At 65.1% G+C, this 57,671-nt stretch carries 48 protein-coding genes (1 of these 48 running past the window's edge); 24 read left to right on the top strand and 24 right to left on the bottom strand.

Annotated features, from left to right (window positions below; translation table 11 throughout):
- The 3 genes in view from QBJ92_RS06230 to QBJ92_RS06220 are tightly spaced (at most 53 nt apart) and all read right to left on the bottom strand, a layout consistent with a single transcriptional unit that may run on beyond the window.
- A protein-coding gene (locus tag QBJ92_RS06230) for a fatty acid desaturase (protein WP_277968825.1) crosses the window boundary here: on the bottom strand, positions 1-507 show its 5' portion. 288 nt of this gene lie to the left of the window's left edge; 507 of the gene's 795 nt are visible here — the first part of the coding sequence; it begins with the start codon at positions 505-507; the stop codon falls past the left edge of the window.
- Positions 504-971 carry a sterol desaturase family protein gene (locus QBJ92_RS06225; RefSeq protein ID WP_277968824.1) on the bottom strand — a complete coding sequence of 156 codons (468 nt, stop codon included), beginning with the start codon at positions 969-971 and terminating at the stop codon, positions 504-506. The genes QBJ92_RS06230 and QBJ92_RS06225 overlap by 4 nt, the downstream gene beginning before the upstream one ends.
- 53 nt (positions 972-1,024) lie before the next feature.
- On the bottom strand, positions 1,025-1,954 hold the full coding sequence (locus QBJ92_RS06220) for a phosphatase PAP2 family protein (RefSeq protein WP_277968823.1): 930 nt from the start codon (positions 1,952-1,954) through the stop codon (positions 1,025-1,027).
- 201 nt (positions 1,955-2,155) lie between these two features.
- Between QBJ92_RS06220 and QBJ92_RS06215 the strand changes: the two genes are divergently transcribed.
- A complete protein-coding gene (locus tag QBJ92_RS06215; RefSeq protein ID WP_277968822.1) occupies positions 2,156-3,781 on the top strand; it encodes an alpha-L-fucosidase in 1,626 nt (541 codons plus the stop codon).
- A gap of 58 nt (positions 3,782-3,839) precedes the next feature.
- Here the strand turns inward: QBJ92_RS06215 and QBJ92_RS06210 are convergent, their stop codons facing one another.
- A complete protein-coding gene (locus QBJ92_RS06210) occupies positions 3,840-4,601 on the bottom strand; it encodes a 3-keto-disaccharide hydrolase (protein WP_277968821.1) in 762 nt (253 codons plus the stop codon).
- 226 nt (positions 4,602-4,827) lie between these two features.
- The gene (locus QBJ92_RS06205) at positions 4,828-5,829 is read right to left on the bottom strand and encodes a LacI family DNA-binding transcriptional regulator (RefSeq protein WP_277968820.1); all 1,002 of its coding nucleotides are present in this window, start codon (positions 5,827-5,829) and stop codon (positions 4,828-4,830) included.
- Positions 5,830-5,953: 124 nt separating this feature from the next.
- On the opposite strand from QBJ92_RS06205, the gene QBJ92_RS06200 reads away from it, so the two are divergent.
- The 8 genes from QBJ92_RS06200 to QBJ92_RS06165 are packed head-to-tail and all read left to right on the top strand — an operon-like array spanning position 5,954 to position 13,892.
- Positions 5,954-7,204, top strand: a complete 1,251-nt coding sequence (locus tag QBJ92_RS06200; protein ID WP_277968819.1) for an MFS transporter — start codon at positions 5,954-5,956, stop codon at positions 7,202-7,204.
- Positions 7,201-8,265, top strand: coding sequence for a sugar phosphate isomerase/epimerase family protein (locus tag QBJ92_RS06195; RefSeq protein WP_277968818.1), 1,065 nt, complete (start codon positions 7,201-7,203; stop codon positions 8,263-8,265). Before QBJ92_RS06200 ends, QBJ92_RS06195 begins: the two co-directional genes overlap by 4 nt.
- A gap of 3 nt (positions 8,266-8,268) precedes the next feature.
- Complete coding sequence (locus QBJ92_RS06190) at positions 8,269-9,420, top strand: Gfo/Idh/MocA family protein (protein WP_277968817.1); 1,152 nt, start codon at positions 8,269-8,271, stop codon at positions 9,418-9,420.
- Positions 9,417-9,803 (top strand): c-type cytochrome, encoded by a 387-nt coding sequence (locus tag QBJ92_RS06185; protein WP_277968816.1) that lies wholly within the window; start codon positions 9,417-9,419, stop codon positions 9,801-9,803. The genes QBJ92_RS06190 and QBJ92_RS06185 overlap by 4 nt, the downstream gene beginning before the upstream one ends.
- A 13-nt stretch (positions 9,804-9,816) precedes the next feature.
- Positions 9,817-10,740, top strand: coding sequence for a hydroxypyruvate isomerase family protein (locus QBJ92_RS06180; protein ID WP_277968815.1), 924 nt, complete (start codon positions 9,817-9,819; stop codon positions 10,738-10,740).
- Between the two features lie 34 nt (positions 10,741-10,774).
- Entirely contained in the window at positions 10,775-11,347 is a 573-nt protein-coding gene (locus QBJ92_RS06175; RefSeq protein ID WP_277968814.1) for a gluconate 2-dehydrogenase subunit 3 family protein, read from the top strand.
- A complete protein-coding gene (locus QBJ92_RS06170) occupies positions 11,344-12,192 on the top strand; it encodes a sugar phosphate isomerase/epimerase family protein (protein WP_277968813.1) in 849 nt (282 codons plus the stop codon). The genes QBJ92_RS06175 and QBJ92_RS06170 overlap by 4 nt, the downstream gene beginning before the upstream one ends.
- A gap of 23 nt (positions 12,193-12,215) precedes the next feature.
- Positions 12,216-13,892: a GMC oxidoreductase gene (locus tag QBJ92_RS06165; protein ID WP_277968812.1), complete on the top strand. Its 1,677-nt coding sequence runs from the start codon at positions 12,216-12,218 to the stop codon at positions 13,890-13,892.
- 166 nt (positions 13,893-14,058) lie between these two features.
- On the opposite strand, the gene QBJ92_RS06160 is transcribed toward QBJ92_RS06165, so the two are convergent.
- The 4 genes from QBJ92_RS06160 to QBJ92_RS06145 form a co-directional block, all read right to left on the bottom strand.
- A complete protein-coding gene (locus QBJ92_RS06160; protein WP_431358373.1) occupies positions 14,059-15,384 on the bottom strand; it encodes an MFS transporter in 1,326 nt (441 codons plus the stop codon).
- A gap of 46 nt (positions 15,385-15,430) precedes the next feature.
- Positions 15,431-16,615 (bottom strand): mannonate dehydratase, encoded by a 1,185-nt coding sequence (gene uxuA, locus QBJ92_RS06155; RefSeq protein ID WP_277968811.1) that lies wholly within the window; start codon positions 16,613-16,615, stop codon positions 15,431-15,433.
- A 228-nt stretch (positions 16,616-16,843) separates the two neighbouring features.
- Positions 16,844-19,921 carry a TonB-dependent receptor gene (locus QBJ92_RS06150; protein ID WP_277968810.1) on the bottom strand — a complete coding sequence of 1,026 codons (3,078 nt, stop codon included), beginning with the start codon at positions 19,919-19,921 and terminating at the stop codon, positions 16,844-16,846.
- Between the two features lie 156 nt (positions 19,922-20,077).
- Positions 20,078-20,824: a FadR/GntR family transcriptional regulator gene (locus tag QBJ92_RS06145; protein ID WP_277968809.1), complete on the bottom strand. Its 747-nt coding sequence runs from the start codon at positions 20,822-20,824 to the stop codon at positions 20,078-20,080.
- 283 nt (positions 20,825-21,107) lie between these two features.
- On the opposite strand from QBJ92_RS06145, the gene QBJ92_RS06140 reads away from it, so the two are divergent.
- From QBJ92_RS06140 to QBJ92_RS06095, 10 genes are all read left to right on the top strand, one after another.
- The gene (locus QBJ92_RS06140) at positions 21,108-22,508 is read left to right on the top strand and encodes a 3-keto-disaccharide hydrolase (RefSeq protein ID WP_277968808.1); all 1,401 of its coding nucleotides are present in this window, start codon (positions 21,108-21,110) and stop codon (positions 22,506-22,508) included.
- A gap of 14 nt (positions 22,509-22,522) precedes the next feature.
- Positions 22,523-23,836: a Gfo/Idh/MocA family protein gene (locus tag QBJ92_RS06135; protein WP_277968807.1), complete on the top strand. Its 1,314-nt coding sequence runs from the start codon at positions 22,523-22,525 to the stop codon at positions 23,834-23,836.
- An 11-nt stretch (positions 23,837-23,847) separates the two neighbouring features.
- Complete coding sequence (locus QBJ92_RS06130) at positions 23,848-24,708, top strand: FAD:protein FMN transferase (RefSeq protein WP_277968806.1); 861 nt, start codon at positions 23,848-23,850, stop codon at positions 24,706-24,708.
- Positions 24,705-25,967 (top strand): Gfo/Idh/MocA family protein, encoded by a 1,263-nt coding sequence (locus tag QBJ92_RS06125; protein WP_277968805.1) that lies wholly within the window; start codon positions 24,705-24,707, stop codon positions 25,965-25,967. The genes QBJ92_RS06130 and QBJ92_RS06125 overlap by 4 nt, the downstream gene beginning before the upstream one ends.
- Before the next feature lie 13 nt (positions 25,968-25,980).
- Positions 25,981-27,138, top strand: a complete 1,158-nt coding sequence (locus QBJ92_RS06120) for a Gfo/Idh/MocA family protein (protein ID WP_277968804.1) — start codon at positions 25,981-25,983, stop codon at positions 27,136-27,138.
- Positions 27,139-27,315: 177 nt separating this feature from the next.
- Entirely contained in the window at positions 27,316-27,627 is a 312-nt protein-coding gene (locus QBJ92_RS06115) for a hypothetical protein (protein WP_277968803.1), read from the top strand.
- A 40-nt stretch (positions 27,628-27,667) separates the two neighbouring features.
- A complete protein-coding gene (locus tag QBJ92_RS06110) occupies positions 27,668-28,495 on the top strand; it encodes a hypothetical protein (protein WP_277968802.1) in 828 nt (275 codons plus the stop codon).
- A 28-nt stretch (positions 28,496-28,523) separates the two neighbouring features.
- Entirely contained in the window at positions 28,524-28,940 is a 417-nt protein-coding gene (locus QBJ92_RS06105; RefSeq protein ID WP_277968801.1) for a Rap1a/Tai family immunity protein, read from the top strand.
- Positions 28,941-29,188: 248 nt separating this feature from the next.
- A complete protein-coding gene (locus QBJ92_RS06100) occupies positions 29,189-31,684 on the top strand; it encodes a glycoside hydrolase family 95 protein (protein WP_277968800.1) in 2,496 nt (831 codons plus the stop codon).
- A 70-nt stretch (positions 31,685-31,754) separates the two neighbouring features.
- Positions 31,755-34,523, top strand: a complete 2,769-nt coding sequence (locus QBJ92_RS06095; protein ID WP_277968799.1) for a TonB-dependent receptor — start codon at positions 31,755-31,757, stop codon at positions 34,521-34,523.
- A gap of 69 nt (positions 34,524-34,592) precedes the next feature.
- Here the strand turns inward: QBJ92_RS06095 and QBJ92_RS06090 are convergent, their stop codons facing one another.
- Complete coding sequence (locus QBJ92_RS06090; protein ID WP_277968798.1) at positions 34,593-34,991, bottom strand: hypothetical protein; 399 nt, start codon at positions 34,989-34,991, stop codon at positions 34,593-34,595.
- A complete protein-coding gene (locus tag QBJ92_RS06085; RefSeq protein WP_277968797.1) occupies positions 34,991-37,174 on the bottom strand; it encodes an ATP-binding protein in 2,184 nt (727 codons plus the stop codon). Before QBJ92_RS06085 ends, QBJ92_RS06090 begins: the two co-directional genes overlap by 1 nt.
- A gap of 258 nt (positions 37,175-37,432) precedes the next feature.
- On the opposite strand from QBJ92_RS06085, the gene QBJ92_RS06080 reads away from it, so the two are divergent.
- On the top strand, positions 37,433-38,371 hold the full coding sequence (locus QBJ92_RS06080) for an NAD(P)/FAD-dependent oxidoreductase (protein WP_277968796.1): 939 nt from the start codon (positions 37,433-37,435) through the stop codon (positions 38,369-38,371).
- Between the two features lie 5 nt (positions 38,372-38,376).
- Here the strand turns inward: QBJ92_RS06080 and crtI are convergent, their stop codons facing one another.
- Positions 38,377-40,041, bottom strand: a complete 1,665-nt coding sequence (gene crtI, locus QBJ92_RS06075; protein WP_277968795.1) for a phytoene desaturase family protein — start codon at positions 40,039-40,041, stop codon at positions 38,377-38,379.
- Positions 40,042-40,320: 279 nt separating this feature from the next.
- Here crtI and QBJ92_RS06070 point away from each other — a divergent pair, with 279 nt between their 5' ends.
- The 4 genes from QBJ92_RS06070 to QBJ92_RS06055 are packed head-to-tail and all read left to right on the top strand — an operon-like array spanning position 40,321 to position 43,981.
- A complete protein-coding gene (locus tag QBJ92_RS06070) occupies positions 40,321-40,680 on the top strand; it encodes a phosphonate transporter (RefSeq protein ID WP_277968794.1) in 360 nt (119 codons plus the stop codon).
- Between the two features lie 6 nt (positions 40,681-40,686).
- Entirely contained in the window at positions 40,687-41,988 is a 1,302-nt protein-coding gene (locus tag QBJ92_RS06065; RefSeq protein WP_277968793.1) for a sensor domain-containing diguanylate cyclase, read from the top strand.
- Positions 41,985-43,181, top strand: coding sequence for an AMP-binding protein (locus QBJ92_RS06060; protein ID WP_277968792.1), 1,197 nt, complete (start codon positions 41,985-41,987; stop codon positions 43,179-43,181). The genes QBJ92_RS06065 and QBJ92_RS06060 overlap by 4 nt, the downstream gene beginning before the upstream one ends.
- Positions 43,178-43,981 carry an EAL domain-containing protein gene (locus QBJ92_RS06055; protein WP_347342784.1) on the top strand — a complete coding sequence of 268 codons (804 nt, stop codon included), beginning with the start codon at positions 43,178-43,180 and terminating at the stop codon, positions 43,979-43,981. Before QBJ92_RS06060 ends, QBJ92_RS06055 begins: the two co-directional genes overlap by 4 nt.
- Here QBJ92_RS06055 and QBJ92_RS06050 read toward each other — a convergent pair.
- From QBJ92_RS06050 to QBJ92_RS05995, 12 genes are all read right to left on the bottom strand, one after another.
- Positions 43,959-45,206: a histidine-type phosphatase gene (locus tag QBJ92_RS06050; protein ID WP_277968791.1), complete on the bottom strand. Its 1,248-nt coding sequence runs from the start codon at positions 45,204-45,206 to the stop codon at positions 43,959-43,961. The two genes, QBJ92_RS06055 and QBJ92_RS06050, sit on opposite strands and share 23 nt — an antisense overlap.
- 65 nt (positions 45,207-45,271) lie before the next feature.
- A complete protein-coding gene (locus tag QBJ92_RS06045; protein WP_277968790.1) occupies positions 45,272-47,374 on the bottom strand; it encodes a hybrid sensor histidine kinase/response regulator in 2,103 nt (700 codons plus the stop codon).
- A 131-nt stretch (positions 47,375-47,505) separates the two neighbouring features.
- On the bottom strand, positions 47,506-49,899 hold the full coding sequence (gene pnp, locus QBJ92_RS06040) for a polyribonucleotide nucleotidyltransferase (protein WP_277968789.1): 2,394 nt from the start codon (positions 49,897-49,899) through the stop codon (positions 47,506-47,508).
- 248 nt (positions 49,900-50,147) lie between these two features.
- On the bottom strand, positions 50,148-50,417 hold the full coding sequence (gene rpsO, locus QBJ92_RS06035; protein WP_010160983.1) for a 30S ribosomal protein S15: 270 nt from the start codon (positions 50,415-50,417) through the stop codon (positions 50,148-50,150).
- Positions 50,418-50,438: 21 nt separating this feature from the next.
- The gene (truB, locus tag QBJ92_RS06030) at positions 50,439-51,467 is read right to left on the bottom strand and encodes a tRNA pseudouridine(55) synthase TruB (RefSeq protein ID WP_277968788.1); all 1,029 of its coding nucleotides are present in this window, start codon (positions 51,465-51,467) and stop codon (positions 50,439-50,441) included.
- Entirely contained in the window at positions 51,464-52,168 is a 705-nt protein-coding gene (locus QBJ92_RS06025) for a site-2 protease family protein (protein ID WP_277968787.1), read from the bottom strand. The genes truB and QBJ92_RS06025 overlap by 4 nt, the downstream gene beginning before the upstream one ends.
- Positions 52,169-52,183: 15 nt before the next feature.
- A complete protein-coding gene (locus QBJ92_RS06020; protein ID WP_277968786.1) occupies positions 52,184-52,762 on the bottom strand; it encodes a thymidine kinase in 579 nt (192 codons plus the stop codon).
- Positions 52,762-53,151, bottom strand: coding sequence for a type II toxin-antitoxin system VapC family toxin (locus QBJ92_RS06015; protein ID WP_277968785.1), 390 nt, complete (start codon positions 53,149-53,151; stop codon positions 52,762-52,764). The genes QBJ92_RS06020 and QBJ92_RS06015 overlap by 1 nt, the downstream gene beginning before the upstream one ends.
- Positions 53,148-53,423 carry an AbrB/MazE/SpoVT family DNA-binding domain-containing protein gene (locus QBJ92_RS06010; RefSeq protein ID WP_277968784.1) on the bottom strand — a complete coding sequence of 92 codons (276 nt, stop codon included), beginning with the start codon at positions 53,421-53,423 and terminating at the stop codon, positions 53,148-53,150. The genes QBJ92_RS06015 and QBJ92_RS06010 overlap by 4 nt, the downstream gene beginning before the upstream one ends.
- A gap of 31 nt (positions 53,424-53,454) precedes the next feature.
- Entirely contained in the window at positions 53,455-53,856 is a 402-nt protein-coding gene (gene rbfA / locus QBJ92_RS06005) for a 30S ribosome-binding factor RbfA (protein WP_277968783.1), read from the bottom strand.
- A 133-nt stretch (positions 53,857-53,989) separates the two neighbouring features.
- Positions 53,990-56,878, bottom strand: coding sequence for a translation initiation factor IF-2 (gene infB / locus QBJ92_RS06000; RefSeq protein WP_277968782.1), 2,889 nt, complete (start codon positions 56,876-56,878; stop codon positions 53,990-53,992).
- Entirely contained in the window at positions 56,875-57,621 is a 747-nt protein-coding gene (locus tag QBJ92_RS05995; RefSeq protein ID WP_277968781.1) for a DUF448 domain-containing protein, read from the bottom strand. The genes infB and QBJ92_RS05995 overlap by 4 nt, the downstream gene beginning before the upstream one ends.
- Positions 57,622-57,671: the final 50 nt, after the last annotated feature.

Genomic DNA, 57,671 nt, shown 5'->3' with positions numbered 1-57,671 from the left:
ATTGAGAAGCGACGCGCCAAGTAGCATGTACACGATTGCCGCGACGGTAATCCGCAGGATCTGTGCGTGCGTGTAATAGCCAAGGAAGAACCGGAAGAACCACGGACCCGCACGGCGAGGCTCGTCTGCGTGGAAATCGGGATCGTCGGCAGTGCCAGGCGCGGCGTGATGCGCGTGATGCTTGGGAAACAAGGCGCGATACGACAGGCCCGCATAGGCTGCCAGAGACAGCGTGCCGATCGCGGTGTTCACGTTCCGTCGACCCGGCATCAGCGACCCGTGCATGCAATCATGCGCGACGATGAACAGACCGGTGCTGAGCCACGCCTGGATCAGGATTACCGGGATTGCGAGAAGCGCCGAAGCCACAGTCCATTGCCAGAAGAAGATCGCGCCCACGTGGATCGCCAGCCACGCGATCCCGATCGCCGCCGCAAGCATCACGCTGGTGCGGGCGTCGCGCGTTCTCGCGCGGGCACGGATATGACTGGCTGAAGCGGTGGTCATCGCTCGGTTCGGGCCGCAAGTTCGCGCTTCAGGCGGGCTGGGTCGGGGGCGAACAGGAAACCGAAACTCACGCTGCCGTCCTTGCCCTTGACCGCATGGTGAAGCCGATGCGCCTGCAACAAGCGCTTCGCATAGCCGCGCCGCGGGACCCAGCGCGCGCCAAAGCGCTGATGGACCAGCATGTCGTGGACGAACGCGTAGATACCACCGTACACCGTGATCCCGAGTGCTGCCCACCATACGGGTTCCCACATCACGCCCAAGCCGAACAGCGCGATCACGAATACCGCGAAGGTCACCGCATACAGGTCGTTCTTCTCGAACGCGCCGTCATGCGGTTCGTGATGCGAGCGATGCCAGCCCCAACCCCAGCCGTGCATCACATATTTGTGCGTCGCCCAGGCGAAGCACTCCATGAACAGCACCATGCCCACCACGATCGCCAGTTTGTCGTACCACGCCATTGCAAACTCCGAATCTCGTTGCGGCAAGCCGGAGCCTGTCTCCTATCGCCGGTTTACCCGGCCTGACCAGCCGTTGCGCGGGGGTTTTCCTGCACACTCGCTCTTAACCGTGCCAAGCCCGGCGCGACCGCCAAGCCGAGCACCGCCATCGCCAGTCCGGCCAGCACGTCCACGCCATAGTGGCCGCCGAACAATGGCGTCGCGAGGATCGTTACGCCAGCCCAGACCGACGCCGCAACTCGCCATCCGCGCAGGTCGCGCTGTGCCCAGGCCAGGATCACGGCCAAGGTTGCATGATAGCTGGGAAAGCTGACGATGCCCATAAGCTGCGTCAGGTCCACCGTGCGCCATGACCCATCTCGCAAGCCGAGTAGCATGTCCTGTTCGATCCATGCCACCGAAGGCCATAAGAGGTGATACGCGGCGGGATCGAACACGTTCCCGAGGGCCGGCATGAAGGCCGAGATCAGGATGGTCGCGAAACCAGTGAGAATGGCCGCCGCGACCGTTGTTCGCAGCGTGCCGATCCGGTCCGTTGCGGCCAGCGCGACGATGCAGACGATCATCTGGAGTGTCAGGCTGTGATAGGCGACCCCGCCGATCCACAACAGGGCTGGCGATCGGTCAGCCACTGCGAAGATGGCATGCCAATCGAATCCAAGGCGCCGATCCGCCGCCGCAAACACATCGTCCCACAGCGGGGCTGCATGGGCCGCGAGCGCGTAGGACAGCACAACGCCGATGGCTGTGAACAACGTCATTTGTAGAAACGCGATCGCGCCGTTCGCCAGCCTTGCTCGACCCGTCCGCGACCCGATGGCGTATCCGGCGTACAGTAGCACCAACCCGATCCCCAGCGGGGTCATGCTCGCGGGGCGAACATGAAACCCGAGATTGAACGAAACGGCAAAGCAGACCAGCGCCATGGCGCCGATTAACCACCAGGAGCCGGCGTCGGTGGTCTGCGCAAGGGGCGTTTTCATCGGCGGGGAACGCAGAACCGGTCCGACAGTGCCAAGACAAGGTAAACAAACTGCTATTTAAGGGGGCTTGGCATCATGCACGTCAGGTTTGCCCGCCGCGACCCTCTATCTCGCTGGTGGAAAACGATTCTTGCTTATGCGAACGGTTGGCATATCATCCCGCATAGAGCGGTCGTACGAACTGCCGCGTTGGAGAAGATGATGATCGTTGATCGCCGATCGATGCTGTCGCTGGCCGGGCTAGGAATGGGATCGCTGCTGACGGGAACAGGGACGGCCGCAACCGGCGGCATGTTCCGTCCAGCGTGGCAATCGCTGACCGACCACTATCGCGCGCCGGACTGGTTTCGCGACGCCAAGTTCGGAATCTGGGCGCATTGGTCCGCCCAGTGCGTTCCAGAGGCAGGCGACTGGTATGCGCGGGACATGTATCTGCAGGGATCGCGCGCCTACGACCATCATGTTGCGCATTACGGTCACCCGTCGCGCACCGGCTTTATGGAAATGTATCCCCGTTGGACCGCGAACCGCTGGGATCCGGCGCGGTTGATGGATCTGTATCAACGTGCCGGGGCGCAATATTTCATGGCGCTCGCCAACCACCACGACAATTTCGATACCTATGCATCGAACCATCAGCCGTGGAACGCGACGCGGATCGGCCCGCGACGCGACATCGTCGGCCAGTGGAGCAAGCTGGCGCGCGACCGTGGGCTGCGGTTCGGTGTGTCTAACCATTCAGCGCACGCCTGGCACTGGATCCAGCCAGCCTATGGCTATGATCCCGAAGGTCCGCTCGCCGGCAAGCGCTACGACGCCGCCTGGCTGACCAAGGCCGGCGGGCGGGGGAAATGGTGGGACGGACTGGATCCGCAGCAGCTTTACACCGGGCGCACCATGCCGATGCCGGATGGGTTGGGGTCGATCAAGGCAGCGAATGCTTGGCATGAAGCGAACGACCGCGTCTGGAACGAAGCAGCACCTGCCGCCAACCCCGCCTTCACGCGCAACTGGTTCCTGCGCTGCAAGGAACTGATTGATCTGTACCGGCCCGACATGGTGTATTTCGACAATTTCACCTTGCCGCTTGGGCAGGCCGGGCTCGATATCACCGCCTATTTCTATAACCAGTCGATGCGCTGGCATGGCGGGCGTAACGAGGCGGTGGTGACCGCAAAGGGCACGCCGGTCAACCGCCGCGCCGGGATCGTCGACGATGTCGAACGCGGCGTGCACGATGATATCCAGCCCTATCCGTTCCAGACCGACACATGCATCGGCAACTGGCATTACGATCGGGAGCTGTACGATCGCGATGGGTACAAGACCCCCGCCAAGGTCATCCACACGCTATGCGACGTGGTCTCCAAGAACGGCAATCTGATGCTCTCCGTCCCGATGCGCGGCGACGGGACGATCGATGAGAAGGAAGAAGCGGTGGTCGAGGGGATCGCCGCCTGGATGACGCGCTATGGCGCCGCGGTCTACGGGACACGACCGTGGCGTGTGTTCGGCGAGGGTCCGACCAAGATCACGAGTGGGGACTTCAACGAAGGAAAGCCGACGTCCCCCTATACCGCGAGCGACATTCGCTATGCGCGCAAGGGCGCAGCGGTTCATGCGTTCGTGCTCGGCTGGCCCGAGAACGGGGTGGCAAGGCTGCCGGAACTGGCGAAACAGGGCACGGTTCGCCGCGTCACTCTACCGGGGGCAGCGGCGCCGCTCGAGATCCGGCGCGGCGGCGATGCGCTTTACGTCACGCTCCCGGCAGCACGACGGAATTCGATCGGCGTGGCGCTGATCGTTGAGGGGGACGGGCTAGCCTGACGGGCAGGCGCTCAAAGGAGAGACGCGCATCGACCAAGATCGATGCGCGTCTCGAAGGTCATTTCAGGTCGCGGATCCAGATCGACCGGAAGCTGATCGGCGCGCTGGGGTCGCCATGGTCCTGCAGCTTGATCGCGGCCGGACCGTGCGCTTTGTATACGGGCGCGCCGATGTACCGGGTTTCCCCCTTGAGCGCGACGTGGTTCTGCACCAGCACGCCGTTGAACAACACGGTTGCATAGGCCGGGCTGGTCACCGAACCATCGGCGGCAAAAACCGGGGCGGTCCAGATCACGTCATAGCTCTGCCATTCCCCCGGCGCCCGGGTCGGGTTGGCGAGGGGGACGATCTGCTTGTAGATCGCGCCCGCTTGACCGTTGACGTAGGTCTTGTTGCGGTAGCTATCCATGATTTGCAGTTCGTAGCCCGCGTCGCCATCGCCGGTCGACGCGAGGAACAACCCGCTGTTACCGCGGGCCTGACCCGTGCCGGTGATGTTGGCGGGAACGCGCCATTCGATGTGCAGCTGGTAGTTGCCGAACTTGCGCTTGGTCTCGATGTTACCCGTGCCCTTCAGCACCGTCAGCACGCCGTCGCGGACGGTCCAGCGCGCTGCGCCTTTGTCCTTTGTGCTGGTCCACTGGTCGAGGTTCTTGCCGTCGAACAGGACCAGCGCATCGGCGGGTGCGGGCACGGACGGCGTTGGCGCGACCACCACGACCGGGGGTTCGGGTTGCCAGACCTCGGTATCCTCGGGACGTTGCGCGGGCGCGGCCTGCGCAAGAAGCGTGATAGCGAGGAGACTGAACGTAGCGGCCATTTTAGACCATCCTTTCCGATGACGGTGTCGCGCGACATTTGCGGCACCAGGTATCTGCGGGGTTTGTGCGGAACAGCGCCGAAAGGCCGTCGCGGCCGATATCGAACTGATTCCCCCCCCATTTCGTTGCCGCAACCTGACACCCGATTCTCGCGGGAGCAAGCCGCCGATCCACTCGACCTGAAATTCCACGGTCGAAGTCGTGTGTTGCTCGGGCTAAACGCGATTAGGTGCGGGGCGGGGCAGTACTGCCCCGGACGACCAGCATATGCTTCAGCGTCACCTGGCGTGGTGGGCTCGGCGCATCCCGCAGAATCTGGACGAGCAACTCGACTGCACGGCGGCCGATCATCGCCTTGGGCTGCGCGATCGTCGTCAGCCCAGGCTGAAAGTACCGCGCGAGCGGAACGTCGTCGAATCCGACCACCGATACGTCGCCAGGGCAGGACAGGCCGGCTTCGGCGACGGCACTGATCGCGCCGATCGCCATTTCGTCGCTGAAGCAATACAGGGCGGACACCTTTTCCGCGAGCAAGATGCGCGCCTGTTCGAATGCAGTCCCTGCCGAATAGTCGGCGATCCGGACCCGCAGTCGATCGGCAATCCCATGCCGTTCCGCCGCTGCGATCGCTCCGGTCAAGCGATCACGGCTGATCGGACTAATCGGCGGTCCGGTAATGATACCGATGTCGCGGTGCCCGAGCGCAACGAGATGTTCGAACGCTTCGCCGCTAGCCGCGGCATTGTCGATATGGACGCTGGGGACGCCGATGCCGGGACTATATTCACAACCGTTGACGATCGGCGCCGAGTAGCCGCAGCGATCGAGCAATGGCTGGAGGCTGTCGGGCAAGCGGTGGCCGAGAAAAATCAATCCGTCGACTTCGCGTCGCGACAGCATCACGGCATATTGTTCTTCGATCTCGGGATCGTGCCGCGTATCCCCCACGACCACGGCGTAGCCCGCGTCGCGCGCGGCTTCTTCCGCGCCCCGTATGACGCTGGCGAAGAACGGGTTTGATATATCCGGTACGGTTAGGAGGATCTTCGCGGCTCGCAGCGTGCGCAGCGTCCGCGCTGCGACGTTGGGAGCGTAGCCCAGCGTGCGGATCACCTCGAGCACGCGCAATCGGGTGGGTTCGGCGACTCGATCCGGGCGACTGAGGACGCGCGAAACGGTGGCGGTCGAAACCCCGGCCGTTGCGGCAACGTCGATGATGGTCGTCATCTTTCCGTCATGGATCGAGTTGCAGGGCATGTCGATGACGATCCGATGTAAACCTTTACATCCTGATTTGGCGCGGTTAGCTTCTTGTCCGACAAGCAGGCAAACTGCGCGGGTGGGGATGATGATGGCCGTGTCGGAACAGATTGAACGGACGATTGCCGCGCCTACCGATGGGTGGCTGACAGGGCGTCTCAGCGCTTTGATGTTCCTGCAATTTTTTGTGTGGGGGGCGTGGACCGTCACGCTTGGCCTGGTCATGCAGACGGTCGGGATCGGCGCGTTGATCGGCAACGCTTTTTCGGTCGGGCCGATCGCTTCGATTGTCGGGTCCTTCCTCATCGGCATGGCGGCCGCGCGCTATGTCGCGCCGCGTTTGCTGATGGTGATCCTGCACTTGATCGGCGGCGCGCTTCTGTTCGTCCTGCCGACGCTCATCACGCCCCAGGCGGGCGGGACGTTCGTCTGGGTTCTGCTCGTGTATATGGTTCTCTACATGCCGACCGTTGGCCTCGCCAACACGATCGCGCTCAAGAGTTTCGGCGAGCGCACCGACCGGTTTCCCTTCGCCCGCGCCTTCGGTACGGTTGGCTGGATCGCCGCCGGGTTGATCGTGGGCTGGGCAGGGCTGTCGGCGAGCCCGCAAATTTTCACCATCGCGGCGGTCGCATCGATCGCGCTCGGGCTTTACAGTTTCACTCTGCCCAACGTGGCGCCGGATGCGCCGCGCGACGAAGGCGTGCTGCGCCAAGTGCTCTGCGTCGAGGCGTTCAGCCTGCTCAAGCAGCGGTCTTTCCTCGTTTTCATCGTCTGCGCTACGCTGATCTCCGTCCCGCTCGCGATGTATTATGCTTACGCTTCGCCCTATGTCGGCGCGGCTGGGATCGAGAATGTCGGTGGCACGCTTGCCATCGGGCAGATGTCCGAATTGGCGTTCATGTTCTCGATGCCGTGGCTGTACCGCCGGTTTGGCGTCAAGCCGCTGCTGCTTGTCGGTATGATGGCGTGGGCGTTGCGGTATGCCCTGTTCGCGATCGGTGACGGTGGTTCCGGCCTGTGGGCGGTCTACCTTGGCGTTGCTCTGCATGGCGTCTGCTACGACTTCTTCTTTGTAGCAGGCGCGATCTACACGGGCACGATCGCGACCCCCAAGGGGGTCAATGCACAGGCGCAAGGAATGCTGACGCTGTTCACCTACGGGGTCGGGATGCTGTTGGGGTCGCAGATCGGGGCGTTGTTGTACGCGCAACTGCCCGCCACGCCGGACATCGCCGACTGGCATAGCATGTGGTGGTATCCCGCAATCGCAGCGGCTTGCATCGCGGTGCTGTTCCAGCTGACGTTCAAGGACAACTCAAGAGCAAGGACGGCCGTATGACCGCGATGAAGGGGCCGGGCATTTTCCTGGCGCAGTTCCTGGGCGACGCAGCGCCGTTCGATACGCTCGAAAATCTCGCGCGCTGGGCGTCGGGGCTGGGGTATGTCGGGGTACAGATCCCCTGCAACGATCGGCTGATCGATCTGTCGCTGGCCGCCGAAAGCACCGCGTATTGTGACGATCTGCGCGGGATGCTCGACGGGCACGGGATCGCGATTACCGAGCTTTCGACGCATCTTCAGGGGCAGCTTGTTGCGGTTCACCCCGCTTATGACGCACTTTTCGATGGTTTCGCGCCGGTCGAAGTGCACGGCAAGCCCGCTGAGCGGCAGGCCTGGGCGGTCGAGCAGCTCAAGCTTGCCGCCCGCGCGAGCGCCAATCTCGGCCTCTCCGCGCATGCAACGTTCTCGGGCGCGCTCGCCTGGCCCTATGTCTATCCGTGGCCGCAGCGCCCGGCCGGTCTGGTCGAGGAGGCGTTTGCCGAACTGGCGCGGCGTTGGCGACCAATCCTTGACACCTTTGATGCCGCCGGTGTCGATTGCGCATACGAAGTCCATCCGGGCGAGGATCTTCACGACGGCGCGTCGTGGGAGCGGTTCCTGACCGCGGTCGATCACCATCCACGTGCGCGAATGCTGTTCGATCCGTCGCATTTTGTGCTGCAACAGCTCGATTATCTGGACTTTATCGACCGGTATCATGACCGAATTGCGTGTTTCCACGTCAAGGATGCGGAGTTCAATCCGACCGGCCGGTCCGGCGTTTACGGGGGGTACGAACCTTGGGTCGATCGTGCTGGCCGGTTCCGCTCCTTGGGGGATGGACAGGTTGATTTCTCGTCTATTTTCAGCAAACTAGCGCAATATGGCTATACGGGCTGGGCTGTGCTGGAATGGGAATGTGCGTTGAAGCGCGCGGAGGACGGCGCACGGGAAGGCGCTCCTTTCATCCGGGATCATATCATCCACCTCACCGATCATGCGTTCGATGATTTCGCGAAAAGTGGCGCTGACCAGACGGCAATTCGCAAGATCCTCGGTCTGCCGGCGAGCGAAGGCTAAGCGATGACGCGATATCCTCTTCGGCTCGGCATGGTCGGCGGCGGCGACGGCGCGTTCATCGGCGCGATCCATCAGCGGGCGGCTGCGCTCGACGGCGATTGGCGGCTGGTGGCAGGAGCGTTCAGCACCGACGCCGAACGCAGCCGCCGGAGCGGCGAGCGGCTGGGGCTGGCAGCAGACCGGGTCTACCCATCGTTCGACGCGCTGATCACGCAGGAGCGGGCGCTTCCTGCCGAAGAGCGGATCGACGCGATCGCGATCGTGACGCCGAACCACCTCCACGCGCCGATGGCGATCGCCGCCCTCGAGGCGGGTTTCCACGTCTTCTGCGAAAAACCGATGGCGATGAGCTTGGCGCAGGCACAGGCGATCGCTTCTGCAGCGACCGCGAGTGGCCGGCACTTCGGGCTCGCGTTCACCTACAGCGGCTACCCGCTGGTCGAGGAGGCGCGGTTACGCATCGCGCGCGGCGATCTGGGCGCGATCCGACTGGTGCAGGTGGAGTATCTGCAAGGCTGGCTCAGCTTGCCGATCGACACCGACGGCAACAAGCAGGCCGAATGGCGCACCGATCCCGCACGCGCCGGGCTCGGCGGATGTCTCGGTGATATCGGCACCCACGCCTTTCAGTTGGCCGAGCACGTCTCCGGGCTGCAGGTCGAAACGGTTTCGGCCGATCTCGCGATCCATGTCGAAGGGCGGCGGCTCGACGACGATGTCGGCGCGATGCTGCGGTTCGCAGGCGGCGCGCGGGGCTTGCTCAAGGCGAGCCAGATCGCCGCAGGCGAGGAGAACGGCCTGCGCCTGCGCATCCATGGCGAGCGCGGTGGCCTGGAATGGGCGCAAATGGAGCCGAACACCCTCATCCTGCGCTGGCTCGATCGCCCCGCCGAGATCGTCCGCGCAGGCGGACCGGGGCTCGACGCTGCAACCACCGCGCTTCTGCGGACGCCCGCCGGTCATCCCGAAGGGTATATCGAAGCGTTCGCCAACCTGTACCGCGCGTTCGCCGCCGCCATCCGGGAAGAAACCGCAACCGCTGCTTTCCCGGGTGTCGCGGACGGTTTGCGTACGATGGCGTTCATCGAAGCGGTGATAGACAATGCCCAGTCCGACCAGAAATGGACTCGTGTCGTATCCGGAGAGTATGAATGAAGCTTCAAATCAGTTTGTTGGCGGGGGCCGCGGTTGTTGCGGCGGTCCTCGCGCCTGCATCGCCGACGGTTGCGCAAGGCGCCTCCGCAGCGCCGTCTGCGTTCAATGCGTGCCGTGCCTGCCACACCGTCCAGAAGGATGCGAAAAGCGGAATCGGTCCCAATCTTCATGGAGTCGTCGGTCGTCCGGCGGCATCGCTCGCGGGGTTCAACTATTCGCCGGCGCTGAAAGCCTCGAAATTGCGCTGGGACGAAAAGACGCTGGATGAATATCTCGCTGGGCCAAGCAAGAAGGTTCCTGGTACGCGGATGCCGATTGCAACGCCCGATCCGGCCAAGCGCGCTGCGCTCATCGCGTATTTGAAGAGCGAAGGCGCGAAATGATGCGGGTGGCCGCATGACGCTCTCACGCCGGACGCTACTCGCGGCGGGTGCCGTGGCTACGGTCGCGTCCGGTGTGGCTGCGGCGCGCGGTCGCACGTCCACCACCGCAAAGTTCGGGCTGAAATTCGCCCCGCATGAAGGCAGCTTCGCCAGTCGTGGTGGGTTGTTCGAACAGATCGCTTACGCCGCCGACCAGGGCTTCACCGCGTGGGAAGACAATGAAGCGCGCGCGCGACCGGTCGCACAGCAGGAACAGCTCGCACGGACGCTCACCCAGCGCGGAATGACGATGGGCGTGTTCGTCGCGAGCATGCCGCAATGGTCCAAGTCGCGTCCGATCCTTGGCAGCACCGATGGCGCGGAGCGCGAAGCGTTTCTCGCCGATATTCGCGGATCGATCGAGGTGGCGAAACGCCTGGGCGCGACGTGGATGACGGTGGTTACCGGCTTCCTCGACCCCAAGGTCCCGGTCGATATCCAGACGGCGCGCGTCATCGACGTGATGCGTCGCGCGGGAGAGATCGTGGCGCCGCACGGCATTGCGATGGTGATGGAGCCGCTCAACACGCGGACCAATCACCCGGGTGTGTACATGCAGTCGATATCGCAGGGCTATGCCGTCGCGCGCGGCGTCAACAGCCCGGCCGTCAAAGTGCTGGCGGATCTCTACCATGAGCAGATTCAGTCGGGGAATTTGATCCCGACGCTGGATACGTGCTGGGACGAGATCGGCTATATCCAGTTCGGCGACAATCCGGGCCGTAACGAGCCCGGCACCGGCGAAATCAACTATGGCCCGATCGTCCGCCATCTCAAGGCCAAGCGCTATTCCGGCGTGATCGGCATGGAGCATGGCAATGCGACTGCTGGACGGGCGGGCGAAGACCGGTTGGTTGCCGCCTATCGAATGATCGACGCAGCGGACGGCACGGCATGATCCGCGCTGCCGCTTATACAGGAGAGGATAAGAGATGATCGATCGCAGAAGCGCGCTTGCGAGCGTTGCAGCGATGTTCGGTACGGCGGTGTTTGCGCCGATCGCCCGTGCGGCGGGGCCTGCCGGTCCAGTCGCCGTCGTTCCCAAGATCAGCGATGGTCCGCCGACCGTCGCGGTGTTCACGCCAGCGCAGCGCGAAGCGGTGACGGTATTGTCGGAACGCGTCCTGCCGACGACCGATACCCCCGGTGCGATCGCCGCAGGCGTGCCCGCTTATATCGAGAAACTGCTCGCCGACTGGTCCTATCCCGCCGAGCGAGAACCGCTCCTCGCCGGGCTCGCGCTGATCGAGGCGCGCAGCATGCAGGATTATAAGGTCCCCGTATCGAAGGCGACTTCCGCTCAACAGGATGCTTTGCTGACGCTGGCGATGAACGATCAGCTTCCCGGCGGCAGCCCCTTCTTCCTGGCGTTCCGGCAGCTCGTTCTCACCGGCTATTATACGTCGGAAATCGGCATGACGCAGGAGCGCGAATATCTGCCGGTGCCGGGCGAATATAACGGCGCCTTCCCCTATTCCAAGGTCAACAAGGTGTACACGGCATGATCCTCGATCGCAGACACTTGCTCGCTGGTGCCGGTGGCGCCGTCGCCCTTGGGCTGGCCGGAACCACCGTTGCCCGCGCGGCGGCGACCCGTCGGATCGGCGCGATCGGGTTGCAGCTCTATACCGTGCGCGAGATTTTCCAGAAGGACCCGGTCGGCACGCTCGAAGCGCTTGCGAAGATCGGCTATCGCGAGATGGAGTTTGGCGGCGGCGGGTATGACGCCATGGACCACGCGATGCTGCGCAAGACGATGGACCGGTTGGGCCTGCGCGCACCGTCGGCGCACATCAGTTACGATGCCCTGCTCGGCAAATTCGATGCGTCGCTTGCGATGGCGAAGACGCTCGGCGTCAGCACGGTGGTGCTGCCGTACATGACCGATCAGCACCGCACCGAGGCGGGCTGGAACGCGGCGCTGCCCAACTTCACCCGGTTCGCGACCGAACTGCGTAAGGCTGGGATCGGCTTCGCCTATCACAACCACGATTTCGAGTTCACGACCAAGCCGGGCGGGGTCAGCCTGTACGACCGGTTGCTGCGCGAAACCAACCCGTCGCTCGTCAAGATCGAGCTCGATCTCTACTGGGCTGCGCATGCGGGCGAGGACGTCGGCGCGTTGATCGATCGGCTCGGTGCGCGGCTGTACGCCTATCACGTCAAGGACATGCGCGCGGACCGCAGCATGTGCGCAGTCGGCGCCGGCAAGACCGACTTTGCGGCGCTGTTCCGCCGCAAGGGCAGCGCGGGCGTCCGCCATTTCTATGTCGAGAACGATGAGGCGCCTGCGCCCTATCTGCCCGACGTCACCACCAGCTTCGAGACGCTGCGCGCCTTGCGGTACTGATCAGTCTAGCGGGAAATACCATCATGGCATCCACCAACAGGTTTGACGCGATCGTTATCGGATCGGGCGTCAGCGGCGGGTTCGCCGCCAAGGAACTCACGGAGAAGGGCCTGCGCGTCCTTATGCTCGACCGGGGCATCATGGTCGAACATGGCGAAGGTTACACATACGACGGCAAGCCGGCTTATGAGGTGCCTGCGCGCAATCGTATGCCTAAACCTCTGGAAGACAGCGACTATTTCATTGCGAAACACGGGTATGTGTCGCCCAGCAACCAGAAGTTCTACAATGACGACCGGCTGAACCCCTACGCCTTCGACGAGGGCGAGAAGTTCTACTGGATCCGCCCTGCCGCGGTTGGCGGGAAGTCGCTGATCTGGGGGCGCTGGGTGTTCCGCTGGAGCCCGGCCGATTTCGAGGCGAACAAGCGCGACGGGATCGATGGCGAATGGCCGATCGGGTATGACGATGTCGCGCCATGGTACAGCTATGTCGAGAAATACATCGGCGTTTCGGGTTCGCGCGAGAACCTGCCGTATCTGCCCGACAGCGAGTTCCAGCCGCCAATCCCGATGAATGTCGCGGAAAAGTGGGTCAAGCAGCGGCTCGAGACGCAGTTCCCGGGGCGCAAGCTGATCAACACGCGGCTGTCCAACATGACCGAGGACAAGCCCGACCAGAACCGCACCAAATGCCAGTTCCGGAACCAGTGCGGCAACGGTTGCTCGTTCGGCGCGTATTTCTCGACCCAAGCCGTCACGCTCCCCGCCGCACGCGCGACCGGGCGGCTGACGCTGCGGTCGGATGCGGTGGTGACGAAGCTGGCCTATGACGCGAAGCGCAAGCGCGTCACTGGCGTGCACTTCACCGATGCCAAGACCGGACTCTCCGAACTGGTCTCGGCCGATTTGGTGTTCCTGTGCGCATCGACCATGGGGACCAACCAGATCCTGATGAACTCGCGCATTCCGGGTGGCGATCGCAGCTATTTCGACACCAGCGGCACGCTTGGCAAATATGTGATGGATCACATCTTCCGCGTCGGGATTTCGGGTGACATTCCAGGCATGGAGGACATGATCGAATATGGCCGTCGTCCAGGCGCGGTCTATATCCCGCGGTTCCGCAACATCGACAAGAATGACGGGGCAGGCTTCCTGCGGGGGTATGGCTATCAGGGCGGGGCGGGCCGCGAGGCGGCTTCCCCGGTCGGTTTCGGCGCCGAGATGAAGCACGGCATGCGTAAATATGGCCCGTGGAAGTTCAACATGGGCGCGTTCGGCGAATGCCTGCCTTATGCCGACAACAAGGTGACGCTCCACCCGGACAAGGTCGATCGCTTCGGCGTTCCGCTGATGAAGTTCGACGTCCGCTTCCGCGACAACGAACTCAAGATGATGGCGGACGCGCGCGTACAGGGCGAGGCGATGCTGAAGGGCGCGGGGCTGCTCAACGTGACCAGCAGCGAGCGCGAGCATGTCCCCGGCGATGCGATTCACGAAATGGGCGGTGCACGCATGGGGCTCGACCCGCGCAAGTCGGTGCTCAACAAGTGGAACCAGGCGCACGAAGCGTCGAACCTGTATGTCACCGATGGTGCGCAAATGGCGTCGATTTCGTGCGTAAATCCCTCGCTGACCTTCATGGCGCTGACGGCACGCGCCGCGTCGCATGCGGTGGAGCACCTCCGCAAGGCGTAAGAGTTCGGCCTCGTAAACTGCCATGCCACCCTGACCTCCGGTTCGCCGTGGGTCAGGGTGGTTTTTTAATGGGTCGGCAGGGAGCGCACGTCTGACCCGCCGCTGTGCTGCCGGCGCTGGAACTTGCGACCTGACGCCTGCTCCCGTCGTGCACCCCCGGCCGAAATCAGACCGCCTTCGGATCCAGCCGCGGGACCAGGACGTGGACGATCGCCAGCGCGAGCAGATAGGCGGTACCAGCCCAGACGAACACGGGCGCGTAGCTGCCGACGGTCTCCAGCACATGGCCGACATAGCGCGCCATGATCATCCCGCCGACCGCGCCCGCCGCGCCGCCGATCCCCATCACAGAGGCGACCGAACTCTTGGGGAACGTATCGGAAACCATCGTGTAGAGGTTGGACGACCAACCCTGATGCGCCGCCGCGGCGAGGCCGATGATCGCCACCGCTGCGACGAGACTGGAAACGGTGCTCGCGAACATGATCGGGAGAACGCCCAGCGCGCAGACCAGCAGGGCGAGCTTTCGCCCCGCATTGACGCTGAAACCGCGCTTAATGAGCGCGGATGACAGCCATCCGCCGCCGATACTGCCGACGTCGGCGAGCAGATATACCGCGATCAATGGCGGTCCGAACGTCTTGAGGTCGAGTCCGTGGCGCTTGGCGAAGAAGTCGGGGAGCCAGAACAGGAAGAGATACCATACCGGATCGGTCAGGAACTTCGCGCAGACGAACGACCAGGTCGCGCGCCGCCGGAACAGGTCGCGCCACGGAATGGGGGCGGCGCCGGCGTCATTATCCTGATCGCTGGTGATATAGGCGAGTTCCTGCTGGCTCAGGCGTGGATGGTGTTCGGGCGCACGGTAGAAGGCGAGCCATGCTGCCAGCCAGATGAAACCGAGCAGCCCGGTCCCGATGAACGCCGCCTGCCACCCGTAGGTGAGCGCGATGATGGGAACGATGATCGGGGTCGCGATCGCGCCGACATTGGCGCCTGCGTTGAGGATGCCGGCGGCAAGGGCGCGCTCTTTCTTGGGAAACCATTCGGCGACCGACTTGATCGCGGCGGGAAAATTCGCCGACTCGCCGAGCCCGAGCGCGAAACGCATCGTCGCGAACCCACCAGGACTGCGCACTAGCGCGTGCGCCAGCGCTGCCAGGCTCCAGACGGTGATTGCAGCGGCGTAACCGAGTTTGGACCCGATCCGGTCGATCACCGGACCGCACAGCAACAGGCCGATCGCATACGCCGCCTGGAACCAGAAGACGATCGTGCCGTAATCGACCTCGGACCAGCCGAGTTCACCCTGCAACGTCGGCTTGAGAATGCCGATGACCTGCCGATCGATATAGTTGATCGTCGTTGCGAAGAAGAGCAGCGCGCAAATGACCCAGCGCACGTTGCCGCCCGCGCGCAGCGGTGGCGCGATGTCCGGGGCCGAACCTACAGCTCCTGTTGATCCGTCCACGCGCGCTCTCCCTGCGGTCATTTTTTATGGGGTATCAAAAATTCGGCGTTGGTGTGGTTCGGTTCGGTCAGGCGGCACTCCGGTCGCGCGCGCGTTCCGTGGCATAGGCGATGCCGCGTTCCAGCCCGCGCAGCTCCGCCAGCCCGCGCATACGGCCGAGCAGGGAGTAGCCCGGCAACGTCTGCTTGGACAGATCATCGAGCATCTGGTGGCCGTGGTCCGGCCGCATCGGGATCGACCGTCCTTCGCGTGCTTGCAGCGCATGGACCGCCGCGACGAGATCAATCATGCCCGCGCTCCCGGCGAGATGCGCCGCTTCGTGGAACGCATCATCGGGCTCGCGCTGGACCGAGCGCAAATGCAGGAAGCCGATCCGGTCCCCCAGGCGATCGATCATCCCGGGAAGATCGTTGTCGGCGCGCACGCCGAGCGACCCCGCGCAGAAGCACAGTCCGTTGGAACGATTGGGGACGCGCTCGAACAGGCGGACGAGGTCGGCTTCGGTGCTGACGACGCGGGGGAGGCCGAACAGGGCGAAGGGGGGATCGTCGGGATGGACGACCAGCCGGATCCCGAGCTCGTCCGCGAGCGGGCAGACTGCCTCCAGAAAGGCGACATGATTGGCGCGCAGCGCGTCCGCGTCCACTCCGTCATATTGGCCGAGCGCTTCGAGGAATCGCTCGGTGGTGAAAGTCTCCTCGCTACCCGGCAGACCCGCAATGATCGTGCGGTCCAGCAGACGACGTTCGGCGTCGGACATTCCCTCGAACCGGCGTGCGGCGCGGTCGCGTACTGCCGGGCTATAGTCGTTTTCGGCACCGGGCCGGCGCAGGATGTGCAGGTCGAACACCGCGGCCGCCTCTAGCTCGAACCGCAACGCGAGCGCACCGTCGGGCATCGCCCAGGCCAGATCGGTCCGGGTCCAGTCGAGCAATGGCATGAAATTATAGGTGACGACGTGGATGCCGCACTCTGCGAGGTTGACCAGGCTTTGACGGTAGCGGTCGATCAGCCCGTCCCAATCCTGCCCACGGGTCTTCAGCGCGTCATGGACGGGAAGGCTCTCGACGACCGACCAGACCAGGCCAGCGGCCTCGATCATCTGCTTGCGCGCCATGATGACGTCGCGCGGCCAGACATCGCCGTTGGGAATTTCGTGCAGCGCGGTCACGATTCCGGTCGCACCCGCCTGTCGAATGTCGCGCAGGGTTACGGGATCGGACGGTCCGAACCAGCGCATCGTTTCAGTCATCAACACCGTCAATAGTCTCCCTCCGCAATGGCTTGGGACGACGCGTCCACAGCAGATCCGCGGTTTGTTAGCAGCAGACAATTTGATAGGCCAGAAGCAATGAATTGGTAAGGCCATCTTGATCGATGGGCCGCGTGGGTGTTCCCGCGTGATCCGCGCGGTTCGGGAAACGGTATTGAGAAGAACGGGTTGCGGCCGCCGAGGCGATCCGCAACCCATGGTTGCCGGTCAGAACTGGAAGTTGACCGCCAGGGCGTAGGTGCGCCCGAACGTCGACGTGTACAGCGGGTCCTGCCGCGTGCTGTCGGTGTACAGATTGTTCTGTTCGTTGGTGATGTTCGAAACCTCGGCGATCAGCTTGATATGGTCGTTGAGGTTGTACGAGGCCGAAGCGTCGACGAAGATCGTCTTCGGGGAGCCGACCGCGTCGCTGTCCTGCGGGCCCGGGATGCTGGTGAGATAGCCCGAGCGATAATTGATGGTCGAGCGGATGCTGAACTTCTTGTCCTCGTAATACACCGTGCCGCTCGCGGTTTCGGGCGACAGGCCGACCAGCGGCGCGGTGCGGGTCAAGGTCGCGACGCCGTTGACGCTCTGCAGGATGTAATTGATGTTCGACCGCACTCGCGTGAAGTTGGCGAGCACCCCAAGGTTGCGCAGCGGCCCCGGCAGGAAGCGCAGCGGCAACTGGACGTTCGCTTCGAACCCGCGGAGCGGCCCGCCCGGCGTGTTGGTGCTGCGCGAGACGTTGAACAGTTCGTCCGGCGTCGCATTGCTGTTGACCAGCAACGAATCCGGCAACCCCAAGTCGCGGAATGGCAGCAATTGCGTGGTGTTCTGAATGTAGGTTTCGATGTTCTTGTGGAAATACGCGACCGAGATCAGCGATCCTGGCGCGAAATACCATTCGAGCGCGGCGTCGAACGTGTTGGCGCGGATCGGATCGAGGAACGGGTTGCTGAACGATCCGGTGCGGATCGCGACGTTGACGCTGCCGGCCGGGATCAACTGACCGTAGGACGGACGCGACATCACGCGCGCGGCCGAGAGACGCCCGATCAAGTTGGAGGTGATGTCGAACGCGACGTTCGCCGAGGGCAGCCAGTCGTCATAATCGCGGTCGACGCGCGAGATCACGCCGATCGTGGGATAGACCGACCCTGCCGGTGCCGCGGTCGGAATGACGCCTTCGGTATGCAGGTTGGTGGAGATGTAGCGGACGCCGACGTCGCCGCGGATCCCGATCGGCAGCCGGTCCTCGGTGTTGAACTTCACCATCAGATATCCCGAGGCGTAGCGTTCGTTGACCTTGCCATACAGGCTGCCGCATTCGATCCCACACAGCGGGAAGCTGTCGAAATTAACCGCGGCCTTGAACTTGTCGGGGTCGATCGCGGCGAAATCCTGCATCTTGCCGCCGAGGTTGCTGGAAATCCCGGTGGTGGTGAAGGTCAAGTCGCGCAGCGCGACGTTTGCGGGCAGTGCGCGCGGCAGGCTGAACGCCGGCGTCTGGTTGAGCTGGCGCTGGGTATAGTCTCCGGTGCGATATTGCCCGCCCGTCTGCAGCGTGAAACCGGGGGTCGCCTCCCATTCGGTGTTGAGCTCGAACGTCTTGCTGACGATGGTGTTGCGGCGATCGAAATAGGAGATCTGCCCGCGCTGGTTGCCGTCGGCGAGCGGCGGGCCATAAGCATAGATCGACGGGTCGGTCAGATCGACGCCGTAGCCGAGCTTGGGAATATTGGGGCTGTCGCGGAAATCGATCGAGAAATTGTCGGTGTCGTTCGAATCCATCGCGACCTGAAGGCGGTTGGATTGCAGGACCGAATCCGAAATGCCCGCGAGGCCATAGACGCGGAACGTATCGGTGAAGCGATGGTCCACGTTGAAATTGGCCTGTCGGAAGGTCGAGGTGAACTTCTCGTTCTGCATTTCCGAGCGCAGATCGACGCCGTCCCACACGCCGTGCACCAGCGAGCCGAGATCATCGACCTCGATTTCGCGGACCGACATCATCGGTTGCCCGTTGTTCGACGCGGTGCGGCCCATCGAGCGCGCGTCGAGATAGGTGTCGAGGCGGTCGACCTTGAACCGCGCATACAAGCCGTCGAGCGAGATATCGGTGCGGTCGTCCGGCTTCCATTGCAGCGTCAGCGAGCCGGCGATGCGTTCCTGCACCTGGCTCGATTTCGCCGGGCGCGGGAGGCGCGGCAGGAACACGCCGCCGCCGGGGCGACCCGACACGCCCTTGCGGCTCATGATGTAATCATAGGCTTCCTTGGTGCTGGTCCGTGGGTTGCCGGTGCTGCAGTTGGCCGCGTTCGCGCCGACGTTGTTGCCGCTGTTCGCGTAATTCGGCCCCGGGCTGTTCACCGCCGCGCCATTGTAGGTGTAGCCAACGGGTGTGCAGTAGGGGAACAACACGCTGCTGGTGGTGGTCGAGCCCGGTGCGGTCGGCACGGTCTGCGCGAGGCCCGCGACGTAGGAGGGCAGGACGTCCGCCGCGGAATAGGCGTATTCGTCGATGTGCCGCTTGGAATAGGCAACGCTGCCGAGCACGCCGAACGTACCCCCGAAGAACTTCTTCGAGACCAACGCCGACAGGCGCGGATCCGCCGTCTTGCTGATGTCGTTGTAGATCCCGCGCGCGGTGGCGGAGAGGACAAAATCCTTCTTCTGGTCGAACGGCTTGGGCGCGCGCAGGTCGACGGTCGCGCCGAGCGAGCCTTCCTCGACATCCGCCGAGGTCGTCTTGCGCACCGACAGCGCAGAGAAGATCTCGGTCGGGAAGGTGACGAAATCGAACGATCGCCCGGTGCTCACGCCGCCGCGGATGTCGCTGCCGCTGACCTGCGACACGCCTTCCATGCCGTTGATGCGGACGCGGGTGAATTGTGCGCCGAGCCCGCGCACCGAGATGTTGCGACCCTCGCCGCCATCGCCGCGTGACAGGGCGACGCCGGGGATGCGCTGCATCGACTCGGCGAGATTGGAATCGGGGAACTTGCCGATGTCCTCGGCGACGATGCTGTCGACCGCGGCGGTTTCGCGACGCTTGAGGTTGAGCGCGTTATTGAGCGAGGCGCGGAAGCCGGTGACGACGATATCGTCGTTCGCGGGAGAATCGACGGTGGTGCCGGGCGCAGCCTGGGAGGGATCCCTGCGATCCTGGTCGATGGTCTGGCCACTGGGCGGGGCGGGGACGGGGTTGACGGCTTGCTGCCCGAAGGCGGGCGTCGCCATCAGCAGGCCGATGACGCTCGTCGTGATAAGCAGACGCGGCTTATCGAAGCTTGTGCAGCGCATATCCCTCTCCCTTTTTGCTCGGGCCTACGGGGTATCCGTTGCCCAAGCCCTGACCTGCCACCTGGTTTGATCGGTTGGCTGAAAGGGTAGGTATCATTGCCATTCGCGTATGACAATGCCGTTAGATTTGGTCAGGGAAGTCCGGGGGCGGGAGGGCTAGACGGACCGCCTGGCCAGCGCACGGCGGCGCTGGTTGGTTTCCGCGCGCGCGCGCTCGACCGCTTCGGTTTCCGTGACGTCGAGCAGATGGTCGATCAGCCGGGCGAGATGGTCGCGCATCGCGGTGCGGGCGTCGACCGGCGAACGCGCTTCGAGCGCGGCAAGGATACGGCCGTGCTCGGCCATGCGACTCTCCGTGCCGAGACTGCCCGCCTTGACCAGCACTTCGCGCGCGAGCGGCGAGCGGAAGCGCATGTCCCAGAAGTCGGTGACCGCCGAAATGATCACCGCATTGCCCGTCGCTTCGGCGATTGCGATGTGGAAACGCCGGTCGGCGGCTTCGGCGGCGGCAGTGTCGTCCTGCGCCATTTGCGCCAACAACGTGCGCAGTTCGCCTAGCTGCGCTTCGTCGATTTCGGTTGCGGCAACGGCGGCGACTTCGCCTTCCAGCAAGCGCCGCGCTTCGGTAATCTCGAATGCGCCGATGTCGAGTTCCTTGTCCTCGTCGATCGTCGAGGCGGCGAGCACGAAGACGCCGGATCCCTTGCGCGCCTCGACCAGGCCTTTCATTTCGAGCGCGATCATCGCTTCTCGGATCGTCGGACGGCTGACCTGGAAGCGGTCCGTCAGGTCGCGTTCGGCGGGCAGCCGCGATCCGACCGGGAACGTGCCATCGGCAATATCCGCGAGGATCGCCTGTACGATCTTGCGGTACAGCTTGCCGCCGCCTTCAGCCATGTTCATCGACTACCTCCCATTTTCGCCGGCGAAGCGAAGGATCATCCGCGCGAAAACGCCCCTTGTTCCTTCGCGCCACGCGGCCGATCGTCAAGGCCTGTCCACCTCGAATCGCACACTTTGCGTAGAAATGTCTTACAATCCTATTGCGTGTGGTCCGACCACAACTTACTGAAGTTCGGACGAGAGGCCGCAAAGGCTCGACCAGACCAGACGGCGCGGCAGGACCGAACCTTTCGAGGTGGGATGTCCCGATGCGTACGGTCGGCGATAGAACAGGGGAGGCGCTATGACTCGACCGCTCACATTCCTGGCCATTGCGGCACTGCCGTTGATGGCGGTCGCATCCGTCCAGGCGGTATCGCAAGCCACACCCGCGACGACGGCGTCGCAAGCCAGCGCCCCGTGGCAGAACGTCACGCCGCGCGCAGGGCTGGCGGGTTGGCATGTCACTGGCGGCAAGGCGGATTATAGCGTCGACAACGGGGAACTCGTCGGGCGGGCGATGCCTGGGGCAACCAACAGCTGGCTGGTGTCCGATACGAAGTACGGCGATTTCATCATCGAGTTCGACGCCAAGACCGACCCCAAACTCAATTCCGGCGTGATGATTCGCGGGCAGAGCCGCCCGGATTACCGCAAGGGAGTCGTGTTCGGCTATCAGGCGGAGATCGATCCCTCGCCGCGCCGGTGGAGTGGCGGGCTTTACGACGAACAGCGACGGCAATGGCTGTACACGCTCGGCCGCAACGAGCCGGCGCGCGCGACCTTCGTGTCGGGCGGCTGGAATCATTACCGCGTCGAGGCGATCGGCAACCGGTTGCGGACGTGGATCAACGGCGTGCCCGCAGCGGACGTGGTCGACGATGTGGATGCACGCGGGTTCATCGCGTTCCAGGTTCATGCGATTCCCGATGCGGATGCGGCACAACACCCTGAAGTGCGCCTCAAGAGCGTGCGAATGATCATTGATAATCCAGCACGTTACGCGATGCCCGCGACGACCATTCCACAACAGGGGTGGCAATCGAACCAACTGTCCGAGGGCGAACGCCGTGCCGGGTGGAAGCTGTTGTGGGACGGTCGGACGACGGCAGGCTGGCGCAGTTTTGCGGCGCCCGCTTTTCCCAAGGGGTGGTCGGTCGCCAACGGCTTGCTGAGCGTCGAGGGGTCGGGCGGCGGCGATATCATCACCACGCGCAGCTATCGCAATTTCGAGCTTTCGGTCGATTTCCGGCTGACCCAGGGGGCGAACAGCGGGATCAAATATCTGATCGATCCTGCTTTGGCGAAGGGCGGTCCGGCGATTGGACTGGAATATCAATTGCTTGATGACGCGAACCACCCGGATGCCAAGATGGGGCGCGACGGCAATCGCACTGTTGGATCGCTGTACGACATGATCGCGGCGCGCAATCTGTCGGATCCGGCCAACGCTGGGAAGCGGGTCAATCCTCCGGGGGAATGGAACCGGGCGGTGCTGGTGGTGCGGGGCACGCATGTCGAGCATTGGCTCAACGGCTTCAAGATGGTCGAGTATGAGCGCGGGTCGCCCGTCTTCCGCGCGCTGGTCGCGCAGAGCAAATATGCCAAATATTCCAATTTCGGGGAAGCCGACCAGGGTCCTATCCTGTTGCAGGATCACGGGAATCATGTCGACTTCCGGTCGATCAAGCTGCGCGAACTCTGATGGGGGATAAGACCATGCTGGACCGCCGTACGATGTTGACGGGGGCAGGCGCCGCGCTGGGCGTCGCGATGAGTGCGCGGAGCTATGCGCAGATCAAGGGGGCGAACGACCGCCTGCGGGTCGCCGTCGTCGGCGTAAACAGCCGCGGAATGGCGCATATGAGCGCCTTTTCGAAGCTGCCCAACGTCGAAATAACGCATTTTGTCGACGTAGATTCGCAGATTCTCGCCAAACGCGCCGCCGAGTTTACCGCCAAGGGTCATCCCGCGCCAAAGACCGTGGGTGACTATCGCCGACTGCTCGACAGCAAGGCGGTCGATATAGTGACGATCGCGACGCCGGACCACTGGCACGCGAAACTTACGATCGATGCGATGAATTCGGGGCATCACGTCTATTGCGAGAAACCGATCGGGATCGCGCCCGCCGAGGGTGAGGCGATGATCGCCGCGCAGAAGCGCACCGGCCGCCAGCTCCAGGTCGGCAACCAGCAACGTTCCAGTCCCGAGACGCAGCAACTGCGCGCGCTGGTACAGGCGGGCGAGCTGGGCGACGTGTATGAGGCGCAGACCTGGTATGCCAACAACCGCAAGTCGATCGGCACCGGGCAGACGGTCGCGCCACCCGCGCATCTCAACTGGGACCTGTGGCAGGGGCCGCGGCCGCGGGGGGACTATCGGTCCAATCTGGTGCCGTACAACTGGCACTGGTTCTGGAAATACGGGACGGGCGAACTCTGTAACAACGCGATGCACGAGCTCGACGTGGCGCGCTGGCTGATGGGGCTTGCCTATCCGACGCGCGTGGCGGTGCAGGGGGCGAAGCGCTTCCACGCAGGCGACGATTGGGAAATGTACGATTCGCTCGCGCTCGAGCTCGCCTATGACAAGGACCGTGTGATCCGCTGGAACGGGCAGAGCTGCAACGCGATGCTGACCTATGGGCGGGGCCGCGGTGTCCTGTTGCTGGGGACCAAGGGGTCTGCGGTGGTCGATCGCAACGGGTTCGAGCTGTACGACCTGGCGGGCAAGTCGATCCGACAGGTGATGGCGAAGGCAACGTCCGAAACCACCGGGACGGTCGGCGAGGGCGTGCTCGACGTCTATCATGCGGGCAATCTGGTCGATGTGATCCGCGGCCGCGCGAGCGCGCTCGCCTCGCCGATCGCCGAGGGGCATATCAGCACGACGCTCTGCCACCTCGGCAATATCGCCTATCGCACCGGGAGCGCGCTGACGATCGACCCCTCGACCGGCAAGCCCAACGGGGCCGAGGCGATGAAACTGTGGTCGGTCGCCTATGAACCCGGCTGGGAGGTCAAGGGCTGACCCCCGTGTCAATGGCAGTGCCGATCCCCACCGACGTCGAACGCTTCATGGCGATGGGGACGCGTATCGAACTCCACCGCTTCGGCGCGGCGGGGGCGGACGATGCGCTGCTCGCGGCGCGGCGCGCGATCGAGGCGGTGGACGATGCGCTGACGATCCACCGTCCTTCGGCGACCACCGCGCTCAACGAGCGGTTGCTGGCGGGCGAGACTGCGCCGGTCGACGATCCGGTGCTGTTCGATGCGCTCGTCGCGATCGATGCAGTGCATGAAGCGACGTTTGGCCTGTTCGATCCTGCCGCGGATCGCCGGTTTGCGGTGGCTGGATGGCGGGGGATCATCTTCGACCGCGCGGCGGCACGGCTGTGTGCCACGACCCCCGTGGCGTTCGATTTCGGCGGGTTCGGCAAGGGCTTCGCGCTCGACCGGGCAGGGGCTGTGTTGCGCGCGGCGGGGATCGTGTCAGCCTGTCTGTCGGCGGGGGAAAGTTCGATCGCGGTGATCGGAGAGCACCCGCTTGGCGGGGGATGGCCGTTCGCGGTGCCGCATCCGTCCGATCCCGACGATAGCCTCGTCCAGGTCGAGTTGATCGACCAGTCGCTGTCGATCTCCGCGACGGTCGGGGCGGGGACGGCGGCGCCTGACCGCGCCGCGATGCTGCGGCCCGACGATCGGGCGGTGATCACCGCACCGCGCTGCGCGGTTGCGGTTGCGCGGACGGGGGCGCTGGCCGAAGCGATGAGCACCGCGTTGCTCGTGGCCGATCCCGAACGTGCGGATCGCCTGATCGACCAGGACCGGGCAAACCGCTTCCTGTTCGACCTACCTTGCGCGACTGCCCGCGCTTCCTCTGCGAGAATGGCTTTGCAATGACCGACACGAACTTCGACCTTTCCCGCCGTTCGTTCCTTGATCGCGTGCTGATGGCGGCGGCGGGCGCGGGGATGACCGCTGCGGCACCCTGGGCCGCGATCGCTGCCGGCACCGCGGCGGCGACGTCGGACCGCGTCCGGATTGGCGTGATCGGAACGGGCGACCGCGGGCGCACGCTCATCCAGAACATCAACAAGACGCGCAACTGCATGGTCGCCGCGATCTGCGACAATTACGAACCGCATCTGACCAAGGCGCGCCCCTATGTCGGTGCGAACACGCCCGTGTACGCGGATCACCGCGCGATGCTGGAGAAGGGCGGGCTCGACGCGCTGGTGATCGCGACCCCGCTCAACCTGCACGCGAAGCATGTGCTCGACGGGTTCGACGCCGGGCTGCACGTATGGTGCGAAAAGGCGATGGCGCGGACGATCCCGGATTGCAGCGCGATGGTGAAGCGTTCGCAGGACAGCCGCAAGATCCTCCAGATCGGGCATCAGCGGATGTTCCACCCGACCTATCTCAACGCATTGCGCCGCGCCAAGGCGGGCGAGATCGGATCGCTGACGCAGATCCGCGCGAGCTGGCACCGCAACAACAGCTGGCGGCGCCCGGTCCCCGCCGGGGTGAGCGACCGCCAGATCAACTGGCGGCTGTACCGCGACAGTTCGGCGGGGTTGATGACCGAACTCGCAACGCATCAATTGCAGGTCGGCAACTGGTTTTTCGATGCGGTCCCGACGCGCGTCATGGGATCGGGGAGCATCTGCTTCTGGAAGGACGGGCGCGAGGTCTATGACCATGTCGCGCTGATCTACGAATATGCCGGCGGGCGAAAACTGATCTACACTTCGCTGCTCAATAACGCGCGCTATGGCTGCGAGGAGCAGATCCAGGGGAGCAAGGGGACGATCGAACCCGAACTCGGCCGGATCTTCCAGGAGGTGCCGCCCAAGGTGCTGGCGTTGCAGCGGATGCAGAAGGACGTGGCGCGCGGCAAAAAGCGCGCGGTGCCGATCGGCGGCGCGACCTGGTTCCCCGAGCTGCCGGTGACGACGCCGGGGGAATCGCTCGGTTGGGGCGAATATGACGAGACGATGCTCCAGTTTGAAGGGTTCGGCGAAGCGGTGCGTGCGAACCGGGCGCTGCCCGGCCTGTTGGCGCAGGCCTATGCCGCGAGCGTCGCGTCGCTGCTCGGCGAGCAGGCCATGGACCGGGGCGAGGCGCTGACCTGGCCGACTTCACTCGTCACTATCTAAGGGGAACAAGACCGTGACCGATACCGATCGACGTGCGCTGCTGGGGCTGGGCCTCACCGCCGGCCTTGCCGCCGGGTTCGCGGGCGACGCCTTCGCCCAATCCGTGACGCGCGGGGATGCGGCGACCGAGGCGGCCCCGGCGCGGCCCGCGCCCGAGGCGAAATACCGGGTGCCGTTCGCGGTAATCGGGCTCGACCATAACCACATCTACGGCATCACCGACGCGGTGATCCGGGGTGGCGGCGTGCTGACCGCCTTCCTGTCGACCGACCCCAAGCAGATCGCGGCGTTCCGCAAGCGCTACGGCGACATCAAGCTCGCGCGCTCCGAACAGGAGATTCTCGACGATCGCGCGATCAAGCTGGTGTGCAGTGCCGCCATCCCCAGCCTGCGCGCACCGCTCGGCGTGCGGGTAATGCGCGCGGGGAAGGACTATCTGAGCGACAAGGCGGCGATGACGACGCTCGAGCAACTCGCCGAGGTGCGCCGCACGATCAAGGAGACCGGGCGCAAGTTCGGAATCATGTATTCCGAACGGCTCGAGGTCCCCGCAGCGGTGATGGCGGGGCAGATGGTCCATGACGGCGCGATCGGCAAGGTGATCCAGACGGTCAACCTCGCGCCGCACCGCCTGTCCAAGCCGAGCCGTCCCGACTGGTTCTGGGACCCTTCGCGCAACGGCGGGATTCTGACCGACGTGGGAAGCCATCAGGCGGACCAGTTCGTCTATCTGACGGGGAGCAAGCGCGCGCATGTGGTCGCGGCGCAGACCGGCAATTTCAACAATCCCGACCATCCGCAATTCCAGGATTTCGGCGACATGATGCTGAACGGCGATGGCGGCGCGGGATATGTGCGGGTCGACTGGTTCACCCCCGACGGGTTGCCGACCTGGGGGGACGGGCGGCTCTTCATCCTCGGGACCGAGGGCTATATCGAGCTGCGCAAATACGTCGATATCGCCGGGCGACCGGGGGGCAATCATTTGTTCATCGCGGACCGGAAAGGCTCGCGCTATCTCGATTGCTCCAAGGTGCCGTTGCCGTTCGGGCCGCAGTTCGTCACCGATTTGGTCGAACGCACGTCGGTCGCGCAGGATCAGGACGGTGCGTTGCTCGCGGCGGAACTGGTGCTGACCGCGACCGCGCGCGCGACCCCGGCGCGCGCGTAAATGCTCCGGAACGCGGAGTCGTTCACCTCCCGTTCAACAGCGTAACAACCGCTGATTTCCGCGGATCTTTTGCCGTCTTCGATCGTATAAGGAGAACGTTTCGGCCAAATGCGATTGCCAATCTTGTTCGGCCCGCCTTGGCTCGTGAAACCAAAAACATTGCTAAAAGGTGAGTGTATGCGTCCGAATTTTGCGAAAGCTGCTACTGTTGCGATCATCATGGTCGGCTCGATCGGGATCAGCGGTTGCGCGACCAAGGGTTACGTCCAGCGCGAAATCGCTACCGTGAACCAGCGCATCGACGGGATCGATGGTCGCGTCCGCACGGTCGAGGGTACGTCGGGCCAGGCGCTGACGCAGGCGCAGGCTGCTGCCGGCCAGGCGCAGCAGAACGCGCAGCGGATTGACCAGATCAACGGTCGCGTCGACGGTCTCGACCAGCAGATGCAGCAGCAGGCACAGCGCCAGCAGCGTCGTCCGCGCGGCTGATCACGCTGTCGCAACGCGCTTGCATTGACGGTCAGGACGGGTGAACACCGGTTCCGTGTTTACCCGCCTGTTCCGCTTCGGTCGCCTTAGGGGCGTGATTGCGTCCACCCTGGTGGCGCTGGCAGTTTTGCCGGCGCCACTTGCGGCGCAGAGTTCCCCCAAGCCTGCAGCGAAGGTCTCCAAGGCCGCGAAGTCCGCCGCTGATTCCGCGCGGAAGACCGCGCCGAAAGTCGCGAAGAAGACCAGCGGCAAGGTCAAGACCAAGACGCCCCCCAAGGTCGTCGTTCCGCTGGTCGAGCCGGTCCGGTCGGAAGCGGCGCAACGCATGGTGGCGTGGGTCGCCACCGCGCACGACAATGGCGCGCTTCCCTATATCATCATCGACAAACAGGCCGCGTCGCTCTCGATGTTCTCGGCCAAGGGCGTGTTCCTCGGGGAAACGCCCGTGCTGCTGGGGATCGGGATCGGGGATGATTCCTCGCCCGGAGTCGGCGCGAAGGAACTGTCGGACATCGGTCCTGCCGAGCGGACGACGCCCGCGGGGCGGTTCGTCGCGAAATTCGGGATGGCGTTTGGGCGACAGCGGGTGTTGTGGGTCGATTATGCCAATTCGGTCGCGCTGCACGCGGTGATCACCACGCACAAGAAGGAACGCCGCGTCGAGCGGCTGTTGTCGCCGTCGCCTGAGGACAATCGGATCAGTTTCGGCTGCATCAACGTCGGCACGAGTTTCTACGCCAAGCAATTGCGGCCGCTGTTTTTGAAGAAGGGCGGTGTCGTGTACATCCTGCCCGATACCAAGCCGCTCGAGGAGGTTTTCCCGAGCGTGCGGTTGTTGCCCTATCTTACGGCGGCTACTGCCGACTAGCGTTCGGCTGGGTTTGAAGGAAACGGTGATGATTCTGGCATTGATCGCACTGATCGCCGCCGCCCCTGAAGCGCCCGTGGTGGTCAGCTCGCTGGAAACCGAACAGCTTGCGGAATCGTGTCGCGGCAAGGATTCGGATGCGAGCCAGAGCTTCTGCACCGGTTATATTCTGGGCGCGTTCGACACGCTGTCGATGGCGCGCCAGATCTGTCCGTCCCCGACCAATGCCTCGACGTTGGAAGCGATCGCCGCGACGCGCAAGTATCTGCGGACGAACCGCAAGGCCTGGGATGCGGCGCCCGCGTTCCTCGTCCGCGATACGTTGAAGGGGGCTTTCCCGTGCAAGAGCGCGACGAAGGCGAAGACCAAGGCCAAAGCCAAGGCGAGCGCATCGAAATCAAAGGCAAAGCCGACGCGCAAGGCCGCGAGCCGGCAGCGCGACTGATCCTTTCTTCCGGTCCGGGCTGACCCGGCCGGTCGAATGCGAAGCGGCAGCGTCCTGTGCGGCGTTGGCGCAAGGTTGCCGCATCCATCTTCCAGCGTCTTGAAACGACGGTTCGTCGTTCCGCAACCTTATGTCACCGCTCTGTAATTTTTGATGCAAATTGCGCTAATTTGTCGGACAAGATTGACATTTTGCACGAATGAAAACAAGTTTTCGCCAGTTGACGACAACGGTGAAAGCGCGAGCCAATGCCTTGGAGCAGAAGGACAGTCCTGAAGGGCGGTGCCGCAGCGGTCGTTGCTTCGGGAGCGCTGACGCCCGCGTCCGCGTCCGCGTCCGGGGCCGGCGGCGGCGCGATGCCCGATGGCGCACACGCCTTGTGGTTCGCCGCCCCCTCCGACACGTGGATCGAGTCGCTTCCGGTCGGTAACGGTCGCATCGGCGCGATGGTGCGCGGTGGGGCGCAGCACGACGTTATCGCGCTCAACGAAGATACGCTGTGGTCGGGCGCGCCGCCGTCGCGCGGCAATCCGACGGCGCTGGCGTCGCTCCCCGCGATGCGCGCCGCAGTCTTCGCGCAGGATTATCACGCTGCGGACACGATCGCGCATGCGATGCAGGGACCGTATAGCGAGAGCTACCTGCCGCTCGCGGACGTGCTGCTCGACATGGCGCATGGCGCTGCGGTGTCGGACTATCGCCGGACGCTCGATCTCGACACGGCGGTGGCGGGTGTTTCCTATGCGATCGAGGGTACGCGCTACACGCGCGAGGTGTTCGCATCACATCCGGACCAGGTGATCGTCATCCGCCTTTCCGCCGATCGCGCGCGGAAGATCAGCTGTTCGGTCGGAGTGCGGACGCCGTTGCAGGGCAAGGCCACCGCAGCGGGACGGCGGATCGTGCTGGCGGGCAAGGCACCGGCGGTCTGCCAACCCAATTACCGTGATGTCCCCAACCCCGTCGTCTATGACGACGCACCGGGCAAGGCGATGGCGTTCGCCGCGGTCATCGACGTCGAGGTCGTCGACGGCGCGATGGTCGCGCGCGGCGACCGGATCGAGATTACGAACGCGAGCGCCGTGGTCCTGCGGATCGCGATAGGGACGGGTTTTCGCGGGCACGATCGCGCGCCGGATCGTCCGGTCGCCGAGGTGATCGGCAATGCGACGCGACAGCTCGACGCGGCAGGCGCGCGACCGTTCGCCACGCTGCGCGCCGCGCACGTCGCGGATCATCAGCGGTTCTACCGCCGGGCGTCGCTTTCGATCGGCAACGCGCGGAACGGCGTGCCGACCGATCGCCGCCGCGTCGACAACGCCACCGCGCCCGAACCCGCAATGGCGGCACTGCTGTTCAATTTCGGGCGCTACCTGCTGATCGCCAGCTCGCGCCCCGGAACGCAGCCGGCGAATTTGCAGGGGATCTGGAACGCTACGGTGCGCGCGCCGTGGAGCAGCAACTTCACCAGCAACATCAACGTCCAGATGAACTATTGGCACGCCGAAACCGCGAACCTCGCGGATTGCCACCAGCCGCTGTTCGATTTCATCGCGCGCGTCGCCAAGACCGGGGCCGTCACCGCGCGCGACTATTACGGCATGCCCGGCTGGTGCCTCCACCACAACACCGACATCTGGGCGATGGCCAACCCGGTCGGGCTGGGCGAGGGCGATCCGCAATGGGCCAACTGGCCGATGGCGGGGCCGTGGCTCGCGCAGCACCTGTGGCACCATTATACGTTCGGGGGCGACACGGCGTTTCTGCGTGATCACGCCTATCCGCTGATGCGCGGTGCCGCAGAATTCTGTGCGGCGTGGCTGGTGCGCAACCCGCGGACTGGTCGACTGACGACGGCACCGTCGATGTCGCCCGAAAACCAGTTCCTCGCGGCGGACGGCAAGCCCGCGGGGATCAGCGCGGGGTGCACGATGGACCTGGCGCTGACGCGCGAACTGTTCGCCAATTGCGCGGCGGCGGCGGCGGTTCTGGGCACGGATCAGGATTTCACGCGGCGGCTGACCGGGCTCGTCGCCGAGCTCGAGCCGTATCGCGTCGGGCGCTATGGCCAGTTGCAGGAATGGTCGGAGGATTTCGCCGAGCAGGATCCGGGCCACCGGCACATCTCGCATCTCTATCCGCTGTATCCCGGTGCCGAATTCACGCCGCGCCGCACCCCCGATTGGGCGAAGGCGGTGCGCGCAGCGATGCAACGGCGCGAGGATCACGGCGGGGCCGCGACCGGATGGAGCCGCGCCTGGGCGACGTGCATCTGGGCGCGGCTCGGGGACGGTGCCCACGCTGGCTATTCGGTCGACCAGTTCCTGGCGAAGAGCACGGTCGGCAACATGTTCGACACGCATCCGGGCAAGCCGCTGCCGGTGTTCCAGATCGACGGCAATTTCGGGATCGCCGCCGCGATCGCCGACATGCTGGTGCAAAGCCATGACGGCGCGGTGGCCCTGTGCCCGGCGCTGCCCGCGGCGTGGCGCGACGGCGAGGTCAAGGGCCTGCGCGCGCAGGGCGGGGCGACCGTCGGGATCCGCTGGAGCGGCGGGCGCGTGGTCTCGGCGCGGATCGCGTCCACGATTGCCGGACCGCAGGCGGTGCGCGCGCCGCCGGGGCAGCGCGTGGTCGGGGTCAGGGCCGCCGGACGCGCGCTCGCCTTTGAGCAGGAAGCGGATCTCGCGACGTTCCGCGCCGAGCCGGGCCGGACCTACACGCTGCGCTTCGCCAACGTCTGACCCGGCATCCCTTTCGACGATTTCTCCCCAACGAAAACAAAAAACGCAACTTCAGGACAGGACAAACACAATGAACAAGACGCTTTACTCGGCGACGTCGGCGCTTGCGCTGGGATTGAGTGCACCGGCCTGGGCCCAGACGGTGACACCCCCCGTGACACCGGCCGCGCAGGACACCACCGCCGCGCAGACGACGACCGAGGACCCCGCACCCGCGACGCTGCCCACCGGGGCCGAGCCGACGCAGGACATCGTCGTCACCGGCATTCGCCGCAGTCTGCAGGACGCGCGCGCGTTGAAGCGCGACTCGATCGGGATCAGCGACGCGATCTCGTCCGAGGATATCGGCAAGTTCCCCGATCAGAACCTCGCCGAATCGCTCCAGCGCGTGACCGGTGTGCAGATCACCCGCAACAAGGGCGAAGGGTCGCGGGTTGCGCTGCGCGGGCTGGGGCCGAGCTTTACGCAGACGTTGTATAACGGACGCCAGATCGCGACGCCGGGCGGCGGGCGCAGCTTCTCGTTCACGTCGCTCAGCTCCGACTTCGTCAGCGCGGTCGAAGTGCTCAAGTCGCCGACCGCCGAAATGGTGGAGGGCGGGCTCGCCGGATCGGTCAACGTGCGCGTGGCCCGGCCGCTCGATGCCGGACGCAATGTCGTCGCGGTGACCGCCGAGGGGATTTACGAAGAGAACCCCAAGATGGCGACCCCGCACGCGTCGCTGTACGTCAACCACGTGTTCAGCGACTCGTTCGGCGTCAACTTCGGCGTCAATTATGAGCGGCGTGGCGTTTTGCAGGCGGGGTTCTTCGGGTACGGTGCTGAACTCGGGATCGAGAACCGTCGCAATCCGCCACGCGATTACAACCGCGATGGCGACCTGAACGACCAGTTCCGGTTCGACCACACGACCAACCTGGTCGCGCAGGACGGTACGTTCGAGCGCAAGACCGTGATCGGCGGCGTTCAGTTCAAGCCGACCGATACGCTCAACCTGTACGCCGACGGCTTCTATTCGGACTTCCAGGACAATTCGATCTACAACGAGCATCAGGTCCGCTTCACCAACATCCAGGGCCCCAATTCGGGGATCGTCGGAAGCGCGAACGACGGTTCCTTCCTGACCTTCCTTGACGCCGACGGGGTTGATCACCGGTCGGACACGCGCGTGATCCGTACGCGCGACAAGCTGTATACCGCGGCGGTCGGCGGGATCTGGAAGAACGGGCCGCTGACGGTCTCGTCCGAGTTCACCTTCTCGAAGGGGGACCGGAACGCGCAGAATTACGGCTTCGGGATCAATTCGCGCGCATCGGCCTCGTATGATTTGCGCGATGGCATCGGCAACCAGCCCAACGTGGCGTTCAACCGCGGGTACGATCCGCTGAACCCCTCGACGTTCAACCTGTTCAGCTTCGGCGGTGACTATAATGCGCCGAGTTCCGACCGAAATTATGACGGCCGGCTCGATGCGAAATATGCGTTCGACGGGGCGGGCTTCTCGGGCGCCTTCAAGGTCGGCGGGATGTTCGCCAACCGCAAGAGCAGCTTTTCCTCGAGCAATTTCAACATCAATTCGACGCAGCTCGCCAGTGCGCTCGGCCAGACCTACAATCCGACGATCGAAGGCGGCAGTACGTCTGCGTCGCAGATCCTTTCCGTCACCGATTACTCCAAATTCGTCGGGGACTCGCTCGGACGGTATCTGGCCCCCGATCTGGACAAGTTCTTCAGTCTGGTGCCGCTGTCGCGCGTGCTGGAAATCTCCCCCGCAACCGCGCAACCAGCGCGGGACTATGCGGTGACCGAGCGGTCGTTCGAGGGGTATGCGCAGCTCGACGTCAAGGCGTTCGACAATCGGCTCAACGCCAATGCCGGGCTTCGCGTGGTGCATACCGACCAGACGTCGACCGGCTTTGCGGCGGACCTGACCTCGCTGTTCGTGCGGCGGGGCGGGGTCACCACCGTGGTCCAACGGACGTCGCCGGTGGCGATCGACAATTCGTACACCGAGTTCCTGCCGAGCCTGAACCTGTCGTATAACGTCACCGACTCGCTCAAGGCGCGCTTCGCCGCGGGCCGCACGCTGACGCGGCCGGATCTGGGGTTGCTGTCGCCGTCGATCAGCGTCGATGCCAACACGCGCGCGATCAACGCGACCAACCCGAACCTGAAGCCGTATCTGTCGTCGCAGCTCGACCTCTCGCTGGAATATTACTTCGGCGGCAGCGGCCTGTTGTCGGCAGCGGTGTTCTACAAGGACGTCAAGAACTTCATCGTCCGGACCAACTCGCCCGCGCAATATACCGTCCAGCTGGAAGAGGGCGGAACGTTGTTGCAGGACTTCACGCTGTTCCAGCCGCGAAACGGCGCGAGCAGCAAGATCAAGGGGTTCGAGCTTGGGGCGCAGGTGCCGTTCACCTTCCTGCCGGGGGCGCTCGACGGGTTCGGGGTCATCGCCAACTTCACCTATCTTGATCTTGGCGACGTGGTCGTGACGCAGGACCAGCCCGCGATCCCGATCTCGGGCGCATCGACGCGCAGCTACAATATCGCGGGCTATTATGAGAAATACGGCTTCGGGCTGCGTGCCTCGTACAATTACCGCAACGGCTTCGTGAACGATCCGCGCAGCACGTTCGGCGACGGGGATTATCAGCGCGCTTATGGGCAGCTCGACATCTCGGCGAGCTACGACGTGACCAAGAAGTTCTCGCTCAACGCGGACATCACCAACGCGACCAACGCCAAGACGATCAACGTCACCAACATCGGCTTGTTGCGCAACGTCCTCGACGTGGGCCGCCGCTACACCGCGGGCGTCCGCTTCCGCTTCTGACGCTACGCGCGTCGCACGAGGACGGGGGCAGGGGCGGGCTGCGGTTCGCCCCTGTCGTCGTGGCGACGATCACTCGCGGCGGAGGAAGATCCAGTAGCCACCGGCGCTTGCGGGTTGGATCCGGACGGTCAGTTCGCGGTGGCGATCCTCGAAATCGCCGATGTGCGTGAATTCCAGGTCGAGCGTGCCGGCGGCGCTGGCGCGTTCGACCCTTCCGCGAAAGTCCGGATTGTCCATGCACGGCGCGACTCGCCCGAAGAAGTCGAGTCCGATCCGATCGTGCAGCCCCGACCCCGACAGCCGCCGTTCCGCCGCGCTGTAATAGGCAACGGTGCCATCCACCCCGAGCCGGATCGCGCCGAACGGCAGGTCGTCGACCACCGACGGCGGGAGCGCTTCGATCGCGCGGGCGAGCGCGGGCGTGTCAAAATCCGGGAGGGCCGGTTCGGCCGAGGTGTGCTTGTCCATCAGCGCTGCTGCACGACGGGATGGCGTTGCAGCACGACTGCGCCGACGATCGTATCGACCAGCGTCCCATCGACCGAAAACGGCAGCAACAGCCGTTCGAACGTTTCGATATCGCCTTCCCCCAGATCGACGCGTGCATATTCGTAGGCCGGTTTCCCGGCCAGGGCGCAGCGGCGGTAGGCAGCTTCGCGTGCCGCCAGCGTATCGGCACCGTCGAGCGGGAGCGCATCCAGGCCGCCGGTCTTGCCAGCGTACTCCGCAAGCGCATCGTGCAGGGTCGATCCGACGTGCGTGAAGGTGAACTCGATCGGGCTCTTGCACAGGTCGATCGTCGCGATGAGGATGCGGTGCGGTTCGTGGCAGGCCTCCAGCGTGAACCGGTCGAAGACCGGCATCCCCGCTCCGCCGCGGATCGCGCGCCAGTGATCGAGCAGGGTCCGCGTGCACTGCGACTTCACGCGCAGCGCGAGCCTCTCGATGCGCTCGTCGTCCGACGCGCGCTGGCTGGCGGCGATGAGGACGCGGCGGACGGCATAGTGCAGCCCGGCCGGGCTGAACGGCTTGCGCAGCACCGTCTCGCCAGCGGGAATCTGCGCTTCGTCGCCCCCGGTGATGAACACGCACGGTATCCGGATCCCGGACGCGTGGATCGCCGCGACGAGGTCCATTCCGGACATGCCGGGCGCGTCAACGTCGGTGACGAGAACGTCGACAGGCCTTGCGCGTGCGATGCGCAGCGCGGTCTCTGCGTCCCTCGCGACAAGAACCTCGAACCCGCGATCGGACAATCCCGCCGCGAGAATGTCGGAAAGGTCGGGATCGTCATTGAGGAGCAGGAGCGTCTCGAATGCGGTTTCGGCCAAGGTCTCCTCGACCGGATCATCCGGCGGTGGGTGGGCCGCGACGTCGCGTTCGGTGGCGCGCGGAAGATATAGGGAAAAGGTGGTGCCGCGGCCGACCTCGCTGTCGATCCGAAGCGCACCGCGTGATTGCTGGATGAAGCGTTGCACCATCGTGAGACCAAGGCCCGTACCCTTGCCGCGCGCCTTGGTGGTAAAGAACGGCTCGGTCACGCGGCGCAGCGTTGCGCCGTCCATGCCGGGGCCGGTGTCCGTCACCAGGATCACCACCGCGTCGTGCCCGCCCAGTTCGCGGGGATGCGGCGGTCCGGCGGTCGCGGGGTGGGCCTGGGCGTTCCGAACGACGATCCGCACTTCGCCGCCGCCCGGCATCGCGTCGCTCGCGTTGGTGGCGAGGTTGAGCAATGCCGCTTGCAACTGCGTGGGATCGACCAGCGTCGGCCACGCGTCGGGCGCGCAATCGATCATCAGCGCAATGTTGCGGCGGACGCCATGCGACAGGAGATCCGAAATCTCGGTGATTGCGGTTGCAAGATCGACCGGCTGCGGCACCACGTCCTGCAAGCGCGTGAAGGCGAGCAACTGGCGGATCAGCGTTGCGCCGCGCTCGGCCGCGCGCTGCCCCATGGCAACGATCTGCTGGATCCGCGGGTCCTCCGTACGGTGTTCGATGATCGCGAACCCGCCGAGCACCGCGCCCAGAATATTGTTGAAATCATGCGCGATCCCCGACGTCAGCTGGCCGACCGTCTCGAGCTTCTGGCTTTGCAGTTGCGCCGCCTGCAGCGTTTCGAGACGCGCGATTTCCGCCGACAAGCGTGCGTTGGCGCGGTGAAGCGCCACGGTGCGGTCGTGGACGCGGCGTTCGAGATCGGCGGTCAGCGCCCGGAACTGCGCCTCCCGCTCCGCCACCGTGCGCACAAATTGCGCGGGTCCGATCCGATCGTGGAAATAGCAGATCACGGCGTATTGGCTGTCGGGCAGGGTGACGCGCTCCATCCACCAGCCGCCGGGGTCAAGGGCGCGGGCGGCGGCGTCGGTCGTGCTTTCCTGGTCGATCCCAGTCTCCAGCGTGCGGCGCACATCCGCGACCGCCGCGTCCGCCAACCGTTCGGGCCAGATCGCCCGGAGACAGTCGCCCAGCGGACGTCCGATCGCCGCGGGAATCGAGGCAAAGGTCCGTTGCGCGCCACGACTGAGCAGGCGCAGCGTCCCATCCGCATCGATCAGGCAGACGCTGAACGGGGTGTCGAGGATGAGCGCCTCGAACGGCGCGACCTCTCGTTGCGGCAGGGTATCGTCTGGACCGATCGTGCGGAGCATGCGCGGGCGCGCGGGCTCGCACACCCGCTCCCTCTGCATTGGCCCCCGATCATGGCCCGTGTTTCCCGCCTGGACCACCCTTCGCTCCCGTCGGATTGAGCCATTGTCGAAACGATGCCGCACGTATCAGGCTTTGGCTATGCGCGAATCCGGCACTAGCACCAATGAACGAAGTGCGGGATCGGTCACCATCGCGATGATCGTGCGTTACGAGGCAAGGCTCCGCGTCGGCGCGGTTAGCCAAGGGGTTGAGCATCCATGAAAATCGCCATCGTCGGAGCCGGGATCGCCGGAATGTCCTGCGCCTCTGCATTGCAGGCCGGTGGCCATGCGGTTGCGCTGTTCGACAAGGGGCGCGGCCCCGGCGGGCGGATGGCGACTCGGCGGGTCGAAAGCGCGACCGGTCTCGTGGCGTTCGATCATGGCGCACAATATCTCACGGCACGCGATCCGGCGTTTTCGCACGCGGTCGCGCAATGGTCCGCGGCGGGTGTCGTTGCGCGGTGGCCCGCTGCGGGGGAGGATGCCTGGGTCGGCACGCCGGGGATGAACGCGCTCGTCAAGGCGATCGCGCAGGATCTCGACGTGACGTGGAACAGCCGAGTCGAGGCGATCGCGTCCGTTGACGGCGGTTGGCGGCTCGCGCCCGTTTCCGAGGGTCTGTTCGATGCGGTGATCGTCGCAACCCCCGCGGAACAGGCCGTCGGCTTGCTCGCGCCGCTGGACGCGACGATGGCGGCGGCGGCGCGGGATTGCCCGTCCGCACCGTGCTGGACCGCGATGGTGGCGTTTGCCGACCGCATCGCGCTGGCCGAAGACGTGCTGCGGGATCGCGGCATGATCGGCTGGACAGCGCGCAACAGTGCCAAGCCGGGCCGGAGCGGGGCAGAAGCGTGGGTGATCCAGGCGACTCCCGACTGGTCGCGCGCGCATCTCGAGGATGCGGCAGAGGATGTGGTCGACATGCTCCTGTCCGCGCTGGCGGGCGAAGCGACCGCGCCCTTGCCGGAAGCGACCGTGCGGATCGGTCATCGCTGGCGCTATGCGCGGGTCCATGCCCGCGACGACGGCGCGCTATGGGATGCGCACCGCAAGATCGGCGCAGTCGGGGACTGGCTGCTCGGCCCGCGCGTCGAAAGCGCGTGGATGTCCGGCCAAACCCTCGCGGACCGGATCCTCCGGCCCGCGCGCGTTTGACCTCTTCAGTCTGACCCGCTCGTCTCGAGCACGTACTTTCTGCGCTCGACCGTCTCGGGCATCCCCGCGACGATCCGCTGGTCGACCTTATAATCGCGCGCAATCTCGCGGGCGGTCATTTTGGCGGACATCATCACCGACGGGGTTCCGCCACCGGGCTGCGTCCCCTGACCGACGAGGTACAGGTTGGTGACGTCCTCGCTGCGATTGTGCGGGCGGAAGAAGGCAGTCTGGGTCAACCGCGGTTCGACCCCGAACCCGTTGCCGGCATAGGCGCCGAGCGTCTGTTCGAAATAGTCGGGCGTGACGAAGCTGCGATAGACCAGCCGCTCGCACAGGTTGGGGATATAGCCGCGCTCGTCGAGGAAGGTCAGGACCTTCTGCGCGAAGCCTTCGCCCACCGCGTCCCAATCGACGTCGCCCAGCGTGTTGGGGACCGGGATCAGCGTATAGGCCGCATGATGCCCCGGAGGCGCCAGGCTGGGGTCGGTCATCGTCGGGATGTGGAGATATTGCGAGAAATCCTCGGCGAGGATTTTCCGTTCGAAAATGTCGGTGAGCAATTCCTCGTAGCGCGGCCCGAGGATGATGTTGTGGTGGCGCAGATCGGGGTCGCCGTCGCGCATTTCATAGCCGAAATAGATCACCATCAGGGACATGCTCTGCTTGCGGAACTTGACCACCGCGTCGCGATTGATCCGGCGATGCGCCTTGTCGATCAGCTTGAGGTAGGTCGTCGCATAGTCCCCGTTCGATACGACCAGATCGGCCGCCAGAGTCTCGCCCGACGCGAGCGTCACGCCGGTGGCGACGCGCTTGCCGCCGCGCTTCTCGACGTCGATCCGCGCCACTTCGGCGTTGAGGCGGACGCTGCCGCCCAGTTCCTCGAACTTGGTGATCATCGCCTTGACCAGCGCGCCGGTGCCACCCATCGCGAAATGCACGCCCCAGGTCTTCTCGACGAAGTGGATCATCGCATAGATGGCGGGGACCTTGAGCGGGTTACCGCCGATCAGCAGCGGCTCGAAGCTGAACACCTGCCGCATCTTGTCGCTCTTGAAATATTTGCTGATGAGCGAGAACAAAGGCTGGATCGCGCCGAGCTTGAGCAGATCGGGAACGACCCCGACCATCGACCCCAAGCTGCCGAAATAGGTATAGCCGAGTTCGAGGAACCCGCGCTGGAAGATCGCCCGCGCGGCCTCATGGAAGCGTTCGTACCCCTCCAGATCCTCGGGCGCGAGCCGCGCGATCTGCGCGCGGACGTTCACCGGGTCGGCATCGTAATCGAAGAAGGTGCCGTCGTCGAAATAGATGCGATAGAAGGGCAGGACCGGGACGATCTCGAGATAGCGGCTGGTATTCGGGCCGGCGCTGCTGCCCGTCAGGATGCGTTGATCGTCACCCAGCACGTCATCGGGGAAATCGGGCGCGGTCAGCATCGCCACGTCGCGCTCCAGCGAGAACAGTTCCTCGATGAAATGCGGCACGGTCAGCACCGTCGGGCCCATGTCGAAGGTGAACCCTTCCGCGCGGCGAACATAGGCGCGTCCCCCGACGTCATCGAGCTGTTCGACGATCTGCGTATCGAACCCGAGACTTTGCAGGCGGATCGCGCAGGCGATGCCCCCGATCCCCGAGCCGATTACGATCGCGGTACGTCGTGTCATGGAATGGCCGTCTCTTTGTCAGAACGCTGGAACGGGAAAATACGCGATCGAGTCCCGGTGGTGTCGTACGATTGCGCGAGAAACGGGTGCGGTGAATCCACCGGCACCGGCACTCGAACGCCTGCCTGACCACTGCATCCTACATGTGGTTTTGGGTAACGGACCGCAAGCCCCCGTTCGCTCGGTATCGCGATGGTCGGGAGGCCGCGCCTGTGTGAACACTCAAAGTTAACTCTCGGTTCGTACTACCAAAACCTTATCCGAGTGAGGGTTGTGACGGTGTTCCACGCGTTTGATGAAATCGATCTGGGTGGGCTTGCGCGCATGCCGCTGGAAGACCTGGATCGTCTGCCGTTCGGGGTCGTCGGGTTGGACTCGGAGAAGCTTGTCGTCGTGTACAATGCGACCGAGGCGGGGATGGCAGGACTTGCCCGCGATTCCGTGATTGGCCTGCCGTTTTTCGACGCGGTTGCGCAATGCATGAACAATTTCATGGTGGCGCAGCGGTTCGAGGATGAAGCCGAGCTCGACGAGATCGTCCCCTACGTCCTGACGTTGCGGATGCGTCCGACGCGTGTCCGGCTACGGTTGCTGGCGACGCCGGACGCGCCGCTGCAGTACATCCTGATCGAACGCTGAGGCGGTATGGACGCAGACCTGTCCCGGGAGCACGAGCAACTGCTCGAATTCCTCTACGCCTGTCCGGTCGGATTGGTGGAATTCGACGCCATGGGGGCGATCACGATGATCAACCCGCATGCGATGAAACATCTGCTGCCCGTTGCGGGGATGCGCGACCCGGGCAATCTCTTCGCGATGCTGGAGGGGTGCGCACCCGAGCTGCGCAACCTGCTCGCCGATTATCCCAAGGAGCGCGGGGGGATTTGCGAGGGGCACCGGATCGCGGTCGACATGGCGGCACGGCGCAGCGGCAAGGATCCCAAGGTGCTTGCGTGCACGATGATCAAGCTCGGGCCGAACCGCGCGATGGCGACCTTTTCGGACATTACCGTGCAGGTCGCACAGGAACGTCGCCTGAAGCAAAGCGAGAGCTGGTTCGGATCGCTGATCGCGGCGGTCAACGATTATGCGGTGTTGTCGATTTCCGCGGACGGCGTGATCGAGGGCGCGAATGCTGCCTTCGCGCGCCAGAACGGTTGCGCGGCGGGCGACGTGACGGGCGTTCCGCTCGACCAGATCGTCAGCGTGACGCCCGGGTCGGGCGTGATGACGGTGGCGGACCAGTTGCGGCTGGCCGAACGCGACGGATGGTATCTCGACGAAAGCTGGCAGGTCCGTGGGACGGGCGAGCGGTATTGGTGTCAGCGGCTGTTCGCGGTGCGCCCCGAGCTCGACGATCGGAGCGCGCCCGGTTTCTTCGTCGTCCTGCGCGACGTGACCCGCGACGCGTCGGACACGTCCGATTTGCGGCGGATGCTGCTGTTCGATCATCTGACCGGCGCAGCGAACCGCACGCACTTCCTGCAACTGTTCGAGCGCGAGCAGCGGCGCTGGCGTGATGCACGCCAGCCGTTGTCGCTGATCCTACTCGATGTCGATCACTTCAAGTCGGTCAACGATGCTTACGGCCATCCGACCGGGGACGTCGTGCTCAAGCAGCTTACCCAGCTTTGTAGTGCGACGTTGCGTCCGTCGGACCTGTTCGCGCGGCTGGGCGGGGAGGAGTTCGCGGTCCTTCTGCCCGACACGGCACTGATGCAGGCGGTCGCCATCGCCGACCGCCTGCGCGAGGCGATCGAGGCGCTGGTAATCCCGGTGGCGGCTGGGGCGGTGCGGATCACCGCAAGCTTCGGGTGCGCGACCGCAACCGACGCCTGCGGGACGGTGGATGGCCTGATCGAGCTTGCCGACGTGCAGCTCTATGCCGCCAAGCACGGTGGCCGTAACCGCGTCCACGGCCAAGCGCACCGATCGGTCGAGGCATGACCGCGGCGCCGATCGCACGTCCGGCGCTCCGGCGGATCGTCGCCGCACTGGTCGCGGACGAGACGAACCGGTCGCGGGGGCGCGTGGGTGGCACAAGCGGCAGCGTTCGCAGCGAGGATCCTTTCGCCTGGACCGACGACTGTCGGTTGTCCGTCGGCGGCTTGCCGCTCGATTCGCTCGAAACCGTCAATGCGGGGGCGGCGCTTTACGAGATGTTCGGCCTTGAAGGGCTGGAACAGGAGGCGAAGCGCGGTCCGCCCTCCACCGTCGGTCACTGGCTGGATGATATCTCCACGGTGCTGTTCGGGGAGGATCCGCGGCTGACGCTGATGACCTCGGGGTCGACCGGGCGCGCAAAGCCGTGCGTTCATGCCGTTGCCGACCTGCTGGCCGAGGCCACCTATTTCGCGTCCGTCCTGCCGCAGGTCCGGCGGATCGTGGCGCTTGTGCCGGCGCATCATATCTACGGCCTGATCTGGACCGCGCTGCTGCCGGAAGCGCTCGGCGTCCCGGTGGTCGCGGCGTCCGTCCTGAGTTTTCCCGCGCTGGAGGCGGGGGACCTGATCGTGGCGGTGCCGGATCATTGGGGCGCGATCGTCCGGTCGATCCGGCGCTGGCCGGCGGGCGTTTGCGGCGTCAGCGCGGGGGCGCCGCTGTCGGATGCGCTGGCGGAGACGGTGCGCGCAGCCGGGGGCGAGCGGTTGTACGACGTTTACGGCGCGTCCGAAACGGGCGGCATCGCGCTGCGCTGCGCGCCGGGATCGCCGTACCGACTGCTCCCGCGCTGGCAATTCGCTGCTCCGATCAACGGCGCGGATGCGGTCATCGTCGATACGGGCGGGCGTGAAGTGCTGCTCCCGGACCGGCTCTCGATCGGGCTCGACCATAGTTTCGCGGTAGCGGGGCGTCGCGACGGCGCGGTGCAGGTCGGCGGCATCAACGTCTGGCCCGAACAAGTCGAAGCGGTGTTGCGACGGCATGTCGGCATCGCGGATTGCGCGGTCCGGCTGAGCGGGCAGAACCGGTTGAAGGCTTTCGTAGTCCCCAGCGGCGTGGGGGATGAAGCGGCGCTGACGGCGGACATTGCGCATCACGTGCAAAGAGTCCTCCTTCCAGAACAGCGCCCGACGGCGTACGCTTTCGGGCCTGCTTTGCCGCGAAACGCAATGGGCAAGGTGTGTGACTGGTCATGAGCTTTATGCAGACAAATGCCTTTCCGACGGCTGAGGACCCATCCACTGCTGCGCGCTGTCGGGGATGCCGCGACGGCGCCGCGCTGCCGTTCGGCTTCACCATGGCGTTTCAGCCGATCCTGGACATCGCGGCCGGGCGGGTGTGGGGCTATGAAGCGCTGGTGCGCGGGACTGCGGGGGAAGGCGCTGCGGCCATTCTCGCACAGGTCAGCCCCGAGCTCGTTTATGGGTTCGATCAGGCGTGCCGGGTGCGCGCGGTCGAATTGGCCGGGACGCTGTTTCCCCCCGACCCGGCGGTGAAGCTGTCGATCAATTTCATGCCCAACGCGGTGTATGAGCCCAACGCCTGTATCCGCGCGACCCTGTCGGCGGCGGCGCGGGTCGGGTTCGACCCCAACCGGCTGATGTTCGAATTTACCGAGAACGAGAAGATGCGCGATGTCGGGCACTTGCGGAAGATCATCGCCGCGTACCGCGCCCAGGGGTTCACGACCGCGCTCGACGACTTCGGGGCAGGCTATGCCGGGCTGAACCTGTTGACCGAGCTCAAGCCCGATCTGCTCAAGATCGACATGGCGTTGATCCGCGACATCGACCAGTCGGCGACCAAGCGCGCGATCGTCGGCGCGGTCGTCACGATGGCGCACGATCTGGGGATCGTCCTGCTCGCCGAAGGAATCGAAACCGCGGCGGAGCTGGCGACCGTGCGCGCGTTCGGGATCGACCTGTGCCAGGGGTACCTGCTGGGACGCCCCGCGTTCGATATCGCAGAGCAGGTTACCCCTTCAGTTTTCGGGTAAACGCGTCGAGCGTACAGAGGCCGACGACGCCGCGCGCGCGACAGCCGGCGATCGGCACGATCCGACGATATGGCGCGCGTGCGGTGCCCGCGCGCAGTTCCTCGAGCGATTGCGCCCGGTAGCGCGCGCGGACGAAGATGTTTCCGGCGGTGTCGCGCAGGCGCTCGAGCAGGATCGCGCCTCCGGGCACGGGATCATCCGCCGCAATCCCCGGAACCCGCCAGTGCAACCCGAGCAGCCCGGCAAGGTTGGCGATGTTGGTGTCATGCCCCGATATCATCGCGATCTGCGCGGCCGCTGGGGCTGCGTCGGTCAGCCAGCCGACGATCCGCGGTGACAGGCCCGCCATGTTGCGCGCGGCGAGATATGGCGGCCGGGCGAGGATCGCGAATTCCAGCGCATGGAACGCGCCGAAGTCGGTGACGTCCTGCGCGCTGGCGCGGCCCCAGCCGACGTCGGCGGCGGGCTTTCCCTCGGCATATTCGAGCAACAGAATCTGCGCCGCGGTCGACGCCCGGTCCAGCGCACCGGCGAGCTTCGGGCGGGTCCGTGCGGTCGCCGGCGTGATCGTCGTCGGGTCCTTCGAGACACCGCATTGCGTGTCGGTCGGGCGTCCGCACAGCACGGCATCGAGCCGAGCGAGCAGGGGCCGCATCCGTGCCTCCGTCGCGGCGATGCCGCCGGGGCCGACTGCCGCATCGACCGCGGCGCTGGCGCGCGCGGGGTCGAGCGGGGCGTGGCCGTCGTCGATCTGTGCGAACAGCGGGTCGGTCGTATCCTGGGGCAGATGCTCGATCGGAACGCCGCAACCGGGGGTAATTCCGCGCGCATACTGCTCGGCGGTTGCGATCGTGCGCTGGTCGCTGTCGGCGAGCAAAGCGATCCTTCCAGCGCAACCGTGCGCCGGAAGGAGCCCGCCCGCGGTAAACGCTGCCCGATCCGACGCGGCGATCGCTTCGACCGCGGCGGCGCCATGCGGGGTGAGCCAGCCCGGGGCGACTGGCCAGCGCGGCCACGGATCACGCGCAACGCCCAGCGGCATCGGCTGCGCCTTGGTCGGGGGGCGGATACCGTGCCGCATCACCACCACGACTCGGTCGACTCGGAGACCCGCGACACCATCCGTCGGGGGGGCGGCACTGGATGCGGTGAACGCGGCAGCGCCGACCACGGCGCTTGCCATCCCCTTGCGCCAGGACGCGCCAAGGCGTCGTGTGATCGTCATCTCGTTTCTCCCCACCGCCGCCATGCCTGCGTCATGTTACAGCCGTGCGGCGGTCCGCATAACGGTCAGGGAAGCCCAGGCATCATGTCCGCGACCTTGGTGATGAGCTGGTGCAGCGAGAACGGCTTGGTCAGCAATTCCATCCCCGGTTCGAGATGCTTGTCGCCCAGCGCCGCAGGTTCCGCATATCCGGTCACGAACAGCACCTTCAGGTCGGGGCGCAGCAGCCGGGCGATGTCCGCGACCTGGCGTCCGTTCATGCCGTTGGGCAGGCCGACGTCGGTGATCAGCAAATCGATCTTCGCGCCCGACTGCAGCACCTTGATCCCGGCGGCACCGTCCGCCGCGCCGATCACGGTATAGCCCAGCTCGTCGAGGATCTCGTCGATCAGATGCCGGATGCTGGCTTCGTCGTCGATCAGCAGGATCGTCCCGCCACTAACGGTCGCCACGGCTGCGTTGGCCGGGATGATCTCCTGCGGCGCTGCCGCGCCTGCGTGCTCCGGCAGATAGACGCAGATCGTCGACCCCTGGCCAAGCTCGGACAGGATTCGCACCTGACCGCCGGACTGGCGCGCGAATCCGTAGATCATCGACAGGCCCAGCCCGGTGCCTTGCCCGATCGGCTTGGTGGTGAAGAACGGCTCGAACGCATGTTCGATCGTCTCTGTGGACATTCCCGTACCAGTGTCGGTGACGCAGACCAAGACATAGCCACCGGGCGGCAAATCGCGTTCGAGCGCAGAGGGTTCGTCGAGCAGGACGTTGCTCGTCTCGATCGTCAGTTTGCCACCGTCCGGCATCGCGTCGCGGGCGTTGATGCACAGATTGAGCAACGCATTCTCGAACTGCGTCGGGTCGATCATCGTCGTCCACAAGTCGGGCAAGCCGACAACGCGGATCGCGGTGGAAGGCCCTACGGTACGGCGCAGCAGCTCTTCCATTCCTGCGATCAGGCAATCGATGTTGGTCGGGCGTGGATCGAGCGTCTGGCGGCGCGAGAACGCCAGCAGACGCTGCGTCAACGACGCCGCCCGACGCCCGGCCTGCTGCGCGGCGGCGATGAAGCGGTCGGCGTCATCGAACCGACCTTGCCCGATGCGCAGTTCGAGCAATTCCAGATTGCCCATCACCCCGGTCAGCAGATTGTTGAAATCATGCGCGATGCCGCCGGTAAGCTGGCCGACCGCTTCCATCTTCTGCGCCTGGCGCAATTGCCCCTCGGCCATTTCGAGCGCACGGGCCTGGACCTTGACCTCGGTCGCATCACGCCCGACCGCGATGATCTTGCCGTCTCCCGGCCCCGCATTCCATTCGAGATCGCGATAGCTCGAATCCTTATGGCGGTAGCGATTGGCGAAGCGCGCTACGACTTCCCCTTCGCTGATGCCTTTCGCCGCGGCGACCGTGCTCTCCAGGTCGTCGGGATGGATGAACGCAAACAGGGGCTGCCCGACCAGCTCGTGCTCGGACCAGCCGAGGACGCGCTTCCACGCCGGATTGACCGCCTTGATCGTCCCGTCGAAGTCCGCGATCAACATGACATCCGACGACAATTGCCACAGCCGGTTGCGGTCGGTCGTGCGGTCGGCGACCTGCTGCTCGAGCGTCGCGTTGAGATCGAGCAAATCGGCTTGCGCGCGGAGCAGCGCGGCGTCGCTCAGCACGCGATCGGTCGTCTCGTTGGTGAGGATGAACAATCCTGCGATATCGCCCTTTCCGTCGAGGATCCGCGAATAGGAGAAAGAGAACCACGTGTCGGCGGGGCCGCGATCGGTATCCAGTTTCCACGGCAGGTCGTTGAACCGCTGGCTACGCCCCGCGAACGCTTCGTCGATGATCGGCTTGGCCTGCTCCCAGGCATCCGCCCAGACCTCGGCGAAGGGCGAGCCCATCGCCCACGCGACGCGTGGTCCGAGTAGCGGAATGTAGGTTTCGTTGAAGAAGAAGCTCAACGTGTCCGCGCCCCAGACGAGGATCATCGATTCGGGGGAATTGAGGATCGTGCTGATCTGCGATTTGAACATGTCGGACCAGCCCGCAGGCTCACCCAGCGGATGATCGGACCAGTCGCGCGCCAGGATGAGGCGGGTCGCCTCGCCGCCGCCGGCAAGGAACCGGAGATCCGGCGCAAGCGCAGCCGGGTCACGAACATCGGTAGAGATCATGATACGCTCTTACAGGTCCAAGCGACGGATCGCGCGGGAAAATTTTCGGCAGTCGTACGGGTGCCGGAATACGAAAAAGGGCCCGGATTGCTCCGGGCCCTGATCCTACCCAACGCTTTCGCGGGAAGGTGTTAGTCGCGATCGCCGGTCAGGAAAGCCGGCGCGAACTCGGGCGCGGGGCCGTCATCGTCGCTCTGCTTGTCGTTGCGCGGGGCGCGCTCTGCGCCACCGGCACCGCCGTCACGGCGCGGACCACGACCACCGTCGCCGTCACGACGCGGGCCACGGCCTTCGCCGCGACCACCGTCACCACGGCCGCCGCCTTCGCTGCGCGGCGGACGACCACCGTCGCCATCGCGACGCGGGCCGCGACCTTCGCCACGGCCTTCACCGCGCGGACGCTCTTCGCGGGCAGGGCGGGTGTCTTCGATCTCGGCGCCGGTTTCCTGGTCGACGACCCGCATCGACAGGCGAACCTTGCCGCGCGGATCGATCTCGAGGACCTTGACCTTGACTTCCTGGCCTTCGCTCAGGACGTCCGAGACCTTCTCGACGCGCTCGTTCTTGATTTCGGACACGTGGACGAGACCGTCCTTGCCACCCATGAAGTTCACGAACGCCCCGAAATCGACCAGGTTGACGACCTTGCCGTCATAGACCTTGCCGACTTCGGCTTCCTCGACGATGCCCTTGATCCACTTGATCGCGGCGTCGATCTGCGCGGTGTCGGACGAGCTGATCTTGATCAGGCCCTCGTCGTCGATGTCGACCTTGGCGCCGGTCTGCGCGACGATCTCGCGGATCACCTTGCCGCCGGTGCCGATCACTTCCCGGATCTTCGCCTTGTCGATCTGCAGCGTCTCGATCCGCGGCGCGTGCGCCGACAGCTCGGTACGCGTCGAATCGAGCGCCTTGTTCATCTCACCCAGGATATGCGCACGGCCTTCCTTGGCCTGCGCCAAAGCGACACGCATGATCTCGTCGGTGATCCCGGCGATCTTGATGTCCATCTGCATCGTAGTGATGCCGGCCTCGGTCCCTGCGACCTTGAAGTCCATGTCGCCGAGGTGATCCTCGTCGCCCAGGATGTCCGAGAGAACCGCAAAGTCCTTGCCCTCGAGGATCAGGCCCATCGCGATGCCCGAAACCGGACGCTTGAGCGGAACGCCCGCGTCCATCATCGACAGCGAACCGCCGCAGACCGTCGCCATCGACGAGGAGCCGTTGCTCTCGGTGATGTCCGACAGGACGCGGATCGTGTACGGGAACTCGTCCTTCGACGGCAGCACCGGATGCAGTGCGCGCCACGCGAGCTTGCCGTGGCCGACTTCACGACGGCCCGGCGCACCGAAGCGGCCGACTTCACCGACCGAATAGGGCGGGAAGTTATAGTGGAGCATGAAGTTTTCGTAACTCAGGCCGGTCAGCCCGTCGATCATCTGCTCGGCGTCCTTGGTGCCGAGCGTGGTCGTGCAGATCGCCTGCGTCTCACCGCGGGTGAACAGCGCCGAACCGTGCGCGCGCGGCAGGAAGTGCACCATCGCTTCGATCGGACGGATCTGCGTGGTGGTGCGGCCGTCGATACGCGTGCCATCCTTGAGGATCGCGCCGCGGACGATCTCGCCCTCGAGCTTCTTGACGAGCTTGCCCGCTGCCATCTGGTCCTGCGGGGCTGCATCGGCGAACGCCTCGCGCGCCTTGGCGCGGACTTCGTACAGCATCGTCGAACGCTTCGACTTGTCGGTCACCTTATAGGCGGCGGCAATGTCGGCACCGACGAGCTTGCGCAGCTTGTCCTTGGCGGCGGTCAGATCGCTCTGCGCCGGCATTTCCCACGGATCCTTGGCAGCCTGTTCGGCCAGATCGATGACGAGGTTGCAGACTTCGCGGCACGCCTTGTGCGCGAACTGGACCGCGCCGAGCATGACCTCTTCCGAAAGCTCCTTGGCTTCGGATTCGACCATCATCACGGCATCGCCGGTCGCGGCGACGACGAGATCGAGCTCGCCGGCCTTGATCTGCTCGACCGTCGGGTTGAGGATGTACTCGCCGTCGATGTAGCCGACGCGTGCCGCGCCGATCGGGCCCATGAACGGCACGCCCGAGATGGTGAGGGCAGCCGATGCTGCGACCATCGCCAGCATGTCCGGCTCGTTCTCGCCGTCATAGCTGAGAACCTGGCAGATCACGTTGATCTCGTTGTAGAACCCTTCCGGGAACAACGGGCGGATCGGACGGTCGATCAGGCGGCTGGTCAGCGTTTCCTTTTCGGTCGCGCCGCGCTCACGCTTGAAGAAGCCACCGGGGATACGTCCGGCAGCCGAATATTTTTCCTGATAGTGAACGGTCAGCGGGAAGAAGTCCTGGCCTTCCTTCACCGACTTGGCGGCGGTCACGGCGCAGAGCACCACGGTCTCGCCGAGCGTTGCCATCACGGCGCCGTCAGCCTGGCGCGCGACGCGGCCGGTTTCCAGCGTCAGCGTCTTGCCACCCCATTGGGTGGTTACGGTCTTGGTATCGAACATGCTTTTTCCTTCAACACCGCCGGCCGGATGCCGACGGGGCCACTGTGCGGACTAACCGGTCCGCGCGGTCTGGAGCGCTTGATCGCTCCCGACGGAAGGGCCGAATTGCCGTTCCCTCTGCACTTCCCCGGCTTTAGGCCGGGGTCCAGGTGCGCAACGTCGCTTAAAGGGCCGCTGCGCCCGAACTTGTTATGCCCGATGTCGGGCGGGGATGCCAAAAGGGGCGACCTTTCGGCCGCCCCCCGGTGTTACTTGCGAAGACCGAGCTTCGCGATCAGGTCGAGATACCGCTGACCGTCCTTGTGACGGAGATAGTCGAGCAGCGAACGCCGCTTGTTGACCATCATCAGCAGACCGCGACGCGAATGGTTGTCCTTCTTGTGGCCCTTGAAGTGCTCGGTCAGGTTGCGAATGCGCTCGGTGAGGATCGCGACCTGGACTTCGGGGCTGCCGGTGTCGCCTTCGACGCGGCCATGTTCCTTGACGAGCGCGTCCTTGCGCTCTGCAGTGATCGTCATTTCAGTCTTCCTTCGACATCGTCACAGGTTGAAGCCACGAACGACGCGGACCTCGCGGTCCTGAACCTCCACCAGAGCGACCGGACTGTCGTCCAATGTCGCGAAGCGAGGGCCATCGTCTGCGGCGATCCCGACCAACACCCGCCCCTGTCGGAGCAGCCCTGCCTGATCGGGGGTGAGGGATAGAGCCGGGATGTCGTCCAGCCCCGCCCTCAACGGCAGGAGATTGTGTTCAAGGGTGCGCGCTTGGCCGAATTCGGCCAGTTTGTCCAGCGATATCGCGTGCGAGAGGTCGAACGGACCGGCCTTGATGCGGCGGAGCATCGTGACATGCCCGACCGTGCCGAGCGCGAGCGCGATGTCGCGCGCGAGGGAGCGGATGTAGGTGCCCTTGGAGACGTGGGCGGTGAGGGTGACGTCGCTCAATTCCTCCCCCGGCGGGGGAGGGGGACCGCCAGCCTCCTTCAGGCTGGTGGTGGAGGGGTGGTCGCTGGCCGCAGCGCGCTGGGCTACCCCTCCACCATTCGCTGAAGTAGCGAATGGTCCCCCTCCCCGTGCCGGGGAGGAATGAAGGGCGTGAATGGTGACCTTGCGGCTCGCCAGCACGACGTCCTCGCCGGCGCGCGCGCGATCATAGGCGCGTTCGCCATCGACCTTGAGCGCGGAGTAGATCGGCGGCACTTGCTCGATCGGCCCGATGAACTGCGCCAGCACCGCCTCGACCGCGGCCAGCGTCGGCCGCACGTCGGAGGTCGCAATGACTTTGCCTTCCAGGTCGAGCGTATCGGTCTGCGCGCCGAACCCGATCGTGAAGTCGTAGATCTTGTCGCTGTCGAGCATCCGCCCGGCCAGCTTGGTCGCCTCGCCGAGCGCGATCGGCAGCACGCCGGTCGCGAGCGGGTCGAGCGTGCCGCCATGCCCGACCTTGATCCCGCGCTTGCTCGCATCATAGCCCGCCGCGCGCAGGGCGCGCTTGACCGCGGTGACGCCATCGGTCGACCCCAGCCCAAGCGGCTTGTCGAGGATCAGCCAGCCGTTGATGCCGCTCACAGGCCGCCCAGTTGCGCAAAACCCAGGAAGAAGTCCGCGACTGCGGTTGCGATCGGGCCGATCACGCGGCGGACGATATCCGCCTGCGGGCTGATCATCGGGAGAACGAACAGCAGGAACAGCAGCAGCGGGAAGCCGAAGCGCGCGAGCTTTGAATATTGGATCGCCGCCGCGCGCGGGAGCAGCCCCTGCACGACATGCCCGCCATCGAATGGCGGCAGCGGGATCAGGTTGAACACGCCGAGGAACACGTTGACCAGCACGAAGCTGTAGAGGCTGTCGAACACGAACCCCGCAACGGTATGCGGGGCGCCCTGCGCCGGGATGCCGCCGTGCAACCCGACGAACGCACCCAGCGACAGCGCCGCGAACGTCGCCAGCACGAAATTGGTCGCCGGACCCGCCAACGCGACCAGCATCATGTCGCGGCGCGGGTTGCGCAGCCGCATTGCATCGACCGGTACGGGCTTCGCCCAGCCGAAGATCGGCGCGTGCGCGATCGCGAGGATCATCGGCAGCACGACCGTGCCGATCGGATCGACGTGGCGGATCGGGTTGAGGGTCAGGCGGCCAAGTCGGTCCGCCGTCGGATCGCCGAAGATCCGCGCGACATAGCCGTGCGCGACTTCGTGGAAGACGATCGCGACGACGAGGGGGATGAGCCACACCGCGATGGTGTAGGGCAAATTGGGGTCGGTCATTCGGGTCCGTTCGGGTCAGGAGGCGGCAAGCGCTTCCCGGAAATGGCGACGACATAGCGCGATGTACAGGTCGTTCCCGCCGATCTCGGTCTGCGCGCCCTCGGCGATCGCGCGACCGCTCGCGTCCATCCGCAGGTTCATCGTCGCCTTGCGTCCGCAGGCGCAGACCGATTTGATCTCGATCAGCGAATCCGCAATTGCGAGCAGCCGCGCCGATCCCTCGAACAACGCGCCGAGAAAATCGGTGCGCAGGCCGTAGGCGAGCACCGGAATGCCGTGGTCATCAGCGAGCGCGGCGAGCTGATCGACTTGCGCGGCGGTCAGGAACTGCGCCTCGTCCACGAGCACACAGGCCGGCGGTGTCTCGCCGTCGCGAACCACCACCGCAATCAGATCGGTATCGCGCTCGAACGCGATCGCGTCGGCGGCGAGCCCGATCCGCGAGGTGATCGTGCCCGCGGCGAAGCGGTCGTCGATCGCCGCGGTCAGCAGGACGGTGCGCATCCCGCGCTCGCGATAGTTGAAATCGGCTTGCAGCAGGTTGGTCGATTTGCCCGCGTTCATCGAGGCATAGTAGAAATAGAGCTTGGCCATCAGGTAAGCGTTTCGATTGCAATCGGCACATCGAGGCCGGCCTTGCGGACGAGGTCTTTGTCAAAGGTCACGAAACGGTCCGCAGCATCGGCGAGGACCAGATGCACCATGTCGGCGAAGTCTGCGCCATCGGCGAACCGCGCGATTACCCAGCGCAGCAGCGACGAGCCTGCGCGGCACTCGGGCAGTTCCAACAACGTCAGCATCGCGTCGGCGATTTGGTCGCGGCGCCAGCGAAATACGGATCGCAAGACCCACTCGGTTTCGAGCATGACCGACACTGGCACGGTGAAGGGCGTTTGCATCGCGGCGCGCGCCAGAGCGGATTGCGGAGAGTCCGGTTCGGCGAGCACGCGTACAACGATGTTGGTGTCGAGCGCGCGGATCACCCTTTCCACGTTTCCCTGAACATTGTGTCGATTGCAGCGTCCATCATCTCATCGGTCACCGGCGGACCTTCCCATTTCGGCGCTATTTCCCGCAGCCGTGCGAAAACCTCATCGGCAGTCTGCCCGCTTTTTTGATGAGCGATCGAGAGCAGCACACCATTCATCGTGCGTTGCACGTCGAGCACCTGGCCGGGCTTCAACCCAAGCGCATCGCGGACATCCTTGGGGATGACGACTTGTCCTTTTGCCGACAGTGTCGTTTTTGCATTCATCTTGGTAAGATGCGTCTTACCGGCGTGACTGTCAATCTTCCGCGTCGGGCGTGAGATCCTGCGCTACCTTCGGGTCGCGCAGCAACTTATCGATGTGGCTGCCCTCGTCGAAGCTGTCGTCGGCCAGGAACTTGAGCTTGGCGGCGTATTTCATCCGCACCTGCGATGCGACCTCGCGCTGGAGGTAGGCGGTGTTGGTGCGCAGCGCTTTCAGCACCGCTTCCTCGTCCTTGCCGAGCAGCGACTTCATGAACACCGTCGCGTGGCGCAGGTCGGGGGACATGCGGACTTCGGTGATCGTGACGGTGTGTTTGGCCAGCGTCTCGTCATGCACGTCGCCGCGCGCGAGGATCTCGCTCAGGGTATGGCGCATCTGCTCGCCGACGCGGAGCAGGCGGACGTTGCGGGATTCGGGCGTATCGGTGGGTCTCATTATATCCCTCTCCCCTCCGGGGAGAGGGCAAGCGAGCGAAGCGAAGCGCGGGAGAGGGCTGTATCGCAGCGCAGCGCTTAATACTGCCCCTCTCCCCGGCCCTCTCCCCGCAAGCGGGGAGAGGGAGACGGACTTACAGCGTGCGTTCGCGCAATTCGACTTCGAACGTTTCGAGGAAGTCGCCCGGCTTGATGTCTACGAAGTTCGACGTGAAAGTCACGCCGCACTCCAGACCAGCGCGCACTTCGGCGACGTCGTCCTTGAAACGGCGCAGCGAGGCGATCTCGCCCTGGTAGATGATGACATCCGCCCGGGTGATACGCGCCTTGAGCGCCTTGCGGATATTGCCCTCGGTAACGAGCAGACCGGCTGCCTTGCCGTGCTTGCCCGCCGAGAAAACGTCGCGGATTTCGGCGCGGCCGACGACGGTTTCGAACGCTTCCGGACCCAGCTCGCCCGCCATGCCGGCGCGGATCTCGTCGGTCAGGTCGTAGATCACGTCATAATATTTGAACGCGACCTTCTGCCGTTCCGCGATCTCGCGTGCCTTGGCGTTCGGACGGACGTTGAAGCCGATGATCGGTGCGCCCGATGCACCAGCCAACGTCACGTCGCTCTCGGTGATGCCACCAACGCCCGAATGCAGGACGCGCGCCTTGATGAGATCGGTCGAGATCTTGTTGATCGCACCCACGATCGCCTCGACCGACCCTTGCGTGTCGGCCTTGACCACCAGCGGATATTCGATCGCCTGCTTTTCCTTGAGCGCGGAGAACATCGACTCGAGGCTGGCCGGGCCACCCCCGGTGCGCTTGTCGGTGATGACGCCCTTGCGATATTCGGCGACTTCACGCGCACGCGCTTCGCTCTCGACCACCGACAACGGATCACCCGCCCGCGGAACACCTGAAAGACCGAGCACCTCGACCGGCATCGACGGGCCAGCGACCTTGATCTGCTGACCCTTGTCGTTGGTCATCGCGCGGACCTTGCCGCTCTCGGCGCCGACGACGAAGATATCGCCGACCTTGAGCGTGCCACGGTTGACGAGGATCGTGGCGACCGGGCCACGACCCTTGTCTAGCTTCGCCTCGATCACGGTGCCCTCGGCGGTACGGTCCGGGTTGGCCTTGAGCTCGAGCAGTTCGGCCTGGAGCTGGATCTTCTCGATCAGCTCGTCGAGACCAGTCTTCTTGAGCGCCGAGACCTCGACGTCCTGGACGTCGCCCGACAGTTCCTCGACCACGACCTCATATTGCAGCAGCTGCTCGCGCACCTTCTGCGGATTGGCGTCGTGCTTGTCGACCTTGTTGATCGCGACGATCATCGGCACGCCGGCGGCGCGCGTATGGTTGATCGCCTCGACGGTCTGCGGCTTGATGCTGTCGTCCGCTGCGACCACGAGAACGACGATGTCAGTCACGTTGGCGCCGCGCTGGCGCATTTCGGTGAACGCTTCGTGGCCCGGGGTGTCGAGGAAGGTGATCTTCGACTTGTCCTTCAGCGTGACCTGATAGGCACCGATATGCTGGGTGATGCCACCGGCCTCGCCCTTGACCACATCGGTTCCGCGCAGTGCGTCGAGCAGCGAGGTCTTGCCGTGATCGACATGGCCCATGATCGTCACGACCGGCGGACGCTCGACTGCGTTCTCGTCGTGATCCTCATGCGTGTCGTTGGTCAGATCGATGTCCGAATCGCTGACGCGCGTCAGGTTGTGGCCGAATTCGGTCACCAGCAGCTCGGCGGTATCCTGGTCGATCGTCGCGTTGATCGTGACGGGCATGCCCATCTTGAACAAGGCCTTGACCAGGTCCGCGCCCTTTTCCGCCATGCGGTTGGCGAGTTCCTGCACGGTGATTGCTTCCGGCACCACGACGTCGCGGATCTGCTTGGCCTGCGCTTCGCGCGGGCCGCCCATCCGGCGGTTTTCCTTTTCGCGGGCACGCTTTAGCGCAGCGAGCGAACGCGCACGCGCGCCGTCGCCATCGTTGAGCGCGCGGTTGACGGTCAGCTTGCCGCCGCGACGCTCGTCACCCTTGCGGTCACGCGGACCGGCGCCGGGACGCGACGGTGCTTCGCTGGTCGGAGCCGCCGAAGGCGAACCCGGGCGCTTGACCGTTCCCGCGGGGGTCGGCGTCGCGCTGGTTGCTGCGGGCGTCGGCTCGGGGGCTGGTGCCGGTGCGGGCGGCTTGGGCCGCTCCGGACGCGGAACCGGGGTGAACAGACGCGGCGCGGGCATCGACGGATCGCGCTCGAGCGACAGCGGGCGCAGCACCGGGGCAGGCGCGGGCGCTGGCTTTGCAGCTACCGGCGGCTTTGCAACCGGAGCAGGCGCGGCCGCTGCCGGGGCTGGCGTCGTTGCCGCTGGAGCAGCGGGTGCCGCCGGTGCGGGAGCCTGGGCTGCCGGAGCGGGGGTTGCCGCGACGGGCGTTGCGGGTGCTGTCGGAGCAGCGGGTGCCGCGACGGGAGCGGGCGCTTCAGGCACAGCGGCTTCGACCGGCGCCGGGGTCGGGGTCGGCGCGGGCGGTGCCTGCTCTGCGACGGGCTCGGGTGCGGGCGTCGGTGCCGCGGCAGGCGCCTTGGCGCGCTCCTCGGCGCGGCGACGGTCTTCCTCGAGCGCTTCGGCGCGGAGACGCTCGTCGCGACGACGATTCTCTTCCTGCGCCTGCATGCGCGCCTCATCGGCCTCGCGCAGCAGCTTGGTCTGGAGTTCCTGACGCGACAGCAGCGAGTTGGCCGGGTTTACCGGCGCGGGCGGGGGCGCGCGGCGCGGCTCGGGCGCACGCGCGGCAGGCGCCGGCGCAGGCGCGGGGGCCGCAGCAGGTGCTTCCTCGACGACGGGTGCGTCGACCGGGGTGCCGCCCGGGCCGAGCACGCGGCGGCGCTTCACCTCGACCACGACGGTGTTCGACCGTCCATGGCTGAAGCTCTGCTTGACCTGGCCGGTCTCGACCGTACGCTTCAAGCCCAAAGGCGCGCGCATGCCCAGCTTCGGCTTTTCGTTCTCGGTATCGCTCACTCAAATTCCTCGTGTACGTCGTCTGTCGGCACTGGGGCCAGATCGGCCAGCGGACCGGCGTCGTGGTGGGACGCCGATGCGCCCTGCGAGGCCGTTTCGCAAGGCGCGGGAGTTGGGTCAGGGCCGATAAAATGCAGCCAGCGGTGTAGCGAATCGCGTACGCGTCCGGCGGCATCGGGATCAGTCAGGCCTATATGTACCACATTCTGGCGGCCTAGTGCCACGGCCAATATGGTGCGTGGGACTGGCAGAACCAACCCCCTCAAATCACTTCCTTCTTCATCGTTGCCGATGCGCCAGGCCTGATCGAGTTTACGGTTGCCGTCCGCGCCCGCATCGCAGGCGTGGAGCAGCAAGTGAAGCTTGCCGCTGCGCGCCGCGGTCTCGATCTTTTCCGCACCGGTCAACAGGTTGCCGGTGCGCGCCTCGAGTCCGAGGCGGTCGAGCACGGCGCGTTCGAGCGCGGTCGCGATCTTGCCGGACAGGTCGTCCGGGATCGCGATCGGGCCGGTCTTGAACGCGCGGGCGAGGGCTGCCTTGAGCTTGCCCTTGGTAATCGCGGTGTCGAGCTCGGCGCAGGTGACGCCGATCCACGCGCCACGGCCGGGGGCCTTGGCGCGCACGTCGGGGTGGACCGCGCCGTCGGGGGACAGCGCGAGGCGGACGAGCGTTTCGCGCGGGGCGCGCTCGCCGAGGAGGATGCAGCGGCGGATTGCGCCGGTTTCGTCGGGGGTGTCGTTCATTATATAAGCCCCTCCCCTTCAGGGGAGGGGTTGGGGGTGGGGCGTGTCTC

Origin of the sequence: Sphingomonas echinoides, assembly GCF_029623395.1 — a bacterium.
Classification (GTDB): domain Bacteria; phylum Pseudomonadota; class Alphaproteobacteria; order Sphingomonadales; family Sphingomonadaceae; genus Sphingomonas; species Sphingomonas echinoides_A.
This window is presented reverse-complemented; position numbering and strand designations above follow the sequence as displayed.

Bases quoted from the DNA above. Each gene is read 5' to 3' on its own strand.
- QBJ92_RS06225 (WP_277968824.1), bottom strand. From the start codon at position 971: ATGGCGTGGTACGACAAACTGGCGATCGTGGTGGGCATGGTGCTGTTC.
- QBJ92_RS06220 (WP_277968823.1), bottom strand. From the start codon at position 1,954: ATGAAAACGCCCCTTGCGCAGACCACCGACGCCGGCTCCTGGTGGTTA.
- QBJ92_RS06215 (WP_277968822.1), top strand. From the start codon at position 2,156: ATGATCGTTGATCGCCGATCGATGCTGTCGCTGGCCGGGCTAGGAATG.
- QBJ92_RS06210 (WP_277968821.1), bottom strand. From the start codon at position 4,601: ATGGCCGCTACGTTCAGTCTCCTCGCTATCACGCTTCTTGCGCAGGCC.
- QBJ92_RS06205 (WP_277968820.1), bottom strand. From the start codon at position 5,829: ATGACGACCATCATCGACGTTGCCGCAACGGCCGGGGTTTCGACCGCC.
- QBJ92_RS06200 (WP_277968819.1), top strand. From the start codon at position 5,954: ATGGCCGTGTCGGAACAGATTGAACGGACGATTGCCGCGCCTACCGAT.
- QBJ92_RS06195 (WP_277968818.1), top strand. From the start codon at position 7,201: ATGACCGCGATGAAGGGGCCGGGCATTTTCCTGGCGCAGTTCCTGGGC.
- QBJ92_RS06190 (WP_277968817.1), top strand. From the start codon at position 8,269: ATGACGCGATATCCTCTTCGGCTCGGCATGGTCGGCGGCGGCGACGGC.
- QBJ92_RS06185 (WP_277968816.1), top strand. From the start codon at position 9,417: ATGAAGCTTCAAATCAGTTTGTTGGCGGGGGCCGCGGTTGTTGCGGCG.
- QBJ92_RS06180 (WP_277968815.1), top strand. From the start codon at position 9,817: ATGACGCTCTCACGCCGGACGCTACTCGCGGCGGGTGCCGTGGCTACG.
- QBJ92_RS06175 (WP_277968814.1), top strand. From the start codon at position 10,775: ATGATCGATCGCAGAAGCGCGCTTGCGAGCGTTGCAGCGATGTTCGGT.
- QBJ92_RS06170 (WP_277968813.1), top strand. From the start codon at position 11,344: ATGATCCTCGATCGCAGACACTTGCTCGCTGGTGCCGGTGGCGCCGTC.
- QBJ92_RS06165 (WP_277968812.1), top strand. From the start codon at position 12,216: ATGGCATCCACCAACAGGTTTGACGCGATCGTTATCGGATCGGGCGTC.
- QBJ92_RS06160 (WP_431358373.1), bottom strand. From the start codon at position 15,384: ATGACCGCAGGGAGAGCGCGCGTGGACGGATCAACAGGAGCTGTAGGT.
- uxuA (WP_277968811.1), bottom strand. From the start codon at position 16,615: ATGACTGAAACGATGCGCTGGTTCGGACCGTCCGATCCCGTAACCCTG.
- QBJ92_RS06150 (WP_277968810.1), bottom strand. From the start codon at position 19,921: ATGCGCTGCACAAGCTTCGATAAGCCGCGTCTGCTTATCACGACGAGC.
- QBJ92_RS06145 (WP_277968809.1), bottom strand. From the start codon at position 20,824: ATGAACATGGCTGAAGGCGGCGGCAAGCTGTACCGCAAGATCGTACAG.
- QBJ92_RS06140 (WP_277968808.1), top strand. From the start codon at position 21,108: ATGACTCGACCGCTCACATTCCTGGCCATTGCGGCACTGCCGTTGATG.
- QBJ92_RS06135 (WP_277968807.1), top strand. From the start codon at position 22,523: ATGCTGGACCGCCGTACGATGTTGACGGGGGCAGGCGCCGCGCTGGGC.
- QBJ92_RS06130 (WP_277968806.1), top strand. From the start codon at position 23,848: ATGGCAGTGCCGATCCCCACCGACGTCGAACGCTTCATGGCGATGGGG.
- QBJ92_RS06125 (WP_277968805.1), top strand. From the start codon at position 24,705: ATGACCGACACGAACTTCGACCTTTCCCGCCGTTCGTTCCTTGATCGC.
- QBJ92_RS06115 (WP_277968803.1), top strand. From the start codon at position 27,316: ATGCGTCCGAATTTTGCGAAAGCTGCTACTGTTGCGATCATCATGGTC.
- QBJ92_RS06105 (WP_277968801.1), top strand. From the start codon at position 28,524: ATGATTCTGGCATTGATCGCACTGATCGCCGCCGCCCCTGAAGCGCCC.
- QBJ92_RS06100 (WP_277968800.1), top strand. From the start codon at position 29,189: ATGCCTTGGAGCAGAAGGACAGTCCTGAAGGGCGGTGCCGCAGCGGTC.
- QBJ92_RS06095 (WP_277968799.1), top strand. From the start codon at position 31,755: ATGAACAAGACGCTTTACTCGGCGACGTCGGCGCTTGCGCTGGGATTG.
- QBJ92_RS06090 (WP_277968798.1), bottom strand. From the start codon at position 34,991: ATGGACAAGCACACCTCGGCCGAACCGGCCCTCCCGGATTTTGACACG.
- QBJ92_RS06085 (WP_277968797.1), bottom strand. From the start codon at position 37,174: ATGCTCCGCACGATCGGTCCAGACGATACCCTGCCGCAACGAGAGGTC.
- QBJ92_RS06080 (WP_277968796.1), top strand. From the start codon at position 37,433: ATGAAAATCGCCATCGTCGGAGCCGGGATCGCCGGAATGTCCTGCGCC.
- crtI (WP_277968795.1), bottom strand. From the start codon at position 40,041: ATGACACGACGTACCGCGATCGTAATCGGCTCGGGGATCGGGGGCATC.
- QBJ92_RS06065 (WP_277968793.1), top strand. From the start codon at position 40,687: ATGGACGCAGACCTGTCCCGGGAGCACGAGCAACTGCTCGAATTCCTC.
- QBJ92_RS06060 (WP_277968792.1), top strand. From the start codon at position 41,985: ATGACCGCGGCGCCGATCGCACGTCCGGCGCTCCGGCGGATCGTCGCC.
- QBJ92_RS06055 (WP_347342784.1), top strand. From the start codon at position 43,178: ATGAGCTTTATGCAGACAAATGCCTTTCCGACGGCTGAGGACCCATCC.
- QBJ92_RS06050 (WP_277968791.1), bottom strand. From the start codon at position 45,206: ATGACGATCACACGACGCCTTGGCGCGTCCTGGCGCAAGGGGATGGCA.
- QBJ92_RS06045 (WP_277968790.1), bottom strand. From the start codon at position 47,374: ATGATCTCTACCGATGTTCGTGACCCGGCTGCGCTTGCGCCGGATCTC.
- pnp (WP_277968789.1), bottom strand. From the start codon at position 49,899: ATGTTCGATACCAAGACCGTAACCACCCAATGGGGTGGCAAGACGCTG.
- rpsO (WP_010160983.1), bottom strand. From the start codon at position 50,417: ATGACGATCACTGCAGAGCGCAAGGACGCGCTCGTCAAGGAACATGGC.
- QBJ92_RS06025 (WP_277968787.1), bottom strand. From the start codon at position 52,168: ATGACCGACCCCAATTTGCCCTACACCATCGCGGTGTGGCTCATCCCC.
- QBJ92_RS06020 (WP_277968786.1), bottom strand. From the start codon at position 52,762: ATGGCCAAGCTCTATTTCTACTATGCCTCGATGAACGCGGGCAAATCG.
- QBJ92_RS06010 (WP_277968784.1), bottom strand. From the start codon at position 53,423: ATGAATGCAAAAACGACACTGTCGGCAAAAGGACAAGTCGTCATCCCC.
- rbfA (WP_277968783.1), bottom strand. From the start codon at position 53,856: ATGAGACCCACCGATACGCCCGAATCCCGCAACGTCCGCCTGCTCCGC.
- QBJ92_RS05995 (WP_277968781.1), bottom strand. From the start codon at position 57,621: ATGAACGACACCCCCGACGAAACCGGCGCAATCCGCCGCTGCATCCTC.